Origin of the sequence: Bartonella sp. CB10SXKL, assembly GCF_042195515.1 — a bacterium.
Classification (GTDB): Bacteria; Pseudomonadota; Alphaproteobacteria; order Rhizobiales; family Rhizobiaceae; genus Bartonella.
Genome location: NZ_JBHION010000006.1, coordinates 1 through 57,671, shown reverse-complemented (window position 1 = coordinate 57,671; position 57,671 = coordinate 1). Strand labels below are relative to the sequence as shown.

Genomic DNA, 57,671 nt, shown 5'->3' with positions numbered 1-57,671 from the left:
CAAAAATAATAACACATATGACTCTTTCAAAGAAAAAAATGCCACTCCAATATTGGGATGGCATTTCATGATACGATAAGAAGAAAAACTTACTCTTCTTTTTTCTTACGGCGGCGCTTATTTTCAGGTTGTTTTTTTTCATCCACGCACTTTTCTTCATTCATCACTTTATCACCGGTGATTTCCTTGCCGGTTGTTTGATCAACGACCTTCATTGATAACCGAACTTTTCCACGCTCATCAAAGCCCATTAATTTAACCCAAACTTTGTCACCTTCTTTTACAATATCGGTTGTTTTGCTGACGCGTTCTGATGCAAGCTGAGAGATATGAACGAGTCCATCACGAGAACCAAAGAAGTTTATAAATGCACCAAATTCTGCAGTTTTTACAACTGTTCCTTGGTAGATAGCACCAACTTCAGGCTCATCGACAATAGAATGGATCCAGCGTTTTGCCGCTTCAATGGTTTTAGCATCAGCAGAAGCAATTTTAATGGTACCATCATCTTCAATATTAATTTTTGCTCCAGTTTGTTCCACGATTTCCCGAATAACTTTACCACCAGAGCCGATAACATCACGGATTTTATCGACAGAAATATTCATAACTTCGATTCGTGGAGAAAATTCACTCAGCTCAGCACGTGCACTGGTTAAAGCTTTTGCCATCTCATTAAGGATATGAATTCGGCCTCCTTTGGCTTGTTCAAGCGCGATTTTCATAATCTCTTCGGTAATACCATCAATTTTGATATCCATTTGCAAGGCAGTAATACCATTTTCTGTTCCTGCGACTTTAAAATCCATATCTCCAAGATGATCTTCATCCCCTAAAATATCAGAAAGAACAGCAAAGCGTTCTCCTTCTTTAATCAAGCCCATAGCAATACCAGCAACAGGGCGTGCTAGAGGAACACCAGCATCCATAAGAGCAAGTGAGGTTCCACAAACCGTTGCCATAGAAGAAGAGCCATTGGATTCAGTGATTTCTGAGACAGCACGAATGGTATAAGGAAAAGATTCTTTCGTTGGCAACATGGGGTGAATTGCCCGCCATGCCAATTTGCCATGTCCAATTTCACGACGACCTGGAGAACCAAGGCGTCCCGTTTCACCCACTGAAAATGGTGGAAAATTGTAATGGAGAAGGAATGTTTCCTTATACATTCCTGTCAAGGAATCAACATATTGTTCATCTTCACCAGTTCCTAGTGTTGCAACGACAATCGCTTGTGTTTCTCCACGGGTAAAGAGTGCTGATCCATGTGTGCGGGGTAAAATACTTACTTCTGATTGGATAGGGCGTACGGTAGAAAGATTGCGTCCATCAATCCGCTTTTGGGTATCAAGAATGTTCCCACGAACAATTTTTGCTTGCAACTGTTTAAATACCGTTGCAATCTGATCTGTACTGAATTGACAGTCTTCTTCTGTTTCTGGCATAAATTTATTGATGATTTCTGTTTTTAGTGCATCAATTGCAGCATAACGTTCTTGCTTATCAGTAATTGTGTAAGCCTTTCGTATATCCTGTTCTGCCATTTTCTGCATCGCTTTTTCAAGTTCAGAAAGATCTTCAGGAACAAAATCACGAGGATCTTTTGCAGCAACTTCAGCAAGCTTTATAATGGCATCAAGGACAGGTTGAAGGCCTTTGTGACCAAACATCACGGCCCCCAACATGATATCTTCCGGTAATTCTTGTGCTTCTGATTCAACCATCAAAACAGCACTTTCTGTTCCAGCAACAACAAGATCAAGTTTTGATTCAGGCATTTCATCGATATGAGGATTAAGAACATATTGTCCATTACAATAGCCAACGCGTGCACCAGCTATAGGTCCCATGAAAGGAACACCTGACAGGGTCAATGCGGCAGAAGATGCAATCATCGCAAGGATATCGGGATTGTTTTCGAGATCATGCTGTATAACGGAAACAATAACTTGTGTATCATTTTTATATCCCTCAACGAAAAGGGGACGAATTGGGCGATCAATCAAACGTGAAACCAAAGTTTCATTTTCACTTGGTCGACTTTCACGTTTTAAATAGCCTCCAGGTATTCTACCAACAGCATAGAATTTTTCTTGATAATTAACAGTGAGTGGAAAAAAGTCCTGATCTGGTTTTGGGTTTTTGGCCGATACAACGGTTGCTAAGACAATAGTTTCTCCATAGGTAGCAATCACTGCACCATCAGCTTGACGCGCTATTTTCCCTGTCTCAAGGGTGAGAGGACGCCCAGCCCATTCAATTTCTATCTTGTGCGTTTTGAACATTTTTTATCCTTAATGACCAGTGTTTAAATCTTTGATTGCTTACATTCTGGTTGTGCGTAGCATATTTGCAAGTTTTGGGGTGGACAACAAATTACTTCCTTTGTTGCGAGAAGAGAGAAGTAAATCGCATTAAATGTGAAACGATGAGCAGTCCTATCCCATAATAACTTATCAGTTTTTAAAATTTTTAATTAAAAGCAACACATTGAAAAAATGGGTGGTTTTTTTAAATACCACCTCCATTTTTCTTTTAGCGACGTAAACCTAACTTCTTTATAAGTGTCTGATAACGATTTTGGTCAACTCCTTTAAGATAATCAAGAAGACGCCGGCGTTGAGACACCATCTTCAAAAGACCTCGACGAGAATGATTATCCTTTTTGTGAGATTTAAAGTGGTTTGTTAAATTAGAAATACGTTCAGAAAGTACAGCAATCTGTACTTCTGGTGATCCTGTATCACCAACTTTGTTTGCGTATTCTGAGACAAGAGCTTTTTTACGTTCAGCTGTAATCGACATCGTATTATCCTTTCCAAAAACGAAGAAACATAAAGTCACCCATAGCCGAGATGTCGTTCAGCAAGGGTCTGTGAGAAAACAGGAAAAGTCGAAGACTCTTACCTAATTTCGTTCTTATATAGGAAAGAAGGTTAAAATACTAGTCCTTGACAGCATTTTGAAGTCTTTCTTTAAATAAAAGCTTTTGTTTTGAAATATTGATTTAAATAGAGTTTTATGAGAAGTGTTTTAAACAATTATGCATCCTTTTGATACAAAGATTATGAGCATGTATGTGGTAACAAAAGTGATAAATACCGTTGGAGGGAAAAGATGCAGAGCATTTCAACATTAAAACTTTTTCATAATTCGGTATTTCGAAATTTATGGTCATCTACTCTTATTTCTAATTTAGGGGGGCTGATACAGGCTGTTGGAGCAGGGTGGTTAATGGCGTTGATTAGTTCTTCGCATTCCATGGTTGGGCTAGTTCAAAGTGCCACAACATTACCACTTGTTATGTTTTCTTTGATGGCAGGGGCATTAGCTGATAATTTTAATCGGCGTCAAATTATGTTGTGTGTACAGATTATGATGATGGTCATATCGATGAGTTTATCTGTTTTAGCCTATATGGGATTTCTAACACCTTGGCTTTTGTTATGTTTTACGTTTTTGATTGGATGTGGCACAGCTTTTTATAATCCTTCTTGGCAAGCAACGATAGGAGATATTGTGAGCAGGGAAAATATTCCTGCTGCTGTTAGTTTGAATAGTGTTGGCTTTAATTTGATGCGGAGTGTTGGTCCTGCTATTGGTGGTGCCATCATTGCAACTTTAGGGGCATCGGCTGCTTTTTTGTTTAGTGCTATAAGCTATATTCCTCTTATTGGTGCGTTGTTTTTCTGGAAGTCGAATTATGAAAACAACTCATTACCACGAGAAAGGCTGTTAGGAGCTGTCTCAGATGGTTTGCGTTATGTTGCGATGTCACCTAATCTCCTGAGCATTATGGTTCGAGCGTTCCTTTTTGGTATAGGAGCAATTTCTATTTTAGCACTTTTGCCAATTGTTGCGCATAAAGTTCTTGGAGGAAGTGCCCTTCTTTATGGTACATTGCTCGGTTGTTTTGGGTTAGGAGCCATGACAGCAGGCATTATTAATGCAGTTGTACGGCATCATTTTCGTTCAGAAACAATTATTGCAAGTGCATTTATTGGTTTCGCCTTTTCTTGCTTTTTATTGGGAATCAGTCGTTCACTGATTATAAGCCATATTGCTTTATTTCCTGCAGGTTTATGTTGGGTTTTGGCCTTATCATTGTTTAATACATCTGTACAACTCTCTACACCACGCTGGGTTGTTGCACGTTCTTTAGCACTTTATCAAACGGCATCTGCCGGGGGGATGGCTATTGGAAGTGCAATCTGGGGAGGTTTAGCTGATGGTTATTCTCCAACAATTGCTTTGAGCGTTTGTTCTTTATTCTTGATTTTTGGTGCTCTTGCAGGGGTAAAATTTAGAATTCAAGAAATTCCTCAGATAGATTTAAATCCTCTTGATCATTTTAGAGAGCCGGAACTATTACTCGACCTCAAAGCAAGAAGTGGCCCGATCATGATAATGATTGATTACCAAATTCATGAAAATGATCTTGAAGAGTTTCTCAAAGTGATGACGCGTCGACGCCATATTCGATTACGTGATGGTGCGCGTCAGTGGGTCCTTTTACGAGATCTTGAAAGACCTGAATATTGGACAGAGGCTTATCATATGCCAACATGGGTAGATTATTTACGCCATAATCATCGTCGTACAAAAGCAGATGCAGAAGTCAATAAGCGTCTGCGTCATTTAAATTGTGCTCCTAACGGTATAAGAGTGCACCGCATGATTGAACGCCAAACAATACCCCAAGCCAATGAGATGCTTTTAAAAGTTTCCTCTGATCATCTCCCTTAGGGTTAAAACAGTTTTTTTGTAAAATATTAAATTATGTTAATATTATTTCGATCAATTTGTTAGCATAATCATAAAAAATTGCTATTTCAATATTTAATGAATTGATTTATAACGGTTATTTACCATTTTTCATGTTGAGTGATAGTTCTGAAAGTCTTAAGCTTTTCTCTTTTCAAATCTATTTAGAGTAAATCAGTCCACATCTTCGCTTGCACATTACAAACGAGGGCTAAAGTGTGCGTAAAAATGATTGAAAAAGAAATAAAAAGCCTCTTATGAATCCCTTCAAATGCAAGGATTATTGCGACATTAAGAGGAAAAAGTGTGTGGTGGTGTTAGCTTATAGCACTGACTTAAATTTTGATATGAATACGGTAAATATAGACAATGAAAAGCACCATATTTTTCTTAATTGATAGAGAAAAATATCTTTCCGCAAAAGGTGGTTGTGGAAAAGAATCGATTAAATTGTGAAAATCCGCTTTGGTTTAAATAGACCTTTGTCGAGAATGCCAATAGCAAGAAGTTGTTCCTTATAGAGGACACAAATTTCCTCTTCATCAAGAGGTACTTTGTGTTGATTCAAGAGGATAGAATGACCCTTGATAATTCTCTGTGCTTGAGTTTCATTAAGGATATAGTGAGGGAGGCAATCTAATGCGGCACTTGTGTCAATTAAGAGCCCATCGAGTGTTGAGAAGTTTTTTTCAAAAGAACGATTATTTTCATCTGTAGTATTTTTATTTGGCGGAATGGCCGCTTTTAGTTCCTCCCATGTAATGAGATCTTCTTCATCAAAAGGTGCGACGGCAATACGTCTTAAATCAGCAATATGCCCATAGCAACCGAGATCACGTCCCATATCGCGTGCTAAAGAGCGCACATAAGTTCCTTTTCCGCAGGTTATTTCAAAGACAGAATGCTCTTTAGTAGGCATTTCTAATAACTTGAAAGTTTCTATTTCCACTTCACGGGGCGGAATTTCAACAACTTCCCCTTCACGCGCTAAATCATAGGCACGATTTCCGGCAATTTTGATTGCTGAAAATTGTGGAGGTGTTTGCAAAATAACACCTGTATATTGAGGAAGAAGAGCAAGTATTTCTTCTTGTGTTGGACGTTTGAGAGAAGTTTTCGTTATTTCTCCTTCTAGATCATCTGTTGAGCGCTCTTGCCCCCAAGCAATATGAAAACGGTAAGTTTTTTTGCCTTGCATCACGTAAGGGACGGTTTTGGTTGCTTCGCCCAATGCAATAGGAAGGAGACCAGAAGCAAGAGGATCAAGTGTACCCGCATGTCCTGCCTTTTGAGCATGAAAGAGCCATTTGATTTGTGAGACAGCTTCTGTTGATTTCATTCCTTTTGGTTTATCAAATATGACCCAGCCAGAAACAGGACGCCCTTTTTTCTTGTGTTGCCGCGCCATATCTTTAATCCTCATCTGTATCACTATGGTGAAGATCGCGTGCAACCTCAGGCGAGCGAAGGAGGGCATCAATTTTTGAAAAATTATCAAAACTATTATCAAGCCGGAAACGCAGTTCTGGCATATATTTCATTTGTCGCAACGCATGACTGATTTCTCCACGGAGAAAACGACTATGTTTATTGAGGGTATCAACAACATCAGTATGAGAAGCATTTTTAAGAGTGCTGAGAGGTGATACAAAGCAAGTAGCAATTTTTAAATCTGGTGACATGCGTACTTCAGAGACAGAAATAACAATATCTTTTAAGATATCATCAAGCAAAATATCACGCTGTAATATATGCGCTACTGCATGACGTACTTGCTCTGCTACTCTAAGTTGCCGTTGTGATGGTCCTGCATTTTTCATCAAAGTTTTATCCTTGCTACAAGATCTCTTTTTTTGACCATTTAGATAAGGAAAAAAAGATATTGTGTATAAAATCTAATAACTTTTTCTCATTTTATAACAGAATAAGGTTATTGGATTATTTTATAATGTACGATTAATATGTTCGATACGGAAGGTCTCAATGATGTCTCCTGCGCGCATGTCGTCATAATTTTCAAAGGCTATTCCACATTCTTGACCACTTTGCACTTCACTGACTTCATCTTTAAAGCGTTTGAGTGTTTTCAGCTTTCCTTCGTGAATAACGATATTATCGCGGATAAGGCGAACACCGGCTCCTCGTTCTATTTTACCTTCTGTAACACGACATCCTGCAACTTTTCCAATTTTTGTAATGTTAAAGACTTCTAGAATTTCAGCATTACCAAGGAAAGTTTCACGCTGTTCTGGTGAGAGTAATCCAGACATGGCAGCCTTGATATCGTCAACAAGATCATAAATGATGTTATAATAGCGAATTTCAATTCCTTGTGTTTTAGCAAAATCACGTGCCTGCTTATTGGCTCGAACATTAAAGCCAATTACAGCAGAGTTAGAAGCTTCCGCAAGAGAAATATCACTTTCGGTAATTCCTCCAGCACCAGAATGTACAATACGCGCACGAACCTCATCATTTCCGAGTTTTTCCAATGCTGAAGCAATTGCTTCAATTGATCCTTGCACATCCCCTTTTATAATAAGAGAAAACTCCTTAACACCAGTCGTTTGCAATTTTGTCATCATCTGTTCAAGAGAACCACGCGAACCAGTTTGCCGCGCAACAGCTTTATCACGTGCTAATCGTTGACGATATTCAGAAATTTCACGTGCTTTTGCTTCATGTGTGACAACAGCAAAACGGTCTCCGGCTTGTGGTGTTCCTTGCATGCCTAAAATTTCAATCGGTGTAGAGGGAACGGCTTCTTTGACATGGCGGCCATGGTCGTCAATCAAAGCACGCACACGACCCCATTCATTTCCGGCAACTATAATATCAGAAGGGTGTAATGTACCTTTTTGAACAAGAACTGTTGCAACAGATCCACGTCCGCGATCCAATTTGGCTTCAATGATAACGCCCTCTGCAGTTCGTTGAGGATCTGCTTTCAGATCAAGCATTTCAGCCTGAAGAAGGATAGCTTCGAGAAGTTTATCAAGATTTTGACCAGTTTTAGCAGAAACTTCAACGTCCAAAGTTTCACCGCCCATAGTTTCAACAAACACTTCATGTTGTAGAAGTTCTGTACGTACTTTTTGTGCATTCGCAGCTGGTTTATCAATTTTGTTGATAGCAACAATGATAGGTACACCAGCGACTTTCGCATGATTGATTGATTCAATCGTTTGGGGCATAACACTATCATCAGCGGCTACAACGAGAACAGCAATATCAGTAACACGAGCTCCACGTGCACGCATAGCCGTAAATGCAGCATGACCAGGTGTATCAATAAAGGTAATTTTTTGACCGTTTTGTTCTACTTGATAGGCACCAATATGCTGCGTAATACCTCCTGCTTCGCCAGAAACAACATTTGCTTTACGAATAGCATCCAAAAGAGAAGTTTTTCCGTGGTCAACATGGCCCATAATGGTTACAACAGGGGGACGCTGCTGCATGTTTTGAGGATTATCTTTTATATTAAAGATACCTTCTTCTACGTCAGATTCTAAAACACGTTTAACAGTATGGCCAAATTCAACAGCGATGAGTTCGGCAACATCTGCATCAATAACATCGCCAGGTTTCATCATTTGTCCTTGTTTCATCAAGAATTTAATCACATCAACAGAACGCTCCGTCATACGTTGTGCGAGCTCTTGAATGGTAATCGTTTCAGGAAGAACAACTTCGCGAGAAATTTTTTCTCTTGGTTCTTGATTTTGTGCACGCTTAAACTTTTCCTGTCTACGCCGCATTGCAGCCATTGAGCGCCCACGTGCGTTTCCTTCTTCATCCAGTGCACTATTCAGAGTTAGCTTTCCGCGTCGCCGCTCATCAGCTCCTTTGACAACTTTTGGTACACGTATTTCTGATTTAGCAGGATTAGCACGTCGACTATGCCGTTCTTCCTCTTTATTGTCATCTATTTTGCGTTTTTCAATCACGGTTGTGTTTTTAGGCGCAATAGGAATATCTGTCTGTTCAATGAGAGGGGGAACAGGTGGAGTCTGTACTGGTGATATTTCTTCTTCTTGTTGGAGATGTATTTCTTTTTCTTTACTTTCTTGCTGTAAAATTTCTTCACGCTCTTTAGCGCGTCTTGCTTCTTCTTCGGCTTGTTCTCGCGTTATTCTTTCTTGGATATGTGCTTCTTCTAACGCGCGAAGTCTCGCTTCCATTTCAGTTGATGAAAGATTGCTTTTGGCCACAGATTCTTGAGGCTTTTTTCCCTCAAAACGCGGTTTAGAACGCTGGGGGGCCACATGCGGCTTTGTAATGGGCTGTAGGGTTTCAGCTTTTTCATCAGGTCGCGTAATTTTACGCCGTTTGGTTTCGACAACGACAGCCTTCGTACGGCCATGACTAAAATTTTGTTTAACCGTGCTCGTTTCCAAGACAGACCTCTTGAGAGTTAGTGTCTTCTTGACGGTTGTTTTGTCGTTGTTATTTTCACTCATTGTACTTCCTTCACGGCTTGTGCCGTCATCTCACTAGACTTACTATGCTTGTCGTCACGATAGCTGATCAATTTACATGTCGTTTTGAGAAATCCTTCAGCAGCCTTTGTGTCCAGTAAGGCCGCGTGCATTACAGGATTAGAGCCAAAAGCCACTCGCATTTCATCACTTGTAAATAAAGATATGGTTTTTATAGTCCGATTTGTTTGTTGTTGTATTGAATGGATGGCCTGTGCAATTTTTCGTTTCCCATCTTCTGTTGTTTCTTTAGCATGAAGTACAAGAATAACTTTACCAGAGCGGATAGCAGCGTCAACCTTTGTTGCTCCCATAACAATTGCTCCCGCTTTTCGTGCCATGGAAAGGCTTGAAAGAGCGGCTTTTAGTAAAAGCGTATCAATAACATGCACAAGATTTGGTGCAACCTCAACATCTGTTTTAAAATTTCTATGAAAAGCTTTCTGTTTTATTGCTTTCTCAATAACAGCGTGATGGGCGGAAATCCAAACGCCACGCCCTGGTAAATTCGCTTTAAGATCAGGAACAATTTGGTTATTGGGACCAATAACAAAACGGATCAGCGTTTGTGCTGAAGCATTTTTTCGGGTCACAATGCAAGTCCGTTCATTCATTTAAAGTGTATCCACATCCAAATCATCTATTTTTTCATTTTCTGTAGAATTTTCATCTTCTACAGGATTTTCTGTAACAAGATCAGCTTGGTCTATCCAGCCTGCTTGTACACGTGCGGCTAAAACCATAGCTTCTGCATCTGCGCGTGTAATGTCAAAAGGGGTTAAAATACCAGAAAAATTCTGTGTTTGACCTTCTTTGCGTTCTCTCCAACCAGCTAAATCATCAACGGCATAGCCAGCAAAGTCTTCTATCGTTTTTACACCATCCTCACCTACAGCAACCAACATAGCACTTGTCATTCCAGGAAGTGTTCGCAATTCGTCAGAAACTCCGAGCTTCTTGCGTTTTTCATCAAGTTCTTTTTCTTGATGATCAAGATATTCGCGGGCACGACTTTGGATTTCAGCGGCGGTATCATGGTCAAAACCATCAATAGAAGCGATTTCTTCAAGATCAATATAGGCGATTTCTTCAATAGAAGAAAAACCCTCTGATGCCATAACCTGTCCGATCATTTCGTCAACCTCTAAGGCTTCCATAAACAATTTACTCCGTTCAGTAAATTCTTTTTGACGATTTTCAGATTCTTCCTTTTCCGTTAAAATATCAATGTTCCATCCTGTTAGCTGTGAAGCCAAGCGAACATTTTGCCCACGTCGTCCAATAGCAAGGCTAAGTTGATCATCTGGCACAATAACTTCAATCCGTTCAGCATCTTCATCAAGGATAATTTTAGAAACTTCAGCAGGTTGCAGTGCATTAACGACAAATGTTGCCGCATCAGGCGACCAAGGAATAATATCAATTTTTTCGCCTTGTAATTCAGCAACAACAGCTTGTACACGACTTCCTCGCATTCCAACGCATGCTCCAACAGGATCAATGGAACCATCGCGTGAAACAACGGCGATTTTAGCCCGTGAACCTGGATCACGAGCTACAGATTTGATTTCTATAATACCATCATAAATTTCTGGCACTTCCATAGTGAAAAGTTTTACCATAAATTGGGGATGTGTGCGTGAAAGGAAGATTTGCGGCCCACGCGTTTCACGGTGTACATCATTGACAAAAGCACGAATGCGATCTCCATAGCGGAATGATTCACGAGGAATTAATTCATCACGGCGCACAATAGCTTCACCACGCCCTAGATCAACGATGACGTTACCATATTCCACACGCTTAACTGTACCAGAAATAATTTCACCAACTTTATTTTTGAATTCCTCATATTGCTGATCACGCTCTGCGTCGCGTACTTTTTGTACAATAACCTGTTTAGCAGATTGTGCTGCGATACGTCCAAAATCCATAGGAGGTAAAAGATCAGCAAAAAAATCACCAATTTTTGCTTCTGCTTGATGTTTGAGAGCATCAGACAAAGTAATTTCCGTTGTATAGTCTTCAACGACATCAACGATTTTAAGCAGGCGCTGTAATTTAATTTCACCTGTTTTAGAATTGATTTCAGCACGGATATTGGTTTCTTGACCATAACGAGAACGTGCTGCTTTTTGAATAGCATCAGCCATCGCAGAAATGACAATTTCACGGTCGATTGACTTTTCACGTGCAACAGCATCTGCAATTTGCAGAATCTCAAGCCTGTTAGCGCTTGTAGCCATCAATTTTCTCCTTCTTTGTGCCACACGATGGGTATTCCCCTGTGATATTATTTTTTGAAATTGAGCGTCTGTATAGAGTCGTTAGCGTTCTCTTCGGCAATGAATTGTTGACTTAAATCTTTATTTTGTTTCAATGCATCGCGAATAAGCTCATCGGTAAGCACTAAATGTGCATTTATGATATCACAAAAGGAAATAGGGGTATACATGGCTTCTCCATAAGCAGCTTTATCAGTGTTTAAAATAAATCCATCTTGCGTGATATTTGTAAGTGTCCCGCGAAATTTTCGGCGCCCATCAATTATTATTTTTGTTTCAATTTTTGCAAGATGCCCTTGCCAATGAAAAAAATCAGATTTTCTTACCAATGGACGATCAATTCCAGGTGATGAGATTTCTAAATGATATTTGCGCTCAATAACATTTTGGACATCAAGGAGTGGGGAAACAGTTCGACTAACAGTTTCACAATCTTCTATGGTCATAGAACCATCGGCACGTTCAACCATAATTTGAAGTGTTAAACCATTTTGACCAAGGAGTTTTACACGAACCAAACGAAAACCTAAAGGTTTAAGTAGTGGTATGACAAGAGCAGCAACCTGTGCTTCGATACCCTCTTCTTCAAACAAGCGCGGTTCGTCAAGATTGCTTATTTTTTCAGCTTCGTTCATACATTTTATCCAAGTTGTTTTCATCAGTTTTATGATATTAAAAAAGAGCGGGTCCAACGGCCCACTCTTCATCATAAGACCAAGAATTTAACTATTGATACTCTTAAATTCAAAATTTTTCAAGTTGTTTATGAGAAAAGCGCTTGATCATTTATTTCTTGATAAAGGTAAGATAGGCAGGCGTTCGTCCTTCGCGTAAAGCTTTTGCTTCATAGCGGGTTCCACTCCATAGTGGATAAGGGAGTTTCCAGTCTTGAGGGCTTTCTGCTTTCCATTCAAAGTGATCATGTTGTGCACAATGGTACAAAGTCCAGTTTACATAACTGTCTATATCGCTAGCAAAGCGAAAAAATTTCCCTATTTTAAGAACACGAGCAAAACGGTTAAGATTTTTTATGTTGATGAAACGTCGTTTCCAGTGTTTCTTTTTCGGCCAAGGATCAGGATAGAAGAGGTCTATTCCATCAAGCGAGTTATCAGGGAGCCAATCAAGGAGGCGTGTAGCATCATCATTATAGAGGCGAAGACGATTTTGATGGTTTTGATGCTGTTCAAGAGACAACAATATTTTTGCCATGCCATTGATAAAGGGCTCGACGCCGATAAAACCGGTTTTTGGAAAATATTCCATTTCATGAAGTAAATGTTCACCTCCACCAAAGCCGATTTCAAGTCGAATTTCTCTTACTTTGCTTGAAAATAAGGATGTAAGGTTTGAAGGAGGAGGAACATTTAAATCAATATTAAAATTGGGGAGAAGCATTTTTATACGTGTAAGCTGACTGTTTCGAAGTTGTTTTCCTTGTCGGCGTCCAAAAAATGCTTCACTCTTACGTATATTATGTTTAATCATGGGATTTGGATCATTGTTTGAAGCGTTTTCACGAGATCAGTTTTTTCCCATGAAAACGAACCATCGTTTTTTGGTTTACGACCAAAGTGACCATAGGCAGCTGTTTTTGCATAAATAGGTTTATTGAGGTCAAGATGTTTTCGAATGCCGGTAGGTGAAAGGTCCATTATTTTGCGGATGGCTGCTTCAATAACTTTTTCATCGACTTTTCCTGTTCCATGAAGATTAAGATAAATAGATAAAGGTTGTGCAATACCAATTGCATAGGAGAGTTGAATGGTGCATCTCTCTGCTAAATGAGCAGCAACAATATTCTTAGCCAGATAGCGTGCCGCATAGGCAGCAGAACGATCAACTTTTGTTGTATCTTTTCCTGAAAAAGCACCGCCTCCATGGGGTGCTGCACCTCCGTAAGTATCCACAATAATTTTGCGTCCCGTTAATCCGGCATCGCTTTGAGGTCCTCCAATAACAAATTTTCCTGTTGGGTTAATATACCAACTGCATTGAGCTGCAATGGGAATGTCATGTAAAGCTTGGCGAATGTAAGGCTCAACCACTGTACGTACTTTATTGGAATCCCAGCTTTCATCAAGGTGCTGCGTTGAAAGAACGATGGATGTGACCTCTATTGGTTTTCCATTTTTATAGCGTATGGTTATTTGGCTTTTAGCATCTGGTCCTAATTTTCCAGTTTCTCCCTCTCCTTTATGTCGGGCTGCGGCAAGAAGTTTGAGAATTTTATGCGCATAATAAATTGGTGCAGGCATGAGATCAGGTGTTTCACGGCAAGCATATCCAAACATGATGCCTTGATCACCTGCTCCTTCTTCACCGTGCCGATCCGTAGCATTATCAACCCCTCTTGCTATATCAGCTGATTGGGGGCGCAAAAGAACATCAATTTTAACAGTTTTCCAATGGAATCCTGCTTGTTCATAGCCAATGGTACGAATAGCACGGCGCGCTGCTGTACGAAAACGTGTAGGATTAATGAGTGGAAAGCTAGTTTCATCGTAGATGAATTCTTTATTTTTATCTTTTTTTAATAGCGTATCGGGAACACGTACTTCACCAGCGATAACAACACGGTTGACACTGACGAGAGTTTCACAGGCAACGCGTACTAACCATGGATCAGTACCAGTCTTTTCAGCTTCTTTATAGATCATATCAACGATTTCATCGGAAATACGATCACAAATTTTATCAGGATGTCCTTCCGATACCGATTCGCTCGTAAAAAGATAATCTTGATGCGGCATAGGAACTCCTTCAAAAAAGAAAACCAACGATTTAATTAATTGCTTACTAAAGTCGCTACCATTTGCTAATTCTGTAGCAAATCGTCAATGCAAATTTATATGAATAAAAGAGAAAAGATATAATTTTAATTTATAACTTATTTGTCACATCTTCCTCAGAAAGTGCTTTTGCCAAGTCAATAATTTTTCGACGCACTTTAGCATCAGATATATTTGTAAAAGCGCGCATGAGCTGAATCCCTTCGCTGCTAGAACAAAAGTCTATAAAATTGTGATCACTTTCGGCAAAACCCTCTACTTGTTGGGAGGTAATACCTTTATCAAAAAAGTAAGAAACAGGAACATCCATAATTTCTGCTATCGCTTGAAGACGACTGGCACCAATACGGTTTGTTCCTTTTTCATATTTTTGGATTTGCTGAAAAGTAATTCCTAATTTTTCACCTAGTTTCTCTTGAGTGAGTCCTAAAATATTACGACGTAAACGGATACGAGTTCCAACATAGATATCTATAGGGTCAGGTTTTTTTCTAGTTTCGGTCATAATGCAACTCTTTATTTCCAGCACTTTTCTTCTAAATCAACATCATATTTATGCGAAGCTGATTTATCATATAATTAAAACAATATGTAATATTTTTTCCCAATACTACTGGTACACGCAACATAATGCCGTACAAAGGGCACTTGAATCATTTAAGCTGTTTTGTAGAACCAAAACCAACACGACACAATAGCATAAGGATGAATAAGATAAAAGTAGAGAAAGTTCTGTATTCATTGCTTCCTATAGGGGTAATGGATGATGGAACTTGTGAATCAATAATGCCCACAGCATTTTGTCGAAGAGCTACAACGATTCGTCCATAAGAATCAATAACAGCTGATATGCCATTATTGGCTGCCCGTATGAGGGGGATTCCCAGTTCAACGGCACGAAGCTGTGCTTGTTGAAGATGTTGATAGGGTCCAGGTGTTACACCAAACCATGCATCATTTGTAATATTAATAATTGCTTGAGGCGGGGAGCCTTGAAAAGTCATTTCATGGGGAAATATTGCTTCATAACAAATTAAGGGTAGATAAGAAAATCCGTTTGGCATTGTAACAATTTTGCGCACACTTGCAGTACTATATCCACCAATATTATCGGCAAGGGTACGCAATCCAATTTTTTTCAATAAATTCTGATAAGGAAGATACTCACCAAAAGGAACCAAATGAAGTTTATCGGAGGTATTTAAAATATTACCTTGAGCATTAATGACTGCAATTGTATTAAAATATTGTGTTTGGGAATGAGGTAGATCATTGCTGGCGCGTATTGCTCCGATAATAGCCCATTGTTTAGGTTTTAAAAGAGAGGCAATGCGCATTGTGATAGATGAGTTATCATAAAGAAGGTAAGGAACGGAAGCTTCCGGCCATATGATAAAATCGGGTTCTGAATTTTGATCGGTTGTTGGTGTTGCACTTAGCTTCATATGCGCTTCCAACATAGCTTCTCGTGTATTATCACGCAATTTTATATTTTGTTGGATGGACGGTTGAACAATACGCACCCAATAAGCACTTTTTTGATCTTCAGCTGTGTTTTCTATAGTATGAAGACGATAAAACCCAAAACCACAGTGAATGAATATAAGTGATAAGCAAAGAGAAAGTGCCACTTTCTTTTTTTCATTCGTTAATAAAACAGTTGGCAAACTGTAGGCTAAGACAGCAAGAATATTCATTCCGTAAAGTCCTACGATTGCATCAGATTGCATGAACATTGGGGTTGGCATGGCTGTATAGCCAAGAGAATTCCATGGAAATCCTGTGAATAAAAACGCACGCAACCACTCGGATAATCCTAATGCAAAGGCTAAAACAAAAAAGCGTGCTATTCCTTTTGTCCATAATAAACCGACAATGAAACCAGAAAAAAACCAATAAAGAGAAAGGTAGAGTGGAGGGAATAAAATGGCTAATGGGACTGCCCAACCAAAAGAATCTGGATCTGTTAACAAAGCATTGCATAGCCACCAAAGGCCGCAAATAAAATAACTAAAACCAAAGGTTCCACAGCTTAAAGCGTAAGTAAAAAAATGTTTTTTATTGTTTTTGGTGGCCCGTATTGAGTCAAGTAAAACAATAAAGAGAGGGAAAGTTAAAAAGCAAAGAGGTGTTAAATAAAAGGGTGGAAGTGCAAAAGAAGTAAGAGCACCACACAGAAATATCCATGCTTGGCGCTTCCAGCCTGTAACAGAGAACAAAAAAACGATGAAATTGTTTAAAAACGCTGGACTATTCTTTAGGGATGGCATTGTTCTCAAGATTCTCATTTTTGGGAATGCGAAAAATGCGCAATCGTTTAATCCGGCGTTTATCAGCTTCTAAAATACGAAATCTATAGCCAGGTACAGCTTCGACAATTTCACCTTTAGCAGGAATGCGATCAAGAATGGAGACGATCAAACCACCAATAGTATCAACTTCATCACCATATTCCCCTACGATAAAATCAGGACCAAGAGCTTTCTCCACATCTTCTAGTTCAGTTCTTGCATCAACGAGCCATTTATTATTTGGTTCACGTACGATAGCATTGTCGACATTATCATGTTCATCTTCGATATCCCCAACGACTAACTCAACAATATCTTCCATTGAAACGAGACCATCTGTTCCTCCATGTTCATCAATAACTAAAGCCATTTGAGTTCGTGTAGTTTGCATCCGTGTTAATAATTTGCTCGCAAGCATAGAACTGGGAACAAAGAGAACTGTTCGGATCAAATCCAATTCACCGATTGGAGTATGCAAGTCTGTATGGTTTAATTGAAGCAAATCGGATTTTTGTTCGGTTTTTGTTGGGTTGATAATAAAGCGAGTGATGTAGTTAAGAATATCGCGGATATGGATCATGCCGCGCGGATCATCTAAAGTTTCAGCATAAACGGGTATACGAGAATGACCAATTTTTGCAAAACATTGAAGGGTTTCTCCAAGAGAGGTGTTTATTTCTAATGCTTCGATTTCAGAACGAGGTATCATAACATCATCCACGCGTGCTTCACGTAAGCGTAAAATGTTATGCAGCATAGTACGTTCTTCAGGTGAGAAGAGGGCGGTATCTTTTTCATTGTTAGTCGTGAGTGCAACGGTAAGATCATCGCGCAGTGACGTAGATGCACAATTACGACCCCGTAAGAATGAAAATAAATGATTCATCAGGGAATATTTCTCTGTATGATTCGTCTGTTGAGAGGGGTCTTTTTCATTATTAGAAGATGCTTGACTATTATTTTGTGCATTTATTTTGTTTGCCATGGTTTTGAAATCTTTTAGACTTTCTTTTTATAACAGATAAATAAGAGGCTTTAAATGGTATGCTGGTAATATTGATTTTAAAAGTTAAATTTTATCATTGATAGACAATTATGCGTAAGGATCTTTTATGGAAAGCTTTTGAAGAATTTCTCTTTCGAGCTTTTCCATTTTATATGCTTCATCATCAGTTTCATGGTCATAACCAAGCAGATGTAAGATACCATGAACAATCATATGCGTTAAATGATCTTGAAATGTTTTTCCTTCGTTCTCTGCTTCGAAAACAACAGTTTCTCGGGCAATAATAATATCACCGAGCATGGGACCAGGTTGATTTCCAGCTTTAAGTGGAAAAGCAGGAAAGGATAATACATTAGTGGATTTGTTTTTGTTGCGCCATTGTGCATTGATTTGTGCCATATGCTCATCATCCGTAAAAAGCAGGCTAATCTCGCTTACAACATTTTCCAATGAAACATGATGCATAGTTGCCATTAATGCTTTTTCAGTGATATTATAAAGCATTTTCTCATCATTCCACCCTGCGCTTTTAATCATTATATCAATAATAATCATGATGAATCAAATTCATTTTTTAATGCATCGCATGCGAATGATTTTTTTTTATTTTGTATTTCGGAATCACGATCATAAGCACGAACGATAGCAGCAACAAGTGGGTGGCGTACAACATCTTTTTCATCAAAATGCACAATTGCAATATTTTCTACATTTGAAAGAATGCGAATTGCTTCAATGAGACCTGATTTTTGCCCTGTAGGCAAATCAATTTGGCTTACGTCACCGGTAACAATCATACGCGTTCCTTCTCCAAGACGTGTGAGGAACATCTTCATTTGCATGGGGGTAGTATTTTGTGCCTCATCAAGAATAACAGCAGCATGGGCAAGTGTTCGTCCGCGCATAAAGGCGAGAGGAGCAATTTCTATGACACCAGAAGCTAAAATGCGTTCTATTTTTTCAGCGGGCATCATATCATAAAGAGCATCATAAAGTGGTCGTAAATATGGGTCGACTTTTTCTTTGAGATCACCGGGAAGAAAACCAAGATGTTCTCCAGCTTCAACAGCTGGACGTGAGAGAATAATTCGCTCAATGATACCACGTTCTAGAAGCATTGCAGCATGAGCAACAGCAAGATACGTTTTTCCTGTTCCTGCTGGTCCTACACCAAACACAAGTTCAGTATGCTCCATAGCGCTTATGTAAGCGTCTTGTGTTGGAGTTCTTGCATGAATTATTTTTTTATGGGTACTCAACCGTGCTGGTATACGTTTCGTTGCAGATTTGTGTGTTATTGTGTCTTCTTTCTGCTTCTTTGGTATATTTACCATAGCAATCGCTCCTTTTATATCTGATAAAGTGAGCTCTTGATGTGTTTTGGCACGTTCATAAAGCTGCTGCAATACATATTGCGCATGTTTTATAACAGAAATATTTCCACGGATTAAGACTTCATTACCACGCGGATGAATACTAAGTTCGAGTTTTTTTTCGATATAAGCGAGATTTTCGTCAAATTTACCAAAAACTGCTTTTGCATATTTATTATTTTCGAAAATCAAAACAACTTGGCTCACATCTGAAGCGCTTGTTTGTTTCAAGGTATCAGCCTTTTCAAGGGACATATTTACTTTTTCTTTAATACGCTTTATTTTTTCGGTTGAAGCTTTCAGCCTATTCTCCATATCTACATAAATATTGCACATTTTGTTAAGTAAACTTTATAAAAGACAATTTTTACAAAAAGTGCACGCTTTAGATGTAATCATTTTCTTTTAAAATAAAAGAGTTTTCAAAAATATTTATTTTTGAACAAGGTGTTAGAGGCATGTTTATCTATTTGTCACTTCACCAACAAAACTGTTTGAGCTTGCATTTTTAATATGAATTTCTATCACGCTACCTGTAGAGGCTTCTGTATCGACAACAACAGGTAAAAGCCAAGGGGAACGCCCTACCATTTGCCCTGAGTGACGTCCAGGTTTTTCGATGAGAACGTTCGTTTTCTGATCAATTTTAGAACGCAAAAACGCATTTTGTTGCTCAAGGAGAAGGGCTTGTAAATGTTGAAGTCGGGAATCTTTTACAGATTCATCAACATGATTTTTCATTGTGGCTCCCACTGTTCCAGGACGGGGGGAATATTTAAAAGAATAAGCTGAACTGTACTGTACTTGTTGAATAAGTTTAATGGTTTCTTCAAAGTCTTCATCTGTTTCTCCTGGAAACCCTACAATAAAATCGCCTGAAAAGGCAATATCTGGCCGTGCGTTTCGAATTTTTTCGATAAGATGAAGATAATGAGAGCTTTTGTGTTGTCGGTTCATGGCTTTTAAGATGCGATCTGAACCTGATTGAACAGGAAGATGGAGGTAAGGCATTAACATATCAAGATCTCGATGCGCGGCAATAAGGCTATCATCCATATCACGTGGGTGGCTGGTTGTGTAACGCAAACGCTTTAAACCATTGAGTTTTGCAAGATGATAAAGAAGATCGCCAAGACGCCAAGTTTTGCCATCAGCACTTTGTCCATGCCAACCATTGACATTTTGTCCAAGCAGCGTAATTTCTTTGACACCCGCTTCGATGAGTTGGCGGGCTTCCTCGGTAATTTGCTCGACAGACCGTGATATTTCAGCACCGCGTGTGTAAGGAACAACACAAAAAGTGCAAAATTTATCGCAACCTTCCTGTACTGTTAAAAATGCGCTAACACCTCGTTTTCTTACCGCATGTTTATTATGGGGCGGCAAATGAGCAAATTTATCTTCAACAGCATAGTCTGTTTCGATAATTTTTTTTCCTTGTTTTGCTTTTTCTAACAATTCTGGCAAGCGATGATACATTTGCGGACCAATAACAAGATCCACTGTTGGAGCACGGCGCAAGATTTCACTTCCCTCAGCTTGTGCAACACAACCTGTTACACCAACCATCAGGGGTTTATCAGGTGTGCGCTCTTGACGCATAACGCGCAAACGACCGAGATCAGAATAAAGTTTTTCTGCTGCTTTTTCACGAATATGACAGGTATTAACAAGAATAAGATCGGCATCATTGGGAATTTGTGTTGTCACATAGCCTTGCGAACTGAGGCTATCAGTCATCCGTTGGCTATCATAAACATTCATTTGACATCCATAGGTTTTGATAAAAACCTTTTTAGGAGCAACAGGAGGCGTATTTTTAGGATTTACTTTATTCATAGCGCATGTGTAAATGTTTTTTACACAAATCTCAATCTATTTGCTTAAAAGTTTTTTGCATGATAATTGCATCACCACGACCATTTTTTGACGCGTAGTAGGCAAGACGTTCAGAAATTTTTTGAAATTCAAAGCGTTGATAAAGGTTCAAAGCAGAAAGATTTGTGGCTTCTACTTCCAAGAATAATTTTATAGCGCCCTTGTCGTGAAGATGGTGAACTGTACGATCGATAAGAAAGGTACCAATTCCTTGTTGACGATAATGAGGATGAACAGCAATTGTGATGATTTCTGCTTCATCAAGGATGAGACGGCATAGGCAAAAGCCTAAAATTTGATCAGAGCGATCAATGAGAAAAACTTTGTATCCGAAGATAGAGTGATCTGTTAAGAAATTATCAAAAGCTTGTTTTTCCCAAGAAGGGGTAAAACAATGTTGATGAATTTGATGAAGAGAAGCACTATCATTAACTTGTAGCGGAGCAATTCCAAAAATCTTTTTTGTCAATGAAAATTTGGGCATTATTTTTTTTGTGGCAAAGCAAAATTGGTTTGTTGTTTTGCATCAGCGCTGCGTAGATAGAGTGGGCGAGGCGAATTTTTTGATTGTTTGTTTGCAGCAAGATAAGCATAGTTTACAATATCGGCCGCTTCGCAGGGGATTTTTTCTAGGACAATTTTTTCGTGTATTTTATGGTTTTTAATATGTTCCATAACGACATCAGCAGCTGGGCCAGTCAGTCGGGTTTTTTTGGGCAAATCTTCGAGGATATTTTCAATTGTTTTTAATCCCGGCTCTCCCAAAGGTGTGAGATCATTATGAAAATTTTGATGGTAGAACATCCCTCTCCCTGCTTCAATGACAACAGTAATTGCCGATACTGTACTTTTACTGTTTATGACTTGTGCTGCTAACGCTTCAAGAGCACTCACTCCAACAGCAGGTATTTCAAGTGCTAATGCCAAAGCGCGCGCTGTTGCAACACCGACACGTACACCAGTAAATGATCCAGGTCCAATATTGACAGCAATACGCTCAACTTGATCAAGCGTCATATTGGCTTGTTTCATTATTTGTGTAATCTGCCCAATAATTTTTTCGGCATGTCCTTTGTTCATGCGTTCATTGATACGCGCAATAACAGATTTATGACGAATAAGCGCAACAGCACAATAAATTGAAGCAGTATCTATAGCAAGGATAAGCATAAAAATATTTTAGTTGAATAAAACGATAAATAAAAGTCCCGCTGTATTTTTAGTCTTTTCATTATCGTATATTTCATTTGTAAGAAAGTTACTAGTGCCAATAAGCAACAATATCTTTTTATGAGATAGAACGAGATGTTGATTTAATCCTTATTATTTCACTTTTTGAATGAGTACCTTGAGTATTGTAAGATTCTCTTATTTTAAATTTACTTATGGTGAAACAATTAAAGTTATTTGCTTGTATATTACAAGCGGAGTTAGCGTATGAATCAAACTCCTTTCACGAATCGTTTAAATGTAAGGGTTGTCACAACTTTTAAGCTATCAAATAGTACGTTGATGCCACTTGTATTACATAGTAAGTAAAAGTAATTTAAAAGAGGAAAAGTCATGACCTCACATTTTTTCCAAATAAGAATATATTTTATCAGTCTTTGTATAAAAACCTCAGCGTAATGAGAGCAGATGAAAGAAATGGCATTCGTTTTGCATGAGTTACGTATTTTGATACTACCCCGTTGCAAATCATTATGGACTGAAAAGCAAAATTGACAGTTTTCACTTAAATATCAGCTCTTTCAATTTTTTGTATAGAATAATGAGCAGTATTTTAGAACTTTTTCTGGTTTTTTCTGGTTTATGAAAGAACTGATTTTAATAATAATGAGGACTTTGGGTTGATTGCATACTACGTTGAAAAAATAATAATCAATGCACATTTTAAAATGTTATATGATTTAACTCATTCAATTGTATCATAAGAAGGCTACAAATACCGAGAATAATTATGGAGCAGGTTGAAGCCAAAATGACGCGCCATCCTGCTTTTTTTAGTGATCGGATATCAACACCTAATCCTAGTGCAGCCATTGAGATAACAGTAAACAACTGGGCAATAAATTTGATGGGATTGATAGCCTTTTCAGGGATAAGACCACTTGAGCGAACAAGCATCATGATAATAAAGCCAATGATAAACCATGGGACGAGGGTATGTAAACGCAAGCGTGTTTCTGCTGATCGGCGATAAATGATTGATAGAGTAAAAATAACAGGGCCTAACATGAGAACCCGTACTAATTTGACAATTGTTGCAATTTGAACACTTAGAAAAGAGATAGGTGCTGTTGCTGCTAAAACCTGTGGTACAGCATACACAACCATGCCAGCAAGCACACCATATTGGCTAAATGACAAATTCAGAGATGGATGTAAAAAGGGTAGAAATAAAATAATAAGAATTCCTAAAAGAGCAGTGAAGGCAATTGATGCGGCTACATCGTCATGTTTTGCTTTTATAACAGGTGCAACGGCGACAATAGCTGAATTGCCACAAATAGCATTCCCACAAGCGACCAGCATTGCCAAATGTGTAGAAAGCCCGAAAAGTCGGCCGATGGCAAAGCTCAGGATAATTGTTACGAATATCACGAATATGATACTAGCAAGCAAATTCCAACCAGCTGAAAGGACTGCGTTAATGCTAATGCTTGCTCCTAGAAGAACGATAGCAATTTCGAGAAGTGTTTTTGCACAAAAGGTGATACCTTTTTGAAAATATGTTGGCAAAGAAAAACAACTACGGATAATTGATCCTAGAAGAATTGCCAAAACAAGGCTTTCAAGCCACGCTTCCGTGAAAAGCTGTTTTTCTACAACTTCTAAGCCATGAGCTAAGGCTGATATGAGTAAACATACTAAAACACCAGGACCAAAGTCGTTTAAAAGTGAGAGATTTTTCTTTATCATTTTAATATTCCCCCGTCATTAAAGAGCTAAAGGTTAAGAAGAAAAAGCTTTAAAGATTTGTTCTTGCTTGTACAGCTGCTGCTAAAGTTCCATCATCAAGATAATCAAGCTCACCTCCTACAGGAACACCATGAGCAAGTCGCGTAATTTTAACTGGAAAATTAGAAAGCTGATCAGTGATATAGTGAGCAGTTGTTTGACCTTCGACAGTCGCATTGACAGCAAGAATAATCTCCGTAATAGGGTTTTGTACAACACGCTGTATTAAGGTGGCAATGTTGAGTTCGTCAGGACCTATTCCATCTAAGGGGGAGAGTCGTCCACCCAACACATGATAACGTGCGGCTAAAGTTTTTGCGCGCTCAAGGGCCCACAGATCAGCAATATCCTCAACAACGATGATTGTTGTATCATCGCGGCGCAAATCTGTACAAATTGAACAAGGATCAATGGTATCGACATTTCCACAAACAGAACAAATACCGACTTTTTCGATAGCTGCTTGTATAGCCGCTCCCAAAGGCTCCAGCAATGTCTCCTTTTTTTTGATAAGATGAAGCGCAGCACGACGCGCTGAACGTGGACCAAGACCTGGTAACCGTGATAAAATCTGAATGAGACGTTCAATCTCAGGTCCTGCAATGTATTTAGACATATTTTTGTCTCACGGGAAAAAACCGTTTCATTAAAATGGAAGCTTGAAACCTGATGGGAGTGGTAGCCCTGCCGTTATACTTTTGGTTTTTTCTTCTATTGCAACTTCGATTTTTGTTCTTGCTTCATTATAAGCTGCCATAATGAGATCTTCAAGAATTTCACCTTCCTCAGGTTTGAGTAATGAAGGATCAATTTGAATTGCTGTTATAATATTTTTGCCATTTAAAGTGATATTGACGAGACCACCCCCTGCGGTGCCCACAGCTTGCAGATTAGCTATTTCCTCCTGAATCTTCTGCATTTTTTCTTGCATTTCTTTGGCTTTTTTCATCATGCTCATCATTTCACGCATAGGAATAGGTATCCTTATTCATCATTGATATCATTTTTATTTTTAAAAATATCAGCATTTTTAAAGGTATTGGAGAGTAAATCAAGATCATTTTCTTCTTTATTGAGTCGAATATCGACAATTTTTGCTTCTGGGAAATGATTGAGGATTTTCGCAATATCAGGATCTGTTTCTGCATTAGAAAAAAGAGTCTTTTGAATCGCTATACTTTCCTCCTGTAAGGTTGGGCCACCTCCTTCATTAACAAAAGTTATTGTCCAGCGTTTTTCTGTCCATTGAGATATCTTTTTTTCTATATCATGAGCAAGAAATTGTGGGGTATTTTCAGAAAGTCTTAAGGTAATATGCCCAGCTTCAAAAGAAACAGGATGAACAAATTCTTTAATAAGGAGTTTGAAAGGAGTGTCATTATGCTGTTCGGCTAATTGAACAATATCGTGCAAAGAATTAATCACGAGAGTTTTAGGTTCAGTAATCTTTTCTGTTGTTTGCTTGACAGAATGCGATAAATTTACAATCTTTTCAGAAAGATCAGTAGATGGAGAAGTTTCTAGAATTTCTGTTACTTCTTGGGCGTTGATTTTGTCATGGTTTTGATTTTTAACTAAATTTTCCGGTTGTAAGGAATGATCTAATTGGTTTTTCAAAGAGCTTTTTAAATCTGATTGATCGAGTAATGTATTTGAAACGCTCGAGGAAGCATGGGCTCCGACCATTGTTTCTTTTGTTATATTATTTGCATTTGTAGATTCTTGATGAGAAGAGTTTTTAACCAGTGTGAGAGGCGTTTTTTCTTGCGTAAGCTTTTTTAAAGCCTCATCAAGAGTTGGTAAGTCAGCCGTGTGAGCAAGACGAATTAAAAGCATTTCAGCGGCTTGAAGAGGACGTGCAGTTTGATTAACTTCCTGTAAACCTTTGAGTAACATTTGCCAGTTTCGGGATAAAATAGGAACGGAAAGTTTTTTTGAAAAGTCTAAACTTCTTAAACGTTGTTCTTCAGTCAGAGAAAAATCTTCCACTATTTCTGGTGTAAAACGTAAACGTGTGACCAGATGATTAAAATCGGCTAGTTCTGTCAATATAGTAAGAGGATCAGCACCTGCTTCATATTGACTGCGTAATTCATGTAACGCATTGACAACATCGCCCTTCATAATAAATTCAAAAAGATCAATGATACGTGCTTGATCCGCTAATCCTAACATTGTACGCACCGCAATAGCATTAACATTGCCATTGCTATGGGCGATTGCTTGATCAAAAATGGATAATGCATCACGTGCAGATCCTTCTGCAGCACGGGCAATCATAGAGAGTGCTTGCTCTTCTACTTCTACCTTTTCATATTTCGCAATTTGACGCAAATGTGCACTCAAAGCTTTTGATTCAATACGTCGCAAATCAAAACGTTGGCAACGCGAAAGAATTGTAATAGGAACTTTGCGAATTTCTGTTGTGGCAAAAATAAATTTCACATGGGACGGTGGTTCTTCAAGAGTTTTCAATAAACCATTAAAGGCTTGTGTTGAGAGCATATGTACTTCATCTATAATATAAACCTTATAGCGTGCAGAAACAGGACGATAGCGTATTTGTTCAATAATTTCACGAATATCATCAATGCCCGTATGAGAAGCGGCATCCATTTCTATAACATCAATATGGCGTCCTTCGATAATTTGTGTGCAATGTTCTCCAAGAGAGTCCAATACGGTTGTTGGTTGATCAATATCTTTTGTTTTATAATTAAGCGCACGTGCCAAAATACGTGCTGTTGTGGTTTTACCTACGCCACGAATCCCTGTTAACATCCACGCTTGTGCAATACGACCTTTTTCAAAGGCGTTGGTGAGAGTACGCACCATAGCTTCCTGACCAATGAGGTCAGAGAAGTTTTTTGGTCGATATTTACGAGCAAGAACACGATAGGCTGTTTCTACCGGTAAATTTTCCATGAGTATTTCCAACTTCGAAGTTCTTTATGCGTACATTTTGATAATACAAAAGCATAGATCAATACTGTAGTCTCATATAAAAGGATTTTTTCTTAATCAAATTATTTATGGGACAATTTGTTTAAAAATAACAAAACCCCTTTATTTGCTGCATACAAATGCTGCTCTGAAGATTAAAATACCTCGCTAAAAGACAGCATAAAAAATAATTTCTTCAGCAAAATAGGAGGTTGGAACGATGACCCGTACCAGAACTCGTTGGGGCTGCTTCTTTCCAGACCTGACCCAGTTGGCGAGTAGTTCGTCCACCACCAACCTCCCAAGCTCATATTGTCGATTTGGAATGAAAAATCAAGATCAGAAACGAAAAATATCCTAAGAACGACGAAGAATTTTCCTTTGCGTTTAATTTATTGACATATAAACAACAAAGAGATTGTGGATTTACCAGTTTTTATAGCAGTAGCTCTTCATATTTATTTGGTATGAAAATATTTTTTCGCTTAAGATAGTCTGAATGTATAATTATTCTCATTCGCTGAAACATGTAAGAGTTTTAGGATAGATACATCTGTTCTAAAACTACGAAATTGAATCATCAAAAATTTACAACAGTCAAAGAAGCAAATAAAGCAGATAGATCATGTAATTGGCTAACATTCGAAAGTCAGGGGGAAGAGTGCTATTTAAAGAATTATAAAATATTGCTTTAATGGTGTTTCTCATCTCACACAAAACAGAACATCCCAAACAGAACAACTTAATGTTATACATTCACAGGCTTTTGAAAGAGCGATTGCTCAATACTCTTAACTATATTTCAAACGCCACTCATAAATAGTATACATGCTTCCCTTGAGTTATAAATCTATTGTTGCGCTACCCTCTTTATGCTTAATACAAAGTATAAATTTTAGCCCTCATGCTATTTAACAACTCCCAATGTTGCGATCCCTTGTACTTGAGAGGCTTTATAAGAAGCATTTTTATTCCTTTTTTTTAATCGTTTTTACTCACACACCAATCCCATTTGTAACTTTCGAGGAAACGATTTTAATGGATTCAATATGAGATTTAAGATGGGAGGATCTTACTTTATTCGTGGTTTTAATTCAGTGTAAGAAAATCAAAGTCGTATAATGATAAGCCAGTATCTTAAATATCTTATAAGAGCACCACCTCTTTTAACATAATATAAATATATAAATACTGAGTAGATGTTATCGCTCTTTTTTTGCGTGCTTGTTCTTTTAATTAAAAAACATTGATGTTCATCACAAGGTGGGTCAATATATGAAGTTTCATTATTTGAGAAAAGATTTCATATATTTTTTAAGGGGCTGTACTCATACAAGAGAAGATGCAACATTCAACGCTATAGAAATAAGGGGATACTGATTTTATAAGCATAAAAATGGTTCTTATCGATAGTAAGCGACATTTTATAGTTTCAAATAATATATTCTTTAATAAGGAGGGAAAAGCGAGATAATTTTTATAAAAAGCTGAATGAGTATGACTTAAAGTGCAGTGAGGAATGCATCTGTAGAGCAAATTTTACTTTTCCGTTTATCTAAGTGATTTGGGTACGATGTGCTTTATATCACTTAAAATGAAGCAGTTGCGAAGAGAGAAGCATATTCTTATTAAAAAAATAGCTCTGATAGTAGAAAATACAGAACAATTTAAATTTAGTCTTTTAGTTTTCGTAAAAGTTCCTTAATATCTAACCTTATGAGCAACTTAAGGTTTGCCATATTAGGATAAAAACACCTCTTCAGCGACAAGTTTTAATGGCTCATTATGCTGTATTTTGAAAAAAATAACTGAAAAAAAAATAAATCTACTAAAATTTAGATGTTATAGAAATATTGTTAATCATAATCTCCTGTGTCACAATTTGTTCCAACAACTTTTTTCTTCGTAATATTTTTAAAAATATAATGTCCTGACGAAGGAAAACTTATATGAAGAGATTTTATATTTTTTAGGATAAAGATCTTCTTTTCTTTATCATGGGTTATTTTCTTTTCATCATCAACAGCAATTCTCAATTTGTTTAAATCAGAAGGGGTAGAGTACGATAAAGTAAAGGATACTTTCTTTGGTTCAAAGATACTACAAGAGTATTCAGCTCCTTGATGGATTGTATCGGATGGTATGATCACAACACTTTCATCCAGCCCAAAATTCCATTTTTTCTCACCAAAGCCAGCAAACGCACCACTAGAGTAGGCGAGAATATTTGCGGCTAATAATCCTTGCATGAAGATTTTTTTCATTATCCTCTCCTTTTTCTAAAGTGAGGTGAATCATAAATCAATTTTTATAAAGATAAAAGCTCAAACTTAACGCTAAAATCAGGGCTAAGTTGCATTTTCTAGTTTTAAACCATGTTCAGACTGATATCAGTCTAAGAAATTTGAATGCTCTATCATGTATAATAATTTGAATTGTTTTGAGAGCTAATTTAGAAGTTCGTTATCTTTATTGGAATATTGTCAGAGGAAATGACTTTTCTCAAGAAGCTCTCTTTGAATATATAAAGGGAAATAGATGGTACAAGCGTTTTTATTTGTAGTTACTGTGTTTTTTACACTGGTTTTTATACGAGTTGAAGTGCTTTTTATCATGATATAATTTGTGGAAAAATATTATGGAAATAATTTATATATTCTTTTATGAGCCGTTTTTTCTTCTTCAGTTTTTATGAAGGGTGTTGAGTAGAAAAAAACGAGCTCTTTCAAGATACGTTGCATTATGAAATTTTTACGATGCTCTTTGATATCAGCAAAGAATGATAGCAACCTAATTGCTTTTATATATACGATGTTCGATCGTTTTGTGCTGGATAAGTACCGATAATACGCAGTTCTGCAGAAAAGAAAGATAATTCTTCTAAGGCAAGTTTCATCATCGGGTCTTCAGGATGCCCTTCAATATCAACAAAGAATTGTGTTGCATTGAAATTTCCACCAATTTGATAGCTTTCTAATTTTGTCATATTGATACCATTCGTTGCAAATCCTCCCATAGCTTTATAGAGAGCAGCGGGGACATTGCGCACTCGAAAAAGAAGACTGGTGATGATTTTTTCGCCATTTTGAGGTTTGGGGACATGTCGTTTGGAGCGTGAAAGGATGACAAAACGGGTAATATTATGAGGGTTATCTTCAACATCTCTTTCAAGAATATCAAGTCCATAGAGTTCTGCTGCGATTAAAGGTGCTAAGGCAGCCTGTGAACGTTTAGCATTTTTTTTAATAAATTTTGCAGCTCCAGCGGTGTCAGCAGAAACAACAGGTTTCCAACCGTTGTTTCGTATGATTTTTCGGCATTGTGCAAGGGCATGCGTATGGCTGTGGACGGTTTTAATTTCGTCATGTGTAACGCCGGGTAAAACCATGAGTTGAAAATGGATAGGTAAAAAATATTCATCAATAATATAAAGAGATGACTGCGGTAAAAGATGATGAATGTCTGCAACGCGTCCCGCAAGGGTATTTTCAATAGGGATCATAGCAAGATCAGCTTTCCCGCTTTCCACTAAATTAAGGGCGTCTTCGAAAGTAGCAGAGGGAACAGCATCCATATTGGGGAACATATTGGAGCAAGCAATATGGGAATTAGCGCCGTATTCTCCTTGGAAAGAAATTTTATTGGTTTTTTTAAGTATTTTCATGCTAAAATCTCACAAACTCTATCGAGATCATGTTGTGTGTCTACACCTAAGGGAATTGTATCGACTATTTCCACATCAATACGCATGTTGTTTTCTAATGCACGTAATTGTTCAAGTTTTTCACGTTTCTCAAGTGGTGAGGGTTTGAATGATACAAATTTCTCAAGTGCTTCGCGCCTATAGGCGTATATTCCAATATGGTGATAAAGAGGACCGTCTCCATAGGGTGCTGTGGCGCGCGTAAAATAAAGAGCACGAAGGCGATTTTGAGAAAGCGGTGTACCAATGATTTTGACAACATTGGGATCTCTTGTTTCATTTTCTTCAATGATTTTGGCACCCAAGGTTGCAATATCAGTAAAGCTATTTTCTAAAGGGCGTAGCGCACGAATGATTTCACGAGGCATTATTGTTGGTAAGTCACCTTGTACATTTAAAATGGCATTATAACGTTGTTCCGGATCAATGCGCATTAAAGCTTCATAAATACGATCAGATCCAGACTTATGATCACCTCGTGTTATGATATATTCATGTCCATAATCTGCAACAGCTTTAGCGATATCATTATGATCTGTTGCAACGATTGTACGTCCTATTGCAGCTTTTTTAGCTTGTTCTGCGACATGAACAATCATCGGTTTTCCGCCAATTTTAGCGAGAGCTTTTTGAGGAAGACGGGTTGAGCCTATACGGGCAGGAATAAGAATAATTGGTTCAAGAGCCATTGTAAGATTCCAAATGTCATCTGTGATGCATTTATGATGTTGTGTGTTATAAAGAAAAAGCTTAGACTAAAAATGGTAATGAAACCGTGAACATTTGAGTTTTTATGAATCGCCGGAGATTTATTTATTTTATTTGTGCTTGTTTATGTGTGCTGGTCGCTGTTGTGGGGATTTCCACACTCAGCAATATAATTTACGATCATCCTACATCAGTCCAATATCATCATACAGTTGCCAAGAATGATATATTTCAAGAAAAACAAAAAGCACCTGATGTTTCCCTATCACTAAATAGCCGCCTTCAACAAGGCAATTTTGAAAATGGCCGTAAAGTTTTTCGCCAATGTGCCATATGCCACACATCTGGACGCAATGCAGCAGGGCGTGTTGGTCCAGTCCTCTGGGAGATTGTTAACCGCCCTTTGGCATCAGCAGCAGGTTTTGCTTATTCACGGGCATTACGTGCTCATTCTGATCAAAAATGGGATTTTGTAACGTTAGATCGTTATTTACATTCTCCACGTGAAGCTTTTCCTGGGACCATTATGTCTTTTCGTGGAATTAAAAATGACCAAGATCGTGCCGATCTTTTGCTTTATTTACGCAGTTTATCCGATCATCCTGTTCCTTTACCAATGGATAATAATAAAGCGAACGAGCCAAATTAACTTATACCATAGATGTTAATTTTAGAAAGAAGTCTGACTTTTTGTAATTTTAGTTTCACGGTTTTATAAAAAGAGCTCTTTTATAAAAATGCACTCTTTACGCTGTCATCTGCAGATTGGTTTTCAAGATTTGTTTGCTTCACTTTTTCTACATATACTTGTCTGTGAAATTATTGCTGAAGGATTATCAATTCATGAGCCGCAACTTTCTGCTTCTGAATGCGATAATTATGTAATTAAAGCTCTCCATGAGGTTTATCTTAATCCTTCTATGCACATCAATCCCCATGTACTTTTACATCAATTTCCATGTATCAGAGACAATTGATTGTTCTTATACGTGCAATGATCCTAAGCTGCATTTTATGATGCTTGATGAATAGACGTTTTCTCTTGAGGTTAGAGGTGTAGGTACAGATCATTGACCTTCTATAGTATCAATCACTAAAATATGACTTAGATTATTTATTTATAGGTTATGGTTTGAAGTAAGCACTTTCATGTGAAACAATTTTCATGTGTGAATAGTAAAATAGTTGAATAGAGTTCTGCTGATTGTATTTTTATCTACGTTGAAAATTTTTTACACAAGAATACTGATGGCAGCTAAGTTTGCACGAGTCTCTGTCCATTTATAGACGATGACATGAAATTATACTGATAATCCATTATAGAGAATTATTTTTTCACAAAAGGTTTTCCATATTTGTGAAAAATTTAATAGGTTTCATTGGTTACAATGTTTCGATGACTTGCGATAAAATATTAGTATTTTAATACATATTGCGAGAGTGCTAAAAATTAGTGGAAGAGAGGACATAATCATAATTCTCCAAGCTTCTTAATAACTATGGCATTTTCTTTATAATTTGAGCGTTTATAAGTAATAATATTAAATTGCGCTAATAATCCATTATAGAGAAGAATCTTTCCTACTAATGGCTCTCCGATGTTTGTGATCATTTTAATAACTTCCATTGCTTGTAGGGTCCCAATAACGCCAGGTAAAACACCGATTATTCCAGTTTCAGCGCATGTTGGGATAGTCCCGTGAGCTGGAGGGGTGGGAAATAAATCGCGATAGTGAGGATTATTGTCTTTATACGGCATAAGGACGGTTAATGAGCCATTAAAACGTTCTACAGCACCACTTATTAAGGGTTTTTTGCATTGGGCAGCGTGATCAGCAAGAAGATAGCGCGTCGTAAAATTATCACTTCCATCAACAATGATGTGGTAAGCATTAAGCAGTTTATCCACATTACTTTTATCTAAGCGTAGGGTGTGTTTTTCAACTACAACATGGGGATTTATTGCTTTTATAGTGGTTTCAGCACTGTCTGTTTTGCTTTTGTTTATTGCATTTGTTTTATGAATAACTTGGCGTTGTAAATTGGAAAGTGAAACGATGTCGTTATCGACAATTCCAAGGGTTCCTACACCTACGGCAGCCAAATAGGTTAAGACAGGAGCACCAAGACCACCAGCACCCACAACAAGAACACGTGCTTTTTTTATCTTTTGTTGTCCTACACCACCAATCTCAGGCAAAATGATGTGGCGTGCATAGCGTTCGATTTCTTTGTTGTTTAATTTTGTATCTGTTTCTTTTGTCATAAATTTTCTCTTGTCATAGTTCTTTTATTGTTTACTAAGTTTATGATGCTTAGACCAGTCTGCTTTTAGGATAGGGAGGATTTATTTATGAAAATTGCCATTCAGATGGATCATATTTCAACAGTTCGGATTCAAGGAGATACGACATTTGCACTCGCTTTAGCAGCACAAGAACGTGGACACTCTCTCTTCCATTATACACCAGATCGTTTATCTCTGTATGATGGTTGTGTGATTGCACGACTAGAGCCATTGATTGTACATGATAAAGAGGGAAGCCACTATAAATTAGAAAAGCCTGTTCGCACGGAATTAACAGATATGGATGTGGTTCTTTTACGCCAAGATCCACCTTTTGATCTCAATTATATCACAACGACTCATTTGTTAGAACGTATTCATCCTAAAACACTCGTTGTGAATGATCCGGCATGGGTACGCAACAGTCCAGAAAAAATTTTTGTGACTGAATTTTCTGATCTGATGCCAGAAACATTAATTACCAAAGATATTGAAGAAATAACAGCTTTTAGAGAGACATTTGGCGATATTATTGTTAAACCACTTTATGGAAATGGGGGCGCTGGTATTTTTTATTTAAAACAAGATGATCGCAATTTAGCATCATTGTTGGAAATGTTTGCAGAAATTTATCACGAACCTTTTATTGTTCAGCGCTATTTAGAGGCAGTACGAAAAGGAGATAAAAGGATTATTTTGCTTGATGGTACACCTGTTGGAGCTATTAATCGAATTCCGACAGAAACAGATGTGCGCTCTAATATGCATGTTGGAGGCCGCGCGGAAAATGTTGAGTTAACAAAACGTGATTATGAGATTTGTGAACGCATTGGTCCAGCTTTAAAGGAACGAGGTCTTCTTTTTGTGGGGATTGATGTGATTGGAGATTATATAACAGAAATTAATGTGACGTCTCCTACGGGAATTCGTGAAATTAAACGCTTCTGCGGTACAGATGTTGCTCATTTGTTTTGGGATGTTATTGAGTTCAAGCGTTCAAATGAATTTATTTGACAGAGGACAAAAACATGGTTTTAAAAAATGATCCATGTTGTTTTTTATATTTGTTATGTTGCAAATGTGAACTAGAATGACCGTATGATATAAATTAAGAGGCTTTATCCTCAATTTTTAGGGAGCTTATAGATGAACAGAGTATTATCAATTGGAGTGGGATTGTTTTTTGCGCTACTGCTGTCAGCAAATGGAGGCAATGCGCGCGATCAAATACAGATTACTGGTTCATCTACAGTTTTACCTTATCAAAAGATTGTTGCTGAAACATTTGGAGAAATTTATCCTCATTTTAAGGTTCCTGTTATCGAATCGGGTGGAACAGGAGCTGGTATTAAGGAATTCTGCCGTGGTATTGGGGAGAACACTGTTGATATTGTTAATGCTTCGCGAGCAATGAAACCGAGTGAATTACAGTCTTGTTTTGATGCTGGTGTAAAAGATGTTGAGGAAATACGTATTGGGTATGATGGCATTGTTTTTGCAACTGATATTAAGGGACCTGATTGGAAATTACAGCCAGTAGATGTTTATAAAGCCCTTGCTGCTCGAATTATTATAGACGGAAAGTTGCAACCGAATAATGTTTTGAAATGGAGTGCAGTCAATAGTGCTCTTCCTGATTGGACGATAGCAGCGTATATTCCTGGGGAGAAGCATGGGACACGTGAAGTTTTTGAGGAAAAATTACTTACTAAGGGGTGTAAAGAGAGTGGGGCAGTTGAAGTGATGAAGTCTTTAGGAATGGATGATAAGGAGATACACACTGCTTGTATTGCGGTACGTAAGGATGGAAAAGCGGTTGATATTGATGGTGATTATTCTGAAACATTTGCGCGTCTAACTTCTAATAAAACAGGGGTTGGTATTTTTGGTTTGTCTTTTTATCAAAATAATGCTGATAAACTAAAAGTTGCCGATATTAACGGTTTTGCGCCAACAGTTGAGACGATTTCTAGTGGACAATATCCGGTTTCTCGTCCGCTTTTTTTCTATATTAAGAAAGCACATTTAGGTATTATTTCAGGTTTGCGAGAGTATGTTGACTTTTTTCTTTCTGATCAAATGATTGGTCCAGAGGGTCCTTTGGCTGAATATGGTTTGATTGTTTCTCCTGAAAAGGAGCGTCAAGCACAGCGTTCTGATTTTTCTGCTGGTCGAGTAATGACATTGAAATAACTTGCAGGGAAAATTTGTTGGATTTCTGGGATAGGGAATTTGGATGCTATTTTTTTATAAAAACTGAAAGATAAAATGCGCATTTCCTTTATTATTTTGTTATTATTGATTTTTGGATTTTGTGGTTTTTGTATTTCTTATATGCGAGCACGCATTCTTGAATACAGACAACATAAAATGCATTCTCGTGCGTATTATTATGGCTGGTGGACATTTTTGATTACTGTTATTCCAGCTTTTATTTTTTTAATTGTTTGGGATGCTGGGAGTACAATTTATTTAGAATATAATGCCTCTCGAGAGCTTGAGGCGTATAGTGCGCATGTAACAGAGCCTGTAAATCACGATCTACTTTGGGAGACACTTCGAAGTCTCGTCAAAAAGATTCATCGCTTTGAGGGGAATCTTTCTACCGCTTCCTATAAGGAAGTGCAGGCACAATTACTCGCGAAGGGATTGATTTTACCCGATGAATCATCGGATGATGTGTTCAAAATAGCACAGTCGTGGGTATTTTCTTCTGAAAAGCTTAAATTTATAGGTTATGTTTTCCTTTTTGCTATTGCGTCCTTTGGTTTTATCTGTGGAATGATGCAAATTGCGCCTCATCAACGTGCGCGTAATAAGGTTGAATCTTTTATTATTATTGGATTGATTTGTGCATCTATTGTTGCAGTCTTGACAACAATAGCCATTGCGCTTTCTATGCTTTTTCAGACAGTAAGCTTTTTTCAGTCTGTATCCTTTTCAAATTTCTTTTTAGGAACAGTTTGGGATCCACGTTTTTCCGCGAGCGGTTCAGGCGATGAAGTAGGACAATTTGGTTTAATACCGCTTCTTGCTGGTACGCTTTATATTGCATTTGTTGCCATGCTTTTTGCTGTACCTATAGGACTATTTTCAGCTCTTTATATGGCTGAGTATGCTTCTGCGCGATTGCGAGCAATTGTAAAACCATTATTGGAAGTTCTTGCTGGCATCCCAACCATTGTTTATGGTTTTTTTGCTTTGAAGGTTGTAGGACCATTTTTACGTGATCTTTCTGTTTCTCTCTCAGGTGGGGTTGGTTTTATTATGGCACAAAGTGTTTTGACCGCTGGAGTTGTGATGGGAATTATGTTGATACCTTTTGTTTCCTCTTTATCGGATGATGTTATTACGGCTGTTCCACGCATTTTACGTGAAGGTTCTTATGGTTTAGGCGCAACACAATCTGAAACAATTAAAAAAGTTGTTATACCAGCAGCGCTTCCAGGGATTATGGGGGCTATATTGTTGACGGCATCGCGTGCAATTGGAGAAACAATGATTGTGGTTTTGGCGGCAGGTGTTGCAGCAAACTTAACACTCAATCCTTTCGAAGCAATGACTACGATGACTGTTAAGATTGTTAATCAATTGACCGGTGATTTTGAGTTTAATTCTCCACAAACTCTGGTGGCTTTTGCCTTAGGGATGACGCTTTTTGTTATGACACTTTTGATGAATATTCTGGCTCTTTATATTGTGCGTAAATATCGGGAACAATATGAATGAATGAAGATTTTTTTCCTCGTCGCAATATTAGTCTCAAGCGTCGATATTGGGCTGAACGTCGTTTTCGTGCCTATGGTTTGATTGCCATTTTTATTGGTTTGTTTTTTTTATTTGCGCTTTTATGGTCTATCATTAGTCAGGGTTATACAGCTTTTTTTCAAAGTGAAATGACATTGTCGATTTATTTGGATGAAAAGATCATCGATCCAAGTGGTCAACGTAAAACAAAACCACAAGTTCTCATGACGGCGAATTATCCACTTCTTGTACGCAATGCTTTAGCAAAGAAACTTAATATCAATCAAAATGATCGAGCCTCTCTTCGGGACGTTAACCGTATGTTTTCAAATGGTGTCCGCGTTCAACTACGTGAAATGGTGACAAAGAATCCAAAATTGATTGGCACAATGCAAAAAGTTAAAGTTTTGGCATCTGCGGATATTGATTCTGCTTATAAGGGACAGATTGATCTGCGTGTAGCAGAAAAAAACCGTAAAGTTTCTAATCGACAAGTGGAATGGATAAAACGTTTAGCGCATGATGGTACGCTTCATAAAACATTTAATATTGGTTTTTTTACATTTGGCGCTTCAAGTCGTCCTGAGACTGCGGGATTAGGTGTTGCGATTATTGGTTCTCTTTATATGATAGGCATCGTTTTATTAGTTTCACTTCCAATAGGCATAGCAACGGCTCTTTATTTGGAAGAATATGCACGCAAAAATAAATTTACAGATTTTATAGAGGTTAATATCAATAATCTTGCAGCTGTTCCTTCGATTGTGTTTGGTCTTTTAGGACTCTCTTTTTTTGTTAATTTTTTAGGATTACCACGTTCAGCCTCCTTTGTTGGTGGTCTTGTTTTAGCGCTCATGACTCTTCCCACGATCATTATTGCAACACGTTCTGCTCTGCGTGCTGTTCCTCTCTCTATTCGTGCAGCAGCTTTAGGACTGGGAGCATCAAAAACACAAATGATTTTTCATCATGTTGTTCCTTTAGCAGCGCCTGGCATTTTGACAGGCACAATTATTGGAATTGCTCAGGCTTTGGGTGAAACAGCTCCTTTGCTTTTGATTGGAATGGTTGCTTTTGTTGTTAATATTCCTACGACCCCCATGGATCCAGCAACGGCTTTGCCTGTTCAAATTTTTATGTGGGCGGGGGAAGCAGAGCGTGCTTTTGTTGAAAAGACATCAGGTGCTATTATTGTATTGATGATTTTTCTTGCGATCATGAATATTTCTGCGGTTTTTTTACGACGACGATTTGAACGCCGCCAGTAATTTTAATAAAATAACAACTTTGATAAGATTTTTGTAAGGTGAATTTTTGTAATGAAGATTAAAATGCGTGGTGAGGATGTGAAGGTTTCTTATGGAGACAAAGAAGCACTCCACGGTATTACACTTGATATTCCTGAACATCAAGTAACTGCTTTGATTGGTCCATCAGGATGCGGAAAGTCGACTTTTTTGCGTTGTTTTAACCGTATGAATGATACGATTGAAGGCGCTAAAACAACCGGTCTTATTACCTTAGATGGGGAGAATATTTATGACACACGGATTGATGTTGTAGAATTGCGCGCTCGTGTTGGAATGGTTTTTCAAAAGCCCAGTCCTTTTCCAAAATCTATATTTGAGAATGTTGCGTATGGTCCACGCATTCATGGTTTAGTAAAAACGCGCTCTGAATTGCATGATGTCGTTGAAAAGAGTTTGAGGCAGGCAGGTTTGTTTGAAGAAGTAAAAGACCGTCTTCATGATCTTGGAACAAGTTTATCAGGGGGACAACAACAGCGTTTGTGTATTGCACGTGCTATTGCGGTTAGTCCTGAAGTTATTTTGATGGATGAGCCTTGTTCAGCTCTTGATCCTATTGCGACAGCACGGATTGAAGAGCTTATCGATGCATTACGGCAAAATTATACAATTGTTATCGTAACGCATTCTATGCAACAGGCTGCACGTGTTTCTCAATATACGGCTATGTTTCATTTAGGGCATTTGGTAGAAGTTGGTGCGACTGAAATGATTTTTACCTCACCAAAAGAGCAACGGACACAAGATTATATTACGGGGCGTTTTGGATAGGTGAATTGAGGAGTGTAAGATATGTCTATGAACCATACTGTCCGTTCTTATGATGCAGAACTAAAATATTTAAGAGCAAGGATTATAGAAATGGGGAGCCATGCAGAAAGGATGATTGAACGTTCTGTCGCATCGGTTGTGTGTAGTGATCTTCAACTTGCAACGACAGTGATTGCCGATGATGTATTTTTAGATGAAGCAGAACGTGACATTGATGAAAAAGCGGTTGCTATTATTTGCAAACGCCAACCGATGGCTGTCGATTTGCGTGAAATTATTGGAGCCATTCGTATTTCTTCTGATCTTGAGCGGATTGGGGATATGGCCAAAAACATTGCTAAAAGGACTGTTGCACTTTCAGAAATACGACAATCTGCGTCTGTTTATCATGGGCTTGAAACAATTACAGCTTTAGCACTCAATCAATTAAAAGAAGTCTTAAATGCTTATACGACTCGCCTATTAGAGCGTGTTGATGCGGTGCGTGAGCGTGATGAGAAGATTGATGCTTTGTATACTTCTCTTTTTCGTGAACTTTTGACGTATATGATGGAAGATATGCGCAATATTACGGTTTGTACGCACTTACTGTTTTGTTTAAAGAATATTGAACGAATTGGTGATCATGTTACTAATATTGCTGAAATGCTGCATTATATCATAACGGGTTACCATATGTCCTCTGATCGTCCTCGCGATGACCTTACTTATAAAGTTGGAGTAGGTGAGAAGAAAATAGATTAAAATTTTTCTTATATGTATAAAATAAGTTTGTAGATATGTGAGTATTTTCTTACAGTGCAGCTATAGAAAGAATAAGATAACCGTCTTATGGAAAAGCACAAAGAAGCAACAAAGAGTTTTTTCAGAGAAGCGTGGCAGATTGCTAACTCTTGGTTTGACATATTTGTATATTAGATGATATCATCACTCGTATTGTGGCCGGAGGGGAGTTTTCTAGGGGAATTTCCTTTCAGATCATTTTGTTAAAATTTTATATTAAAGGGGATATCTGTATTATTTTTCGTATGTAGAAGAAATGGATAGCGTTATTTTACTATAATTGAAACGTATGGGTTATTATAGCCTATATTGGACCATGAATAATAACAATATTGATCTGTAAATTAAGAGTTTTTTATTTTTTATTTTGCATAGATACTTTATTGATTACCTCTTGTATTAAAATTTTGCTGAGTGGTAACAATTAGCTATGTACTTTATTGAGAGATACATTTAAAGCTCATTTCAAGACTTGAATAGCTCAGAGATTATAGGAATGTGTTGCATAAGATGAAAAAAAATCGTTGGAATGTTTTTGTTACCTGTTGTGTAGCGCCGTTAGTTGTTGTGGGATGTGCTTCAAGTCATTTAGATGCTGGAAAAATAAATAATAATAAGACAAAAACGGTTACATATCCATTGACAGAGCGTCAATGTCTTATGCGAGCGATGTATTTTGAATCAAATCGCACAAGCCGTGAAGGAATGATTGCCGTTGGGACGGTTGTTATGAATCGTGTTAATTCGACCGCCTATCCTAAGACGATTTGTGGTGTTGTTGGTCAATATAGGCAATTTGCTCCTGGTGTTTTAACGCGTCCTATGACGGAGAAAGCATCTGTTGCTCGTGTAAGAGAGGCAGCTGATGCCGTTTTACGGGGTGAACGAGATAAGAAAGTTAAACACGCTAAGTTTTTTCATACCGCTGGTTTGTCTTTTCCGTATAAAAACATGCATTATGTTCAGGTTGCAGGGGGAAATGCTTTTTATGAAAAACGATCACGTGATGGGGCACTTCAAGTTCCTACAAATAATCGCCCTTATGATGTTGCTTATGCTTTTGCTCAAGAACGTTCTGGTCATGCGCCAAGCTTTATAGATGAAGGCTTAGAGAGTAGGGGAGTAAAGGCAGAGAAAAGTACATCTCATTCGACAGAAGTAGCACAATCCAAGACGTCACATCCAGCACCTTTTGCTATGGTACAGCTTGATAAAGTTCCTATCCCTGCCTATGCACCTCAACATCTAGCTAGGAAAGAGGAAAATAAAACGATTATGGCTTTACCTTCATCTGATCAGTTAAATGCAATTGTTGCAATGTTAGAAAAACGACACAGGAACTAGTAAGTTTTTCATGACCAAAGAAGGATGATATACCCATTGCGGTTTATGAATTAAGTGAATTTTAGCGATAATGATACGCATAAATATACATAGAGAAAGCGAACTCAAAGGATCTGAAAAACAATTTATAATATGACGACATAAAGAACGCATTCTATTTAAAGAAGGGTATTGGTAATGTACTTTGATATTCATGAGACAATTTTGCCTGAAATGCTTAATCGTCTTGCAGAAATTACAGTGAAAGTGGGGTTGAATTTACAAGAGGGGCAGGATCTTGTTTTAACTGCTCCAGTTTCAGCGTTACCTTTTGTTCGGCGTATTGCATATCATGCTTATAAGGTTGGTGCTGGTGTCATTACACCAATTTTTAGTGATGATATATTATCGCTTACACGGTTTGAAAATGCCCATACAGCTAGTTTTGATTGTGCTCCTTCTTGGCTTTATGAGGGAATGGCGAAGGCTTTTGAAAATGGGGCAGCGCGTTTAGCGATTGTTGGGGATAATCCTTTGCTCCTTTCTAATCAGGATTTTGATAAGGTTTCACGTTTAAATAAAGCCACTTCAATAGCTTATCAGCCGGCACTCAAGCAAATATCAAATTTTGCTATGAATTGGTCGATTGTTGCTTATCCAACAGCAGGATGGGCTGAGGCAATGTTTCCTTCTTTACCACTTAATGAGGCGATTAAAAAATTAGCTGATGCAATTTTTTCTGCTTCACGTGTTACAGAAGAAGATCCGGTACAGGCATGGACTGTCCATAATGCACATTTGAAAAAACGGTCATCTTGGCTTAATGAGCAGCGTTTTTCTGCCTTACACTTTACAGGGCCAGGGACTGATTTGACGGTTGGTTTGGCAGATGATCATGAATGGCATGGCGGTGCATCTGTTGCTCAAAATGGTGTTATTTGCAATCCGAATATTCCGACAGAAGAAGTTTTCACGACTCCTCATGCTCATAAGGTTGAAGGTTTCGTTCGCTCAACAAAGCCCCTTTCCTATCAAGGAACTCTGGTTGATAATATTGAAGTACGTTTTGACGCAGGGCGTATTGTTGAGGCTCGTGCATCAACAGGCCAAGAAGTTTTACAGCAGGTTTTGCAAAGTGATGAGGGTGCAAGCCGGTTGGGCGAAGTTGCCCTTGTGCCCCATTCTTCACCAATTTCTAAGAGTGGCCTCCTTTTTTATAATACCTTATTTGATGAAAATGCTGCATGTCATATTGCTTTAGGTCAGTGTTATTCCAAATGCTTTTTAGATGGGGCATCATTGACGTCAGAAGAGATTGCAGCACGTGGTGGGAATAAAAGTGTCATTCATATTGACTGGATGATTGGTTCTGGCGAAATTGACATAGATGGCATTACCCAAGATGGTGTAAGAGTTCCTGTATTTCGTAAGGGTGAATGGGCTTAATTTTGTTACCATAAAACACGGTCATTTGAGGTGGGTGGGATGTAAGCCTCATTGATACGTTAAGTATTTTAGAGTGTGTGGTATATATTCAAGGCAGGGTTTGTCCATAAAGCCTTTAGTTAAATGATTCACATGAGTAGGAATCCAAGTAAAATCCACTCATCAAGAATTTGTTTAGTAGATGTAGAGGAAGTCTTCGTTCTTTGAGGGGGGTGGGAAGAAGTCAATTTATCAGAGATACGATTGGAAAGTGTATAATTATTAAAGAAAAGTAATGCCTGAGCTTCCTGAAGTAGAGACAGTTCGTCGTGGACTTGAGTCCGTTGTAACTGATGCAAAGATAGTATCTGTCAAACTTAATCGTAGAGATTTGCGCTTTCCTTTTCCTGAGGCTTTTTCTGAGCGCCTTATTGGCAGAACAATTATAGAACTTGGTCGGCGTGCAAAATATTTATTATTTCATCTTTCTCAGAATGAAACGATTTTAAGCCATTTAGGAATGTCTGGTTCATGGCGTATAGAGAATGATCTTTTAAGAACAGTTTTTTCAACGACAAGTAAATTGGTTAAGCATGATCATTTTGTCATGGATATTCAAACAAGGGATGGTGAAGTTTATCATCTTATTTATAATGATGTACGTCGCTTTGGGTTTATGCTTTTAGTCGATACGGATAAGCTTTATGAACATCCACTTTTAAATAAGCTAGGTCTTGAACCTATGAGTAATTCGTTTTCTGGTCATTATTTACAAAAGGCTTTTGTTAATAAAAAAATGTCTCTCAAGGGTGTTTTACTTGATCAGTCTATTGTTGCAGGTCTTGGGAATATTTATGTTTGCGAAGCACTTTGGCGGAGTCGTTTGTCTCCACAACGTGGTGCATTTACATTGGCATCACAAACGGCACGGGCACGTGAATTTGCAGATTCTTTAGCACAAAATATACGCAATGTGATTTCTGAAGCCATTTTGTCTGGTGGCTCTTCTTTACGTGATTATATGCATATAGATGGTTCACTTGGTTATTTTCAGCATGCTTTTTCAGTTTATGGACGAGAAGGTAAGCAATGTTTGGAATGTGGAGCGCCTATTATGCGCATTTTACAGGCTGGACGTTCAAGTTTTTACTGCTCACAATGTCAAAAATGAATAAGGCGTCTTGCAAAATCTTACAAGAGGCTTAAAGTCATCGTATCTATAATATAATTACACAAGGCTTGAAAGGTTTTTTTTATGCTGAATAAAGTACTAACACATCTTGATGGAAATATAGAGAAGAGCCTTGAACGCCTTTTTTCTCTTTTACGTTTTCAATCGATTTCTACAGACTCGGCTTACAAGGATGCATGTCGTAAAGCAGCTGATTGGTTAGTAGAGGATTTAAAAAGCATCGGTTTTGAGGCTTCACGCCGTGATACACCGGGGCATCCAATGGTTGTTGGGCATCATCCTGGACCTTCAGATGATTGTTTGCATGTGTTGTTTTACGGACATTATGATGTTCAACCTGTTGATCCATTGAGTTTATGGGAGGATGATCCATTTACACCTTCTTTAAAGGAGAGAGATGGAGAGAAAGTTATTTGTGCTCGTGGAGCTTCAGATGACAAAGGTCAGTTGATGACTTTTATTGAAGCATGTCGTGCATTTAAGAAAGAAACAGGGCAGCTTCCTATTAAAGTTACTATTTTATGTGAAGGCGAGGAAGAGAGTGCTTCTCCTTCCCTTATTCCTTTTTTAAAAGCAAATACAGATGAACTTAAGGCAGATTATGCATTGGTTTGTGACACGTCAATGTGGGATGCGAATACTCCATCTATTGCTCTTTCTCTTCGGGGAATTATGGCAGAAGAGATTATTATCACAGCAGCTAATCGTGATTTGCATTCTGGTTATTTTGGAGGAGTAGCAGCTAATCCCATTCGTATTTTAACGAAAATCTTAGCAGGACTTCACGATGAAAATAATAGGGCAACACTTCCTGGCTTTTATGATGGAGTAGAAGAAACACCTCCACATATTTTACAATCATGGAATGCGCTTAATTGTACTGCTGAAAATTTTCTTGGTCCTATAGGACTTTCCGTTCCAGCTGGTGAAAAAGGGCGGAGCATTTTAGAGCTTGTATGGGCACGTCCTACCATGGAAATTAATGGTATTAGTGGCGGCTATGAAGGGGAAGGGATGAAAACGGTTATTGCTTCTCAAGCGAGTGCAAAAGTATCGTGTCGTTTGGTGCATAAGCAAGATCCAGAGAAAATACGCCAAGCGTTGCGTGATTATGTACGTAGCTCAATTCCTGCTGATTGTAAGGTTGAGTTTAAGAATCACGGTTCTTCTCCGGCACTTCAGATTTCTGATGATTCATCTTTTATCAAGGAGGCGAAGGATGCCTTATCACAAGAGTGGGAAGTGCCTGCTGTCTTGACAGCCATGGGGGGCTCGATCCCAATTGTAGCAGATTTTCGGTCAATTCTTGGCATGGAAACTCTTTTGGTTGGTTTTGGACTGGCTGATGACCGTATTCATTCGCCTAATGAAAAGTATAATTTAAAATCATTTCATAAGGGGCAGCGGTCTTGGGCGCGTATTCTTGCAGCTTTAGCAAATAGGAGGGTAAATGGCTGAGATTCGTGTTCATCAAGGTGATTTACCAAACTTAGATAATTATCAAACTGATGCTGTTGCGATTGATACCGAAACTTTAGGATTACAACCCCATCGTGATCGTTTATGCGTTGTTCAGCTTTCTTCTGGAGATGGTACTGCCGATATTATACAGATTGCTAAAGGACAAAAGAATGCACCTAATTTGGTCAAGCTTCTTAAAGATAAAGCAGTCGTAAAAATATTCCATTTTGGGCGTTTTGATCTTGCTATTTTAGCACATACATTTGGTGTTATGCCAGAGGCTATTTTTTGTACAAAGATTGCTTCGAAACTCACGCGTACTTACACGGATCGTCATGGCTTGAAAGAAATTTGTAATGAATTGCTGAATGTGAATATTTCTAAACAGCAACAATCTTCGGATTGGGCGGCAGAAACGTTATCACAGGCGCAAATTGAATATGCTGCGTCGGATGTGTTATATTTGCATCGTTTAAAGGTTATATTTGAAGAACGTTTAAGACGTGAAGAGCGAGAAAATGTTGCCAAGGCATGCTTTCAATTTTTGCCTATGAGAGCTAGGCTTGATCTTTTAGGATGGGCGGAAGTTGATATTTTTGCGCATAGCTAACTTTAAAATTGGCTTTTAATGGAGTTAATTATTGATGTGAGAGGACAAAATGCTTGTACATTATGGACATTTTATCCTCTCATCTTTTCTGATAAGAATTATAATAAATTCTTAAGTGCTATTTCATTTGAAGTTTAGGTAATAAAAGTACTTTTGCGAATTCATATTTTTTATTTTTGTAACAGCTTTTATTTGAAACAAAGCAATTTTGAGGAGAGGCTGAAAACATACGGTAGGTTGGAAGACTTAAATCTCTGCAACCGGTATACAGCCTAATTGGGGGAGAATATGAATGTGTAAATGTAAAAACCAAATCTCATCTTTACCATCATTTTTAATTCGGCTTTACGACTTTCAAAAGTATTTAAAGCAATGTCTGTTAAATAATAGAGATTACGCATTGCCTCATGTTTTTAATGGATTTACGTTCTTCGTGTAAAACAGAACGCCCTAAACGGAATATATTTGTGTTGCTAATTCATGTGCTTTTTTAAAGAAACCGGCACCCAAATCCATTTTACGGCGGCGCTTATGAATGGTATAACGATAAAGCCCCCCAAAATATGATATAAAATTCATTGAGCACTCCCATTTTTACGCTTACGGAGTAACAAGCTGCTACCATCACACCACTTTGCCAACTCCCAATGTTGTGTAGCCCTTGGCACGGTTCATAAGAGACATTTTAGTCTTTTTAGTGTTTTTTATCCACACAGCTCTTCCAACTTATAACGTGCAAACAAATGGTTTTAATTGATTCAACATGAAAAAGATTTTGAATGAGAGAATCTTATGATGTTTAGGGTTCTCAGTCAATATGAATAATGCTAAATTATCATTATAAATCAGTATATTATATGAAGTTCGTATAGTTTATTATTTTCAGACGATACTTCGTGCCTTTATTTATTACTCAATAAGTAATTTCTATGTTGGCAGAGCAGGGCAATTTGCTTTTATTTTAAAAGCAAAATGCTCCAAAGCTTTATTTTTAAGGATTTTCACTTTTTATCTATAAACACATTATTTTTCTCTGGAAATTTGCAATGAAGGCACTAGATAAAATCCATTATGAATATTTGATGAGGTTAAATTTATGAATATAAAATATTTTATTACAGCTTTTGCTACTTTTGCTTCAATCTCTATGGCTCAAGGTGCAAGTTTTTTAGCGTCTCAAAATCTTATACAGAGAGCATCTTCGACTGTTCCTCCAATAGGTTTTTTTTCTGGTGAACAGCTTTGCAAGTTATTATCTGAAGTTTTTCAGATAGAACTTTCTTGCACAAATAACAGCGAATGCATAACAGCAGCTAAGTTAGTACCTGTGTTACATTCTGGTAAAAAAAGAGATCATTATCCTAAAAGAAGACCAGGGAAAAGAGGACGGCCAAACCTATTTGCACGAGGTCCAATGAGTTTTTAAAAAGTGAAAAAACAACATCAAGAAGTATAATATATGTTTTGAAGTTGAAAAAGAGGGATATTTTTTCTGCCAAATTCATGATTTTTAAAGCAAGGGGTGGTTTGAAAACTTTAAGAAAGATTTCTCATTTTTTCAGCTTTAAGGAGATTTCTATATAAGTTTTAATGTTTATCATACCGGTTGTTTGTCTTTAGGTATTTTTTTCAATTTCGTCTTGTAAAGGAGTATGAAATGATAGCCTACAAATAAGGCTGAAGCTCTGAAAAAGACTTTACTATAAGGTTGAGAGAAGAAAAAAATGGTAAGTATGTCAAAAAGGAATAAATGCCTAAATTAAAAACAAAGAGTAAATGTAATGAAATTGCATGTAATCTTGTTGCAGTCCATAGGGTAGTGGAGATCTTGTTCATGTGCGCTACAAGCGTTCTTTACAATGATGAAAAAACAATCAAAGAGCTATTCACATTTGGTTATGCGAAGGATGAAGCTAAAAACGTTGTTTGTATGAATTTAAATGGAACAGTTACATTTAGCTGCTCTCAATATTGTAACGGTCTTCACTATTACAATATTGAGAGTATTAATAGGAAGCATTTTAGCTTTTAAATAGTTTTATTTATTCACACACTTGCTCGTTTGTGAGGTGCAGGGGGGCTTTAATAAAAAAGGCTTAAGATTAAGAGCATCTTCAATATTGCAGACGAATTAATATAAAAGATATTTTTTCATTATAAATCAATACGTTATATTTTTATGTCAATAGCACACGCTTTACACGGAGAGTACTGTGGCGCAGTTTTTTATCAAAATGATAAAGGAGAGAAAACGTGAGGAAAAGAGATCATTTGTGCATAGGCATAGTTTAATTCTCATTTATTACAGATCAAGCAATTAAGGGTACTTTGATTGGCTTTTTGTTTTTTTTATAAGTGTATCATTTTTGCTACAGATATCTGAAGATGGGGCTCTATATGAAATGGTGTGTTCAAATAAATATTCAGCTATGGAGAGAAAATATGAATATGAAATGGTTAATAACAGCTTCTGCTTTCGCTTTTGTTTCAGCTTCAGCAGCTCAAGCAGCAGATGTTATTGTTCCCCCCAGTCCAACACCTGTTGCTCCCGTTATTGTTGCTCCAACTTTTTCTTGGACAGGTTTTTATGTTGGGGGGCAGATTGGTGGTTTTTCGGGTAAGACGAAAATGGATATTCTCAGTAACGGAAAAAAGATTCCAGCACCTGATGACCTTTTGCCTAAACTATCTGGTTTCATGGGTGGTTTTTACGCAGGTTCCAACGTTGATCTCGGCAATGGCCTTATTTTAGGTGTTGATACAGATATCATGTGGTCTAATAAAGATGACACGAAGACAGGAAAAACATATGTTATTCTTCCAGATCACATAAATTATATTAAGAAGATATTAACAGAATCTGGAATTAATATTGGTAAAGATGCGCTTGTACCTGGTGATAAACGAACCCACAGTTTCACTTTTAAAGAAAAGTGGGCTGGTGCGACACGTGTACGTATTGGTTTTGCAGCTGAACGCATTATGCCTTATGTTGCTGGTGGTATCGCCTATACACAGCTTCAAGATAGTGCATTGATTTCAATAACAGGGAAAGATTCAGATAAAGTAATAGCTTCTGGTACTCTGTCTGATGAAACAAAGACCCTTGTTGGTTACACGCTTGGTGCTGGTGTTGATTTAGCAATGACCAATAACGTTATTGTCCGTGCGGAATATCGTTACTCAGATTTTGGTAAAAAGAAATTCTCAAATGACAAATATGAGACATCTTACAAAACCAATGACTTCCGTGTTGGTGTTGCTTACAAATTTTAAAAGATGGTAAGTAAAATAACAGAGGCTCTGTCAAAGATAGAGCCTTTGTTATTCTTTGTTGCTATATTATCACACAATACATAATTTATTGTGGATGTGAAAAGATATTATTCAGATTTTCTTAAAAAAATTCATAGACAACAAACAAAAATTACATTTAAAAATCAATAAGTTATTTATATATATAATCTTTAAGGTTTCTCGTACAAAATCAAGCTATGAAGCAATTTTGTCTGGGATGTGCCCTCCATTTTCTGTGACTGTATCATTTTTACTACAGCTTTTCTTTCTGTAATCTTGTAGCACTGTGCTCATAAATAAATTAGGAGCAAAGTTTATGAATATAAAATCTTTAGTAACAACTTCTGTTATCGCTATAGCGGCAGCTTCTGCAGCACAAGCTGCTGATGTTGTCATCCCTCGTGAAACAGCCCCAGCAGTCATCACAGCAGCCCCTGCCTATTCTTGGACAGGTTTTTATCTTGGTGCTCAGATTGGTGGTCGTTCAATGAAATCTGACAAAGGTTCTAGCACTTTAGGTTGGCACGATCTTAAGCTTTCCGGTATGCTCGGTGGCCTATACACAGGTTACAATGTTGATCTCGGCAATGGTGTGATCTTCGGCTTGGATACAGATGTCTCTTTTATTGGTAAAAAAGACACAATTGATGGTATAACAATGATTATTGGACAGGGAACTGGTAAAAGTCTTGATAAAATTAATAAACTCCTCAATGATGCTAAGGTCAAAAAGAACGATGGTCTAGAAGTTGCAGGCGGGGATGAATACATCGAAAGTATTACTATGAAAGAAAAGTGGTCTGGTGCTACACGCGTTCGTATAGGTTTTGCTACTGATCGTATCATGCCTTATATCGCTGGTGGTGTTGCTTATACGCAGATGCAGGGCATTTCCGCACTTGAAGTGAAAAAAGATGCTAATGCTGGTAAGGATGCTAATAAGGTTATTGCTTCTGGTAACGTATATGATGAAACAAAGACCCTTGTTGGTTTCACCCTTGGTGCTGGTGTTGACTTTGCAATGACAGACAATGTTCTGTTGCGTGCAGAATATCGTTACTCAGACTATGGTAAAAAGAAATACTTTAAAGACACATCTGAACTCCAATACAGAGTCAATGATTTCCGTGTTGGCGTTGCATACAAATTCTAATTTCGTAAAAAACGAAATAAACTTCCAAGAGGCTCTGTCTTTGACAGAGCCTCTATTATTTTCTGTTGTTATATTATTACTCACTCCATATTTATTGGAGATATAAAAATATTTTCATAAACGACAGACAAGAATTACATTCAAAATCGATAAGTTAACTTACGAATTCTCGTACGGAGTGAAGTTAATAGCGTTGTAAAGTCATGCAGCGATTTTGTTTTGAGCGCATCCTCCATTTTCTATGACTGTATTATTTTTTACTACAGCTTTTCTTTATGTAATCTTGTAGCATTATCCTCTAAATAAATGAGGCGCAAAGTTTACGAATATAAAATCTTTAGTCACAATTTCTATTATCGCTATGGCAGCAGCTTTTGCAGCACAAGCTGCTGATATTATCGTTCCTCGTGAAACAGCCCCAGCAGTTGTTATCACAGCCCCTTCATTTTCTTGGACAGATTTTTATTTCGGTGGTCAAGTTGGCAACTTTTCAAGTCAAAATTGATGTATTTTATTTAGAGACAAAAGAAAAAACTTCAGATAAAGATGGACTACCTAAGCCTTGAGGTTTCATAGGTGGTATTTATTTAGGTTACAACGTAGATCTTGGAAATGTCCTCATTCTAGGTGTTGAAACCGATGCAGTCTGGGCAGACTGAGGAGAGACGAAGACGGTCTCAAAGATTCTTGCGATTGATGAATTTGATGATTTTAATGATGAATTTAAAGATGCTGGTGTCACATTGGTGTTGTTGTATTGGATGAAAATGAAAAGTTTCAAAAGGGTTACACAGCAGTTTATCGCATTGGTTTCAAAGAAAAAAGGTTTGGTGCAACACGGGTTCGTGTTGGTTTTTCCGTCACTGATCGTATTATGCCTTATGTTGCCGGTAGTATTGCTTATGCGTAAATACAGGGTGTTGGTAAAATTTCAGGAACAAAAAAATCGGAAAATGATAACCCAAGTAAAGCATTTTCTGCTACGGTATTTGATAAAACAAAAACGATGGTGGATTTCACTCTTGGTGGTGATATAGATTTCGCGATGACAAATTATATTCTGCTTCGTACGGAATACCGTTACTCAGACTTTGGTAAGAAGGAATTTAAAAAGGATTACCTTAAACTAGGCTACAGAAGCAATGACTTTCATGTAGATATCGCTTACAAGTTCTAATTTCATCAAAAGTACAGTTATGAATAAAAAGTATTAATAAAAAATTAAATTTTTAAGAGATCTTGACTTTGATCAAACCACTGGTTTTCTGGGTGTTTATTTGTATGGTTGTGACATTTTTACTACAGCTTTTCTATCTATAATCTTGTAAGGTCATTTTATAGTTAATTTAGGAGCAAAATTATGAATACAAAATCTTTAATAGCAGCTTCTGTTGCTGCTTTAATTTCATCTTCTGCAGCACAAGCTGCTGACGTGGTGATCCCTCATGAAGTTGCACCAGCAGTTATTGCAGCAGCCCCTTCGTTTTCTTGGACAGGTTTTTATCTTGGTGGTCAAGTTGGCAACTTTTCGAGTAAAACTAAAGTAACTATTCCAGGAGCAGACAAAGAACTTTTCAAAAAAGATAACACACCTAGTCCTTCTGGTTTCATGGGTGGCATTTATGCCGGATCTAACGTAGACCTCGGAAATGGTCTCGTTCTCGGTGTTGAAACCGATGCAGTTTGGGCAGACCGTGAAGAATCAAAAAAAGCCCGTGAATTGACTCTTACTGAAAAAGATGCAGCAAATTTTAATGATGCCCTTGAAAAAGCTAAGGTTGAATTAAAAGGTCAGCAACGGTTTGAAAACGGTGACAAGGTAACAGAAACGCACAGTTACAAAGAAAAATGGTCTGGTGCGACACGTGTCCGTATCGGTTTTGCTGCTGTTGACCGTATTATGCCTTATGTTGCTGGTGGTATTGCCTATGCGCAGGTACAGGGCATTCAATCCGTTGCAGGAAAAGGAGAGAGAGCTAAAGTTGAGCAGAAAGCTGACGGGGATGGAAAAGTGCCAGAGGCAGGGGCTAAGCAAGCCATAGATTTGACTGGTGGCACTTGGGCTGATGACACGAAGACAATGCTTGGTTTCACTATTGGTGGTGGAGTTGACTTTGCAATGACAGACAACGTTCTTTTACGTGCTGAATACCGTTACTCCGATTTTGGTAAAAAGAAATTCGCCAACGATACACGTGAATTCAACTACAAAACCAATGACTTCCGTGTAGGTGTCGCTTACAAATTCTAATTTAAATGAAATTATCAGCACAAAAAATACTAAGGCCTCGTTTAACGGGGCCTTTATTTTATTAGCTCTCTATTTTATTTCTCTTAATCTCTTTTATTTTTTTATTGGTATCATTTTGTATTATAAGGCTTAAAAAAGTTTTATATTATAAAAGGCGAATTAATAGTATGCATCGATTTTATAACTACTTATTACATAAAATCTTATATTACGGCTATCATTTTACACTTAAGTGAAAAGTATTTAATTAATCTCAGAAATAGGACAATATCATAACCAGTGGTGAACTTTAGTCTACTTTTATATGCTAGATTAGAGCGAGCATACTACATATATCTGTTAGAGTAAGTTCTGAAACGGGAATACAGCCTCATTGGGGAAGAATATAAAGTTACAAAGAGAAAAACTAGTTTCCAACTTTATCATCTTCTTTTAATTTAGCTTTACGATTTTCAAAAGCATTTAGAGCAATATCTTTTAAATAATGAAAATAAAGATGATGCATTGTCTTACGTTTTTGTTTATTGCATTTCTTAATGGGATCATACTCCTCATGCAAAACAGAACGCCCTAAACGGAATACACTTGTTGTTGTGTATTCACACATTTGTTTTAAATAAATATTTTTCAAAGTACATCAAGCCCACTTCTCTCTGGAAAAGATTTGAATATTTTAGGCTCTGATGTTCAAGCAACGGATAAACTTCTCTTGCAAGCTGAGAGGAATGTTTCGATTGATGCCACACGCAACAGTGCCAATAGCCATCGCGGAGATCAAACCTCTCATGTTGCCTTGCACAATGGCTCTCATTTAAGTTCTGAAAAAGAGACCACTGTTCTCTCTGGAAAAGATATCCATATTGCTGCTTCCGATATAGATGCCAAGGGCAATATTGCTCTTGGCGCCCAAGGGGAGATAACAATAGGGGTAAGAAACGATGAGATGGAGTATCATTTTCGCACCAAAAACACGAAAGTGGACATGCAAGCTTCTCATGCGGTTGGATCTTCGATAAAATCGGGAGGTGACACCACTGTCATTGCAGGGCAGGATGGCAAACCGCATGATCTTAGCATCACAGGTAGTTCCATTGCGGCTGATGGCAAGGTAGGGCTGAAAGCCAGCAACGATGTCCTGATCAATAATGCAGAGGATAGCTTACATTATGAGATGTCGTATCACAAAGAGGGTGGGGTGTTTAGTAGCAGCAAATCTGAGCATAACAAGATGGATGTGCGCCAAGTTGTGGGGTCAAGCATAACAGGGGGTGAAGGCATTGCCATTGATTCCGGAAACAACACGGAAGTTGTAGCCTCGACGCTCGTAGCCGGTAAGGCAGAGGAAACGTCAGGAGAGAAAGCACCAGGAGAACAGAAACAAGCGGATATTACCATTCACTCTGGGGGAAAGATTACTATCAAAGGCGCCCAAGAACACTTGGATCAGCAAGCACAATCGTCATCAAATGGCTTTTTGCATGAGAAATCTTCCGATACATCTCAATCGCATACCACAACGGTCTCCTCTATCCTTGGGGCGACGGGCAACATCGTGTTAGACGCACAAGGAGAAGCCAAGATTTCTGCTTCTCATCTTCTTTCCGGTCAAGATATCAATGTGAGCGGAGAAAGTGTGACGATTGATGGCATGACAGATCACCATAAAAGCCATTCAGAGACCCATGAAACAGGTTTTGGTGTGGGATCAGGCAAGGGTTTTGTGTCGATATACGGGAGTGAAGGAAAGACAGAAAATGAAGAGAGTTTTGAGCATCAAGGCTCTTCTCTCAATGGGAAAAATATCACCATCACCGCCACCAAAAAAGATGTGAACGTGGAGGGCTCTGATTTTACTGCGCAAGAAAATATTCATGTTTCGGCAGCCCATGATGTGAATGTTTCACCTGGTCACAATCGTCATAGGGCAAGCTCAAAGGAAGAACGCACAGGTTTTGGGTTTTAGTTTGAAAAGAACCCTAGCGGTGCTTCTGTAGGTGTTGGAATTGCAAGCGCTAAAGATACGGGCGATCAATGGGAAAATACCAATACGCCATCTCATTTCAAGGCGGGACAAGATGTGCAGATCAATGGTGGCAATGATGTGAATTTACAAGCAACCATTGTTTCGGCGGATCGTGATGTCAACATTGATGCTGGCAATAATATCACCCTATCAGAAAGCTATGATACCTCTAACGCAAAAGAAAAGCATGAAAAGTCTTTTGCTGGTGTGACAGGCTCTGTCAATGTGGGTATTCTTGGTACAGTAAAAGATGTAAAGGATGCAGCCAAACGTTTTGGTCATGGGGATACAAAACACAAAATCGGTAATGGTCTTATTGCTGGTCTAAAAGGCTATGATCTCTATAGCAAAGGCAAAGGTCTTTATAATGGGATGAAAGGTGGAAACAAACAGTCTATTCGTGATATTGCTGATGTTTCTGCTAGCGTAACCGTGGGCTTTAAGACAGAGAAGGAGGAGGCATCGGTTCAGACATCTACTGCGGTGACAGGTACAATAGAAGCAGGACGCGCTGTTAATATGCAAGCCCACAAAGGCAGCATCCATAGTATTGGCGCTGATATTATCGCTGGTACCAATCCAGTCTATGCAAATGATGAGCAGAGCGGGAATATCACCTTGGATGCAAGACAACATATCCTCTTTGAAAGTGCGCAAAACACGCAAAGCACGCAAAGCACACAAAACCACAATGAAAGCGCTTCAATGAATATTGGGTATAGTTATGGTTGGTGATACAGGGTGGATGGGGAATGCTTCTTTTGGTAAAGGCAAGGGTTCCAGTGAGGAAGTTCAGCAAAAGAACAGCCATATTGTTGGCACTGGCACTGTTCATACCAGCAGTGGAGAGGATACCACATTGGCAGGCGCCGTGGTTTCTGGAAATCAAGTCAAAGTGGATGTGGGAGGAAGCTTGACCATAAAAAGCCAGAGTGATACGGGACAAAGTTCCAGCAAGCAAAACTCTGTTTCCATTGGTTATAATAGCCGAGAAAAGGAGGGTACAGCCACAACCAATATTTCCTTAAACAAGGATAAATCCTCTAGTGATTATCATAGTGTTGTGGAACAATCAGGCATCAAAGCGGGTGATGGTGGCTTTGATATCAACGTTAAAGATAAAACAACCCTGACCGGAGGTATTATTGAAAGCACTGCGCCGGCAGAAAAAAACAGTCTGACCACAGGAAGCATTAGCACCAGTGATATCAGCAACAGTGCGCATGCTCAAGCTAGCAGCCAAGGTTTAAGCATTTCTGCGGGTGGTCCGATGTATCAGGGCAAATATGGTGTCGGGAAAAACATTGCTAAAAATGTCTTAGATCATTCAAAAGCTAAAGATTCAGAGGAAGGATATACCAAATCCGCTATCAGCAATGGCACTATCGTCATTACTGATGAAGCAGGGCAGAAGGCATTGACAGGGCAAGATGTTGAGCAAGCAATCTCCTCCCTTAATCGTGATACTGCCACTGCCCATAAGGGTGTACAACAGCTCGATGTAGGCAAGCTGGAACAAATCGTCCATGAAAACCGTGAAATGGTAACGCAACTCTTAGAAGAAGGGTTTAAATACAGCGATGATTCCTATAAAACCATGTTTATCAAAGAGCACCCCATCGCCGTGGTCGACCGTGATGAACAGGGTAATATACTCTATGAAATAGATGCAAATGGGGTACCTATAAGAGACGCTCGTGGACAACCAATACCTCACGCACATTATTTAACGGATGAAGAAAAGCAGCATTTACAAGAGGGTGCTGATGGCAAGGTGCATGTGTCCTTTAATGGCATCTTTACTCCACCAGAGGAAGCCGCTGTTTATGCGGTTCAACATGCGAAGGATAAAAATGCACCGCTTTATTTTGTTGTGTTCCCCCAAGCCGATTCTGCTATTTCAGAACTTCTAGTCGCGGGCTATCAGAAGTTTATGGAAAATAACTTTTGGGGTTTGACCAATTCCACACAAGAAGCAAAAGATTTGGTGTATAGCTATGGTATTACAGGGTTAGAACTTTATGGACATAGCCGTGGTACCATGACATTGGGGAATATGCTGTATTCTTTCAAACAAGAAGGTGTTCACGGTATAGCCGACAACACGAAGATCAATTTCTATGGACCCGCCTTTAATGCTTTAGTTGCATCCGGTCTGTTAGGTTATGTGAGTGATGGCAAACAAACCACTATTGGTTTTGATGGGAATAGATATGACTTTGTAAGCCGATGGATTGGCGGCAATGGCTATACTTACGAGACAATACCTGCTGGTAGTAACTGGTGGAAAGAAACATGGAATATGTTCACAAGTCCTTACAATCCCCATACTTGTCTTGGAGATGCGGGCAATAAGTGCAGAACACTTTACGGCTCATCTCATTTAGAACAAAAAACTTGAATTAGATCATGGAGTAAAAAATGAAACAAACTCTAAAATTATTAAGTGCTGTAACTCTATTCAGTATCGCTGGATGTCAGTTTAATAAGCCTCCTGGAGGGTATTTAAGTGTGTGGGAGAAATCAGGAGCAGATTTTACTGAAATAGGAAAAGCATTATTAGAATGTGGTATGCCAACGCCTTATGATGTCGATCCAGAAAATAGAAAGTTAAGCAACAATGCAATAGGAACTATTGAAGCTTGCATGCTTCAATCAGGTTTTCGTGATAAAGTAGGGAGGGGGACTATGTGTGAAAATCATAAAGCCGAAAACTTGCCCATTTGTCGTCCGGGCGCTGTGATCCCGAGGCCCAGTGTCAAGAAGCGTTTGAACAGCTCTTTTTGTAAAAAGTATAAAAATGCACCTGAATGCAAACCTTAAGTTTTGCTGTTTGTGATAATTAACAATCCGCCA

46 protein-coding genes, 1 other RNA gene and 3 pseudogenes (1 of these 50 running past the window's edge) are annotated in these 57,671 nt (G+C 38.1%); 20 read left to right on the top strand and 30 right to left on the bottom strand.

Annotated features, from left to right (window positions below; all coding sequences use genetic code 11):
• The 3 genes from ACFIK3_RS04615 to rpsO all read right to left on the bottom strand — a co-directional run.
• Positions 1–15, bottom strand: the 5' end (the start) of a protein-coding gene (locus tag ACFIK3_RS04615) for a class I SAM-dependent methyltransferase (RefSeq protein ID WP_375654448.1). It extends 981 nt beyond the left edge of the window; 15 of the gene's 996 nt are visible here — the first part of the coding sequence; its start codon is at positions 13–15; its stop codon lies off the left edge, out of view.
• A gap of 74 nt (positions 16–89) precedes the next feature.
• Complete coding sequence (gene pnp / locus ACFIK3_RS04610; protein WP_375676321.1) at positions 90–2,285, bottom strand: polyribonucleotide nucleotidyltransferase; 2,196 nt, start codon at positions 2,283–2,285, stop codon at positions 90–92.
• Positions 2,286–2,535: 250 nt separating this feature from the next.
• Positions 2,536–2,805, bottom strand: a complete 270-nt coding sequence (rpsO, locus tag ACFIK3_RS04605; protein ID WP_375613306.1) for a 30S ribosomal protein S15 — start codon at positions 2,803–2,805, stop codon at positions 2,536–2,538.
• Positions 2,806–3,117: 312 nt separating this feature from the next.
• Here rpsO and ACFIK3_RS04600 point away from each other — a divergent pair, with 312 nt between their 5' ends.
• Positions 3,118–4,746 carry an MFS transporter gene (locus ACFIK3_RS04600; protein WP_375676320.1) on the top strand — a complete coding sequence of 543 codons (1,629 nt, stop codon included), beginning with the start codon at positions 3,118–3,120 and terminating at the stop codon, positions 4,744–4,746.
• A 463-nt stretch (positions 4,747–5,209) separates the two neighbouring features.
• On the opposite strand, the gene truB is transcribed toward ACFIK3_RS04600, so the two are convergent.
• The 24 genes from truB to ACFIK3_RS04480 all read right to left on the bottom strand — a co-directional run bounded on the left by truB (position 5,210) and on the right by ACFIK3_RS04480 (position 31,166).
• Complete coding sequence (gene truB / locus ACFIK3_RS04595; RefSeq protein WP_375676319.1) at positions 5,210–6,172, bottom strand: tRNA pseudouridine(55) synthase TruB; 963 nt, start codon at positions 6,170–6,172, stop codon at positions 5,210–5,212.
• A gap of 4 nt (positions 6,173–6,176) precedes the next feature.
• Positions 6,177–6,584, bottom strand: coding sequence for a 30S ribosome-binding factor RbfA (gene rbfA, locus ACFIK3_RS04590; protein ID WP_375637598.1), 408 nt, complete (start codon positions 6,582–6,584; stop codon positions 6,177–6,179).
• A gap of 123 nt (positions 6,585–6,707) precedes the next feature.
• Positions 6,708–9,227: a translation initiation factor IF-2 gene (gene infB, locus ACFIK3_RS04585; RefSeq protein ID WP_273790590.1), complete on the bottom strand. Its 2,520-nt coding sequence runs from the start codon at positions 9,225–9,227 to the stop codon at positions 6,708–6,710.
• Positions 9,224–9,859, bottom strand: a complete 636-nt coding sequence (locus tag ACFIK3_RS04580) for an RNA-binding protein (protein WP_273790589.1) — start codon at positions 9,857–9,859, stop codon at positions 9,224–9,226. The genes infB and ACFIK3_RS04580 overlap by 4 nt, the downstream gene beginning before the upstream one ends.
• A complete protein-coding gene (gene nusA, locus ACFIK3_RS04575) occupies positions 9,860–11,491 on the bottom strand; it encodes a transcription termination factor NusA (protein ID WP_375631074.1) in 1,632 nt (543 codons plus the stop codon).
• 47 nt (positions 11,492–11,538) lie between these two features.
• On the bottom strand, positions 11,539–12,189 hold the full coding sequence (gene rimP / locus ACFIK3_RS04570; protein ID WP_273790647.1) for a ribosome maturation factor RimP: 651 nt from the start codon (positions 12,187–12,189) through the stop codon (positions 11,539–11,541).
• 127 nt (positions 12,190–12,316) lie between these two features.
• Positions 12,317–13,018 (bottom strand): tRNA (guanine(46)-N(7))-methyltransferase TrmB, encoded by a 702-nt coding sequence (locus tag ACFIK3_RS04565; RefSeq protein ID WP_375631073.1) that lies wholly within the window; start codon positions 13,016–13,018, stop codon positions 12,317–12,319.
• Entirely contained in the window at positions 13,015–14,283 is a 1,269-nt protein-coding gene (metK, locus tag ACFIK3_RS04560) for a methionine adenosyltransferase (protein WP_273790586.1), read from the bottom strand. The genes ACFIK3_RS04565 and metK overlap by 4 nt, the downstream gene beginning before the upstream one ends.
• Before the next feature lie 130 nt (positions 14,284–14,413).
• Positions 14,414–14,827, bottom strand: a complete 414-nt coding sequence (locus ACFIK3_RS04555; RefSeq protein ID WP_273790585.1) for a helix-turn-helix domain-containing protein — start codon at positions 14,825–14,827, stop codon at positions 14,414–14,416.
• Between the two features lie 148 nt (positions 14,828–14,975).
• Positions 14,976–16,610: an apolipoprotein N-acyltransferase gene (lnt, locus tag ACFIK3_RS04550; RefSeq protein WP_273790584.1), complete on the bottom strand. Its 1,635-nt coding sequence runs from the start codon at positions 16,608–16,610 to the stop codon at positions 14,976–14,978.
• Complete coding sequence (locus ACFIK3_RS04545; protein ID WP_273790583.1) at positions 16,573–17,598, bottom strand: hemolysin family protein; 1,026 nt, start codon at positions 17,596–17,598, stop codon at positions 16,573–16,575. Before ACFIK3_RS04545 ends, lnt begins: the two co-directional genes overlap by 38 nt.
• Before the next feature lie 108 nt (positions 17,599–17,706).
• The gene (ybeY, locus tag ACFIK3_RS04540) at positions 17,707–18,174 is read right to left on the bottom strand and encodes an rRNA maturation RNase YbeY (protein ID WP_375631071.1); all 468 of its coding nucleotides are present in this window, start codon (positions 18,172–18,174) and stop codon (positions 17,707–17,709) included.
• Positions 18,171–19,295, bottom strand: coding sequence for a PhoH family protein (locus ACFIK3_RS04535; RefSeq protein WP_375637610.1), 1,125 nt, complete (start codon positions 19,293–19,295; stop codon positions 18,171–18,173). Before ACFIK3_RS04535 ends, ybeY begins: the two co-directional genes overlap by 4 nt.
• A 159-nt stretch (positions 19,296–19,454) precedes the next feature.
• Entirely contained in the window at positions 19,455–20,831 is a 1,377-nt protein-coding gene (miaB, locus tag ACFIK3_RS04530) for a tRNA (N6-isopentenyl adenosine(37)-C2)-methylthiotransferase MiaB (RefSeq protein WP_375631070.1), read from the bottom strand.
• 31 nt (positions 20,832–20,862) lie between these two features.
• Entirely contained in the window at positions 20,863–21,354 is a 492-nt protein-coding gene (gene rimI / locus ACFIK3_RS04525; RefSeq protein ID WP_273790580.1) for a ribosomal protein S18-alanine N-acetyltransferase, read from the bottom strand.
• Entirely contained in the window at positions 21,354–22,040 is a 687-nt protein-coding gene (tsaB, locus tag ACFIK3_RS04520) for a tRNA (adenosine(37)-N6)-threonylcarbamoyltransferase complex dimerization subunit type 1 TsaB (protein WP_375631069.1), read from the bottom strand. The genes rimI and tsaB overlap by 1 nt, the downstream gene beginning before the upstream one ends.
• 723 nt (positions 22,041–22,763) lie before the next feature.
• On the bottom strand, positions 22,764–23,792 hold the full coding sequence (locus ACFIK3_RS04515) for a YeiH family protein (RefSeq protein ID WP_375676318.1): 1,029 nt from the start codon (positions 23,790–23,792) through the stop codon (positions 22,764–22,766).
• Positions 23,793–23,841: 49 nt separating this feature from the next.
• Positions 23,842–24,447, bottom strand: a complete 606-nt coding sequence (gene recR / locus ACFIK3_RS04510) for a recombination mediator RecR (RefSeq protein ID WP_273790577.1) — start codon at positions 24,445–24,447, stop codon at positions 23,842–23,844.
• 30 nt (positions 24,448–24,477) lie between these two features.
• Positions 24,478–24,801 carry a YbaB/EbfC family nucleoid-associated protein gene (locus ACFIK3_RS04505; protein WP_375631067.1) on the bottom strand — a complete coding sequence of 108 codons (324 nt, stop codon included), beginning with the start codon at positions 24,799–24,801 and terminating at the stop codon, positions 24,478–24,480.
• Between the two features lie 14 nt (positions 24,802–24,815).
• Positions 24,816–26,756 carry a DNA polymerase III subunit gamma/tau gene (locus ACFIK3_RS04500; protein WP_375676317.1) on the bottom strand — a complete coding sequence of 647 codons (1,941 nt, stop codon included), beginning with the start codon at positions 26,754–26,756 and terminating at the stop codon, positions 24,816–24,818.
• 222 nt (positions 26,757–26,978) lie between these two features.
• Positions 26,979–27,076, bottom strand: an RNA gene (gene ffs / locus ACFIK3_RS04495) — signal recognition particle sRNA small type.
• 1,554 nt (positions 27,077–28,630) lie between these two features.
• Positions 28,631–29,038 (bottom strand): hypothetical protein, encoded by a 408-nt coding sequence (locus tag ACFIK3_RS04490; protein WP_273790574.1) that lies wholly within the window; start codon positions 29,036–29,038, stop codon positions 28,631–28,633.
• Positions 29,039–29,574: 536 nt separating this feature from the next.
• A complete protein-coding gene (locus tag ACFIK3_RS04485) occupies positions 29,575–30,438 on the bottom strand; it encodes a prephenate dehydratase (RefSeq protein WP_273790573.1) in 864 nt (287 codons plus the stop codon).
• Positions 30,435–31,166 carry a 3-deoxy-manno-octulosonate cytidylyltransferase gene (locus ACFIK3_RS04480; protein WP_375676316.1) on the bottom strand — a complete coding sequence of 244 codons (732 nt, stop codon included), beginning with the start codon at positions 31,164–31,166 and terminating at the stop codon, positions 30,435–30,437. Before ACFIK3_RS04480 ends, ACFIK3_RS04485 begins: the two co-directional genes overlap by 4 nt.
• Positions 31,167–31,270: 104 nt before the next feature.
• Between ACFIK3_RS04480 and ACFIK3_RS04475 the strand changes: the two genes are divergently transcribed.
• The gene (locus tag ACFIK3_RS04475) at positions 31,271–31,834 is read left to right on the top strand and encodes a c-type cytochrome (protein ID WP_375657909.1); all 564 of its coding nucleotides are present in this window, start codon (positions 31,271–31,273) and stop codon (positions 31,832–31,834) included.
• Between the two features lie 822 nt (positions 31,835–32,656).
• On the opposite strand, the gene ACFIK3_RS04470 is transcribed toward ACFIK3_RS04475, so the two are convergent.
• Positions 32,657–33,451 (bottom strand): molybdopterin-synthase adenylyltransferase MoeB, encoded by a 795-nt coding sequence (locus tag ACFIK3_RS04470; RefSeq protein WP_375671245.1) that lies wholly within the window; start codon positions 33,449–33,451, stop codon positions 32,657–32,659.
• An 87-nt stretch (positions 33,452–33,538) separates the two neighbouring features.
• Here ACFIK3_RS04470 and gshB point away from each other — a divergent pair, with 87 nt between their 5' ends.
• The 11 genes from gshB (at position 33,539) to ACFIK3_RS04415 (ending at position 46,091) form a co-directional block, all read left to right on the top strand.
• Positions 33,539–34,486 carry a glutathione synthase gene (gshB, locus tag ACFIK3_RS04465; RefSeq protein WP_375657907.1) on the top strand — a complete coding sequence of 316 codons (948 nt, stop codon included), beginning with the start codon at positions 33,539–33,541 and terminating at the stop codon, positions 34,484–34,486.
• A gap of 132 nt (positions 34,487–34,618) precedes the next feature.
• Positions 34,619–35,665: a substrate-binding domain-containing protein gene (locus ACFIK3_RS04460; protein WP_375631060.1), complete on the top strand. Its 1,047-nt coding sequence runs from the start codon at positions 34,619–34,621 to the stop codon at positions 35,663–35,665.
• Between the two features lie 75 nt (positions 35,666–35,740).
• Entirely contained in the window at positions 35,741–37,201 is a 1,461-nt protein-coding gene (gene pstC, locus ACFIK3_RS04455) for a phosphate ABC transporter permease subunit PstC (protein WP_375676315.1), read from the top strand.
• Positions 37,198–38,487 carry a phosphate ABC transporter permease PstA gene (pstA, locus tag ACFIK3_RS04450; RefSeq protein ID WP_375631059.1) on the top strand — a complete coding sequence of 430 codons (1,290 nt, stop codon included), beginning with the start codon at positions 37,198–37,200 and terminating at the stop codon, positions 38,485–38,487. Before pstC ends, pstA begins: the two co-directional genes overlap by 4 nt.
• 51 nt (positions 38,488–38,538) lie before the next feature.
• Positions 38,539–39,297 carry a phosphate ABC transporter ATP-binding protein PstB gene (gene pstB, locus ACFIK3_RS04445; RefSeq protein WP_273790565.1) on the top strand — a complete coding sequence of 253 codons (759 nt, stop codon included), beginning with the start codon at positions 38,539–38,541 and terminating at the stop codon, positions 39,295–39,297.
• A 21-nt stretch (positions 39,298–39,318) separates the two neighbouring features.
• Positions 39,319–40,041 carry a phosphate signaling complex protein PhoU gene (gene phoU / locus ACFIK3_RS04440; RefSeq protein WP_375675646.1) on the top strand — a complete coding sequence of 241 codons (723 nt, stop codon included), beginning with the start codon at positions 39,319–39,321 and terminating at the stop codon, positions 40,039–40,041.
• Positions 40,042–40,590: 549 nt separating this feature from the next.
• Positions 40,591–41,424 carry a cell wall hydrolase gene (locus ACFIK3_RS04435; RefSeq protein WP_375676314.1) on the top strand — a complete coding sequence of 278 codons (834 nt, stop codon included), beginning with the start codon at positions 40,591–40,593 and terminating at the stop codon, positions 41,422–41,424.
• A 177-nt stretch (positions 41,425–41,601) separates the two neighbouring features.
• Positions 41,602–42,849, top strand: coding sequence for an aminopeptidase (locus tag ACFIK3_RS04430; protein ID WP_375660870.1), 1,248 nt, complete (start codon positions 41,602–41,604; stop codon positions 42,847–42,849).
• 274 nt (positions 42,850–43,123) lie between these two features.
• Complete coding sequence (mutM, locus tag ACFIK3_RS04425) at positions 43,124–43,999, top strand: bifunctional DNA-formamidopyrimidine glycosylase/DNA-(apurinic or apyrimidinic site) lyase (RefSeq protein ID WP_375676313.1); 876 nt, start codon at positions 43,124–43,126, stop codon at positions 43,997–43,999.
• Between the two features lie 84 nt (positions 44,000–44,083).
• Positions 44,084–45,478: a M20/M25/M40 family metallo-hydrolase gene (locus ACFIK3_RS04420; protein ID WP_273790560.1), complete on the top strand. Its 1,395-nt coding sequence runs from the start codon at positions 44,084–44,086 to the stop codon at positions 45,476–45,478.
• Positions 45,471–46,091, top strand: coding sequence for a ribonuclease D (locus ACFIK3_RS04415; RefSeq protein WP_273790559.1), 621 nt, complete (start codon positions 45,471–45,473; stop codon positions 46,089–46,091). Before ACFIK3_RS04420 ends, ACFIK3_RS04415 begins: the two co-directional genes overlap by 8 nt.
• 249 nt (positions 46,092–46,340) lie before the next feature.
• Here ACFIK3_RS04415 and ACFIK3_RS04410 read toward each other — a convergent pair.
• Positions 46,341–46,775: pseudogene (locus tag ACFIK3_RS04410) on the bottom strand (integrase); the annotation flags it as partial.
• Positions 46,776–47,187: 412 nt separating this feature from the next.
• Here ACFIK3_RS04410 and ACFIK3_RS04405 point away from each other — a divergent pair.
• From ACFIK3_RS04405 to ACFIK3_RS04385, 5 genes and pseudogenes are all read left to right on the top strand, one after another.
• Positions 47,188–47,517 (top strand): hypothetical protein, encoded by a 330-nt coding sequence (locus ACFIK3_RS04405; RefSeq protein WP_273790557.1) that lies wholly within the window; start codon positions 47,188–47,190, stop codon positions 47,515–47,517.
• A 1,016-nt stretch (positions 47,518–48,533) separates the two neighbouring features.
• The gene (locus ACFIK3_RS04400; RefSeq protein ID WP_375631054.1) at positions 48,534–49,367 is read left to right on the top strand and encodes an outer membrane protein; all 834 of its coding nucleotides are present in this window, start codon (positions 48,534–48,536) and stop codon (positions 49,365–49,367) included.
• Between the two features lie 337 nt (positions 49,368–49,704).
• A complete protein-coding gene (locus ACFIK3_RS04395; RefSeq protein WP_375676312.1) occupies positions 49,705–50,541 on the top strand; it encodes an outer membrane protein in 837 nt (278 codons plus the stop codon).
• Positions 50,542–50,902: 361 nt separating this feature from the next.
• Positions 50,903–51,718: pseudogene (locus ACFIK3_RS04390) on the top strand (outer membrane protein).
• Between the two features lie 183 nt (positions 51,719–51,901).
• On the top strand, positions 51,902–52,792 hold the full coding sequence (locus ACFIK3_RS04385; protein ID WP_375676311.1) for an outer membrane protein: 891 nt from the start codon (positions 51,902–51,904) through the stop codon (positions 52,790–52,792).
• Positions 52,793–53,198: 406 nt separating this feature from the next.
• On the opposite strand, the gene ACFIK3_RS04380 is transcribed toward ACFIK3_RS04385, so the two are convergent.
• On the bottom strand, positions 53,199–53,423 hold the full coding sequence (locus ACFIK3_RS04380; protein WP_273790554.1) for a hypothetical protein: 225 nt from the start codon (positions 53,421–53,423) through the stop codon (positions 53,199–53,201).
• A gap of 6 nt (positions 53,424–53,429) precedes the next feature.
• Here ACFIK3_RS04380 and ACFIK3_RS04375 point away from each other — a divergent pair.
• Both ACFIK3_RS04375 and ACFIK3_RS04370 read left to right on the top strand, forming a co-directional pair.
• A pseudogene (locus tag ACFIK3_RS04375) lies at positions 53,430–57,216 on the top strand (hemagglutinin repeat-containing protein); the annotation flags it as partial.
• 20 nt (positions 57,217–57,236) lie between these two features.
• Entirely contained in the window at positions 57,237–57,638 is a 402-nt protein-coding gene (locus ACFIK3_RS04370) for a hypothetical protein (protein WP_375676310.1), read from the top strand.
• Positions 57,639–57,671 lie beyond the last annotated feature (33 nt).

Coding starts and splice junctions, on each gene's coding strand:
- ACFIK3_RS04405 (WP_273790557.1), top strand. CDS start 47,188: ATGAATATAAAATATTTTATTACAGCTTTTGCTACTTTTGCTTCAATC.
- pnp (WP_375676321.1), bottom strand. CDS start 2,285: ATGTTCAAAACGCACAAGATAGAAATTGAATGGGCTGGGCGTCCTCTC.
- rbfA (WP_375637598.1), bottom strand. CDS start 6,584: ATGAAAAATGCAGGACCATCACAACGGCAACTTAGAGTAGCAGAGCAA.
- phoU (WP_375675646.1), top strand. CDS start 39,319: ATGTCTATGAACCATACTGTCCGTTCTTATGATGCAGAACTAAAATAT.
- ACFIK3_RS04500 (WP_375676317.1), bottom strand. CDS start 26,756: ATGGAAAATTTACCGGTAGAAACAGCCTATCGTGTTCTTGCTCGTAAA.
- ACFIK3_RS04470 (WP_375671245.1), bottom strand. CDS start 33,451: ATGACAAAAGAAACAGATACAAAATTAAACAACAAAGAAATCGAACGC.
- ACFIK3_RS04580 (WP_273790589.1), bottom strand. CDS start 9,859: ATGAATGAACGGACTTGCATTGTGACCCGAAAAAATGCTTCAGCACAA.
- infB (WP_273790590.1), bottom strand. CDS start 9,227: ATGAGTGAAAATAACAACGACAAAACAACCGTCAAGAAGACACTAACT.
- pstB (WP_273790565.1), top strand. CDS start 38,539: ATGAAGATTAAAATGCGTGGTGAGGATGTGAAGGTTTCTTATGGAGAC.
- ACFIK3_RS04485 (WP_273790573.1), bottom strand. CDS start 30,438: ATGAAAATACTTAAAAAAACCAATAAAATTTCTTTCCAAGGAGAATAC.
- ACFIK3_RS04370 (WP_375676310.1), top strand. CDS start 57,237: ATGAAACAAACTCTAAAATTATTAAGTGCTGTAACTCTATTCAGTATC.
- ACFIK3_RS04385 (WP_375676311.1), top strand. CDS start 51,902: ATGAATACAAAATCTTTAATAGCAGCTTCTGTTGCTGCTTTAATTTCA.
- ACFIK3_RS04430 (WP_375660870.1), top strand. CDS start 41,602: ATGTACTTTGATATTCATGAGACAATTTTGCCTGAAATGCTTAATCGT.
- ACFIK3_RS04480 (WP_375676316.1), bottom strand. CDS start 31,166: ATGGCTCTTGAACCAATTATTCTTATTCCTGCCCGTATAGGCTCAACC.
- rimP (WP_273790647.1), bottom strand. CDS start 12,189: ATGAAAACAACTTGGATAAAATGTATGAACGAAGCTGAAAAAATAAGC.
- lnt (WP_273790584.1), bottom strand. CDS start 16,610: ATGAGAATCTTGAGAACAATGCCATCCCTAAAGAATAGTCCAGCGTTT.
- ACFIK3_RS04545 (WP_273790583.1), bottom strand. CDS start 17,598: ATGGCAAACAAAATAAATGCACAAAATAATAGTCAAGCATCTTCTAAT.
- rimI (WP_273790580.1), bottom strand. CDS start 21,354: ATGCCCAAATTTTCATTGACAAAAAAGATTTTTGGAATTGCTCCGCTA.
- rpsO (WP_375613306.1), bottom strand. CDS start 2,805: ATGTCGATTACAGCTGAACGTAAAAAAGCTCTTGTCTCAGAATACGCA.
- mutM (WP_375676313.1), top strand. CDS start 43,124: ATGCCTGAGCTTCCTGAAGTAGAGACAGTTCGTCGTGGACTTGAGTCC.
- recR (WP_273790577.1), bottom strand. CDS start 24,447: ATGTCTAAATACATTGCAGGACCTGAGATTGAACGTCTCATTCAGATT.
- pstC (WP_375676315.1), top strand. CDS start 35,741: ATGCGCATTTCCTTTATTATTTTGTTATTATTGATTTTTGGATTTTGT.
- ACFIK3_RS04490 (WP_273790574.1), bottom strand. CDS start 29,038: ATGAAAAAAATCTTCATGCAAGGATTATTAGCCGCAAATATTCTCGCC.
- ybeY (WP_375631071.1), bottom strand. CDS start 18,174: ATGATTATTATTGATATAATGATTAAAAGCGCAGGGTGGAATGATGAG.
- ACFIK3_RS04460 (WP_375631060.1), top strand. CDS start 34,619: ATGAACAGAGTATTATCAATTGGAGTGGGATTGTTTTTTGCGCTACTG.
- ACFIK3_RS04505 (WP_375631067.1), bottom strand. CDS start 24,801: ATGCGTGAAATGATGAGCATGATGAAAAAAGCCAAAGAAATGCAAGAA.
- ACFIK3_RS04555 (WP_273790585.1), bottom strand. CDS start 14,827: ATGACCGAAACTAGAAAAAAACCTGACCCTATAGATATCTATGTTGGA.
- truB (WP_375676319.1), bottom strand. CDS start 6,172: ATGGCGCGGCAACACAAGAAAAAAGGGCGTCCTGTTTCTGGCTGGGTC.
- ACFIK3_RS04475 (WP_375657909.1), top strand. CDS start 31,271: ATGAATCGCCGGAGATTTATTTATTTTATTTGTGCTTGTTTATGTGTG.
- miaB (WP_375631070.1), bottom strand. CDS start 20,831: ATGAATAAAGTAAATCCTAAAAATACGCCTCCTGTTGCTCCTAAAAAG.
- pstA (WP_375631059.1), top strand. CDS start 37,198: ATGAATGAAGATTTTTTTCCTCGTCGCAATATTAGTCTCAAGCGTCGA.
- gshB (WP_375657907.1), top strand. CDS start 33,539: ATGAAAATTGCCATTCAGATGGATCATATTTCAACAGTTCGGATTCAA.
- nusA (WP_375631074.1), bottom strand. CDS start 11,491: ATGGCTACAAGCGCTAACAGGCTTGAGATTCTGCAAATTGCAGATGCT.
- ACFIK3_RS04420 (WP_273790560.1), top strand. CDS start 44,084: ATGCTGAATAAAGTACTAACACATCTTGATGGAAATATAGAGAAGAGC.
- tsaB (WP_375631069.1), bottom strand. CDS start 22,040: ATGCTTATCCTTGCTATAGATACTGCTTCAATTTATTGTGCTGTTGCG.
- ACFIK3_RS04600 (WP_375676320.1), top strand. CDS start 3,118: ATGCAGAGCATTTCAACATTAAAACTTTTTCATAATTCGGTATTTCGA.
- metK (WP_273790586.1), bottom strand. CDS start 14,283: ATGCCGCATCAAGATTATCTTTTTACGAGCGAATCGGTATCGGAAGGA.
- ACFIK3_RS04395 (WP_375676312.1), top strand. CDS start 49,705: ATGAATATAAAATCTTTAGTAACAACTTCTGTTATCGCTATAGCGGCA.
- ACFIK3_RS04515 (WP_375676318.1), bottom strand. CDS start 23,792: ATGATAAAGAAAAATCTCTCACTTTTAAACGACTTTGGTCCTGGTGTT.
- ACFIK3_RS04415 (WP_273790559.1), top strand. CDS start 45,471: ATGGCTGAGATTCGTGTTCATCAAGGTGATTTACCAAACTTAGATAAT.
- ACFIK3_RS04565 (WP_375631073.1), bottom strand. CDS start 13,018: ATGATTAAACATAATATACGTAAGAGTGAAGCATTTTTTGGACGCCGA.
- ACFIK3_RS04400 (WP_375631054.1), top strand. CDS start 48,534: ATGAATATGAAATGGTTAATAACAGCTTCTGCTTTCGCTTTTGTTTCA.
- ACFIK3_RS04435 (WP_375676314.1), top strand. CDS start 40,591: ATGAAAAAAAATCGTTGGAATGTTTTTGTTACCTGTTGTGTAGCGCCG.